58 protein-coding genes and 1 tRNA gene (1 of these 59 cut by a window edge) are annotated in these 55,198 nt (G+C 57.3%); 25 read left to right on the top strand and 34 right to left on the bottom strand.

Annotated features, from left to right (window positions below):
- The 3 genes in view from rdgB to MK745_RS11575 are tightly spaced (at most 3 nt apart) and all read left to right on the top strand, a layout consistent with a single transcriptional unit that may run on beyond the window.
- Positions 1–441: the 3' portion of an RdgB/HAM1 family non-canonical purine NTP pyrophosphatase gene (gene rdgB, locus MK745_RS11585; protein ID WP_243613459.1), read on the top strand. Its footprint begins 171 nt before the window's first position; only the last 441 of its 612 coding nucleotides appear in the window; its start codon lies off the left edge, out of view; its stop codon occupies positions 439–441.
- Positions 434–1,591 carry a radical SAM family heme chaperone HemW gene (gene hemW / locus MK745_RS11580; protein WP_243613458.1) on the top strand — a complete coding sequence of 386 codons (1,158 nt, stop codon included), beginning with the start codon at positions 434–436 and terminating at the stop codon, positions 1,589–1,591. Before rdgB ends, hemW begins: the two co-directional genes overlap by 8 nt.
- A 3-nt stretch (positions 1,592–1,594) precedes the next feature.
- On the top strand, positions 1,595–1,948 hold the full coding sequence (locus MK745_RS11575; protein ID WP_243613457.1) for a YbaN family protein: 354 nt from the start codon (positions 1,595–1,597) through the stop codon (positions 1,946–1,948).
- Here the strand turns inward: MK745_RS11575 and MK745_RS11570 are convergent.
- The 6 genes from MK745_RS11570 to rho are packed head-to-tail and all read right to left on the bottom strand — an operon-like array spanning position 1,938 to position 8,741.
- Complete coding sequence (locus tag MK745_RS11570) at positions 1,938–2,834, bottom strand: ParB/RepB/Spo0J family partition protein (RefSeq protein ID WP_243613456.1); 897 nt, start codon at positions 2,832–2,834, stop codon at positions 1,938–1,940. The genes MK745_RS11575 and MK745_RS11570 overlap by 11 nt on opposite strands.
- A gap of 24 nt (positions 2,835–2,858) precedes the next feature.
- The gene (locus tag MK745_RS11565; RefSeq protein ID WP_243613455.1) at positions 2,859–3,668 is read right to left on the bottom strand and encodes a ParA family protein; all 810 of its coding nucleotides are present in this window, start codon (positions 3,666–3,668) and stop codon (positions 2,859–2,861) included.
- Positions 3,661–4,287, bottom strand: a complete 627-nt coding sequence (gene rsmG / locus MK745_RS11560; RefSeq protein ID WP_243613454.1) for a 16S rRNA (guanine(527)-N(7))-methyltransferase RsmG — start codon at positions 4,285–4,287, stop codon at positions 3,661–3,663. The genes MK745_RS11565 and rsmG overlap by 8 nt, the downstream gene beginning before the upstream one ends.
- Positions 4,284–6,155 (bottom strand): tRNA uridine-5-carboxymethylaminomethyl(34) synthesis enzyme MnmG, encoded by a 1,872-nt coding sequence (gene mnmG / locus MK745_RS11555; protein ID WP_243613453.1) that lies wholly within the window; start codon positions 6,153–6,155, stop codon positions 4,284–4,286. Before mnmG ends, rsmG begins: the two co-directional genes overlap by 4 nt.
- A gap of 3 nt (positions 6,156–6,158) precedes the next feature.
- Positions 6,159–7,457 carry a tRNA uridine-5-carboxymethylaminomethyl(34) synthesis GTPase MnmE gene (gene mnmE, locus MK745_RS11550; RefSeq protein WP_243613452.1) on the bottom strand — a complete coding sequence of 433 codons (1,299 nt, stop codon included), beginning with the start codon at positions 7,455–7,457 and terminating at the stop codon, positions 6,159–6,161.
- 9 nt (positions 7,458–7,466) lie between these two features.
- Positions 7,467–8,741, bottom strand: coding sequence for a transcription termination factor Rho (rho, locus tag MK745_RS11545; RefSeq protein WP_243613451.1), 1,275 nt, complete (start codon positions 8,739–8,741; stop codon positions 7,467–7,469).
- A gap of 543 nt (positions 8,742–9,284) precedes the next feature.
- Here rho and MK745_RS11540 point away from each other — a divergent pair.
- Genes MK745_RS11540 through dnaQ form a run of 4 tightly spaced genes read left to right on the top strand, consistent with a single transcriptional unit; the run spans position 9,285 to position 12,031 of the window.
- Positions 9,285–9,884, top strand: a complete 600-nt coding sequence (locus tag MK745_RS11540) for a Maf family protein (protein WP_243613450.1) — start codon at positions 9,285–9,287, stop codon at positions 9,882–9,884.
- Positions 9,881–10,711: a shikimate dehydrogenase gene (locus MK745_RS11535; RefSeq protein ID WP_243613449.1), complete on the top strand. Its 831-nt coding sequence runs from the start codon at positions 9,881–9,883 to the stop codon at positions 10,709–10,711. Before MK745_RS11540 ends, MK745_RS11535 begins: the two co-directional genes overlap by 4 nt.
- Positions 10,708–11,301: a dephospho-CoA kinase gene (coaE, locus tag MK745_RS11530; protein ID WP_243613448.1), complete on the top strand. Its 594-nt coding sequence runs from the start codon at positions 10,708–10,710 to the stop codon at positions 11,299–11,301. The genes MK745_RS11535 and coaE overlap by 4 nt, the downstream gene beginning before the upstream one ends.
- Positions 11,294–12,031 (top strand): DNA polymerase III subunit epsilon, encoded by a 738-nt coding sequence (dnaQ, locus tag MK745_RS11525; RefSeq protein ID WP_243613447.1) that lies wholly within the window; start codon positions 11,294–11,296, stop codon positions 12,029–12,031. The genes coaE and dnaQ overlap by 8 nt, the downstream gene beginning before the upstream one ends.
- Before the next feature lie 31 nt (positions 12,032–12,062).
- On the opposite strand, the gene secB is transcribed toward dnaQ, so the two are convergent.
- Both secB and MK745_RS11515 read right to left on the bottom strand, forming a co-directional pair.
- Entirely contained in the window at positions 12,063–12,554 is a 492-nt protein-coding gene (gene secB / locus MK745_RS11520) for a protein-export chaperone SecB (protein ID WP_243613446.1), read from the bottom strand.
- A gap of 58 nt (positions 12,555–12,612) precedes the next feature.
- On the bottom strand, positions 12,613–13,098 hold the full coding sequence (locus MK745_RS11515; protein ID WP_243613445.1) for an FxsA family protein: 486 nt from the start codon (positions 13,096–13,098) through the stop codon (positions 12,613–12,615).
- 103 nt (positions 13,099–13,201) lie between these two features.
- Between MK745_RS11515 and MK745_RS11510 the strand changes: the two genes are divergently transcribed.
- Genes MK745_RS11510 through MK745_RS11500 form a run of 3 tightly spaced genes read left to right on the top strand, consistent with a single transcriptional unit; the run spans position 13,202 to position 15,467 of the window.
- Complete coding sequence (locus tag MK745_RS11510; protein WP_243613444.1) at positions 13,202–13,858, top strand: Tim44/TimA family putative adaptor protein; 657 nt, start codon at positions 13,202–13,204, stop codon at positions 13,856–13,858.
- Positions 13,855–14,892, top strand: coding sequence for a murein transglycosylase A (mltA, locus tag MK745_RS11505; RefSeq protein ID WP_243613443.1), 1,038 nt, complete (start codon positions 13,855–13,857; stop codon positions 14,890–14,892). Before MK745_RS11510 ends, mltA begins: the two co-directional genes overlap by 4 nt.
- Positions 14,889–15,467 (top strand): Smr/MutS family protein, encoded by a 579-nt coding sequence (locus MK745_RS11500; protein WP_243613442.1) that lies wholly within the window; start codon positions 14,889–14,891, stop codon positions 15,465–15,467. The genes mltA and MK745_RS11500 overlap by 4 nt, the downstream gene beginning before the upstream one ends.
- A 13-nt stretch (positions 15,468–15,480) precedes the next feature.
- Here MK745_RS11500 and hslU read toward each other — a convergent pair whose 3' ends face one another.
- The 10 genes from hslU to regB all read right to left on the bottom strand — a co-directional run bounded on the left by hslU (position 15,481) and on the right by regB (position 29,350).
- Positions 15,481–16,791: an ATP-dependent protease ATPase subunit HslU gene (hslU, locus tag MK745_RS11495; protein ID WP_243613441.1), complete on the bottom strand. Its 1,311-nt coding sequence runs from the start codon at positions 16,789–16,791 to the stop codon at positions 15,481–15,483.
- Positions 16,788–17,345, bottom strand: a complete 558-nt coding sequence (gene hslV / locus MK745_RS11490) for an ATP-dependent protease subunit HslV (protein WP_243613440.1) — start codon at positions 17,343–17,345, stop codon at positions 16,788–16,790. The genes hslU and hslV overlap by 4 nt, the downstream gene beginning before the upstream one ends.
- Positions 17,346–17,466: 121 nt before the next feature.
- Entirely contained in the window at positions 17,467–17,787 is a 321-nt protein-coding gene (gene trxA / locus MK745_RS11485) for a thioredoxin (RefSeq protein WP_243613439.1), read from the bottom strand.
- Positions 17,788–17,824: 37 nt separating this feature from the next.
- Positions 17,825–21,220, bottom strand: coding sequence for a double-strand break repair helicase AddA (addA, locus tag MK745_RS11480; RefSeq protein ID WP_243613438.1), 3,396 nt, complete (start codon positions 21,218–21,220; stop codon positions 17,825–17,827).
- The gene (gene addB / locus MK745_RS11475) at positions 21,220–24,174 is read right to left on the bottom strand and encodes a double-strand break repair protein AddB (RefSeq protein ID WP_243613437.1); all 2,955 of its coding nucleotides are present in this window, start codon (positions 24,172–24,174) and stop codon (positions 21,220–21,222) included. Before addB ends, addA begins: the two co-directional genes overlap by 1 nt.
- Positions 24,167–24,859, bottom strand: a complete 693-nt coding sequence (locus MK745_RS11470) for a nucleotidyltransferase family protein (protein WP_243613436.1) — start codon at positions 24,857–24,859, stop codon at positions 24,167–24,169. Before MK745_RS11470 ends, addB begins: the two co-directional genes overlap by 8 nt.
- Entirely contained in the window at positions 24,835–25,854 is a 1,020-nt protein-coding gene (locus MK745_RS11465) for an aminoglycoside phosphotransferase family protein (RefSeq protein ID WP_243613435.1), read from the bottom strand. Before MK745_RS11465 ends, MK745_RS11470 begins: the two co-directional genes overlap by 25 nt.
- A complete protein-coding gene (tsaE, locus tag MK745_RS11460; protein ID WP_243613434.1) occupies positions 25,847–26,323 on the bottom strand; it encodes a tRNA (adenosine(37)-N6)-threonylcarbamoyltransferase complex ATPase subunit type 1 TsaE in 477 nt (158 codons plus the stop codon). The genes MK745_RS11465 and tsaE overlap by 8 nt, the downstream gene beginning before the upstream one ends.
- Before the next feature lie 9 nt (positions 26,324–26,332).
- Positions 26,333–27,886, bottom strand: coding sequence for a PAS-domain containing protein (locus tag MK745_RS11455; protein WP_243613433.1), 1,554 nt, complete (start codon positions 27,884–27,886; stop codon positions 26,333–26,335).
- A 66-nt stretch (positions 27,887–27,952) separates the two neighbouring features.
- Positions 27,953–29,350: a sensor histidine kinase RegB gene (regB, locus tag MK745_RS11450; protein WP_243613432.1), complete on the bottom strand. Its 1,398-nt coding sequence runs from the start codon at positions 29,348–29,350 to the stop codon at positions 27,953–27,955.
- 80 nt (positions 29,351–29,430) lie between these two features.
- Here regB and MK745_RS11445 point away from each other — a divergent pair, with 80 nt between their 5' ends.
- Together MK745_RS11445 and MK745_RS11440 are read left to right on the top strand one after the other, a co-directional pair.
- Positions 29,431–30,054, top strand: coding sequence for an SCO family protein (locus MK745_RS11445; RefSeq protein WP_243613431.1), 624 nt, complete (start codon positions 29,431–29,433; stop codon positions 30,052–30,054).
- Positions 30,055–30,127: 73 nt separating this feature from the next.
- Positions 30,128–30,682, top strand: coding sequence for an ActR/PrrA/RegA family redox response regulator transcription factor (locus MK745_RS11440; protein ID WP_243613430.1), 555 nt, complete (start codon positions 30,128–30,130; stop codon positions 30,680–30,682).
- Positions 30,683–30,797: 115 nt separating this feature from the next.
- On the opposite strand, the gene MK745_RS11435 is transcribed toward MK745_RS11440, so the two are convergent.
- The 4 genes from MK745_RS11435 to MK745_RS11420 form a co-directional block, all read right to left on the bottom strand.
- The gene (locus tag MK745_RS11435) at positions 30,798–31,298 is read right to left on the bottom strand and encodes a GNAT family N-acetyltransferase (protein ID WP_243613429.1); all 501 of its coding nucleotides are present in this window, start codon (positions 31,296–31,298) and stop codon (positions 30,798–30,800) included.
- Between the two features lie 9 nt (positions 31,299–31,307).
- Positions 31,308–31,892 carry an HD domain-containing protein gene (locus MK745_RS11430; protein ID WP_243613428.1) on the bottom strand — a complete coding sequence of 195 codons (585 nt, stop codon included), beginning with the start codon at positions 31,890–31,892 and terminating at the stop codon, positions 31,308–31,310.
- On the bottom strand, positions 31,889–32,848 hold the full coding sequence (locus MK745_RS11425; RefSeq protein ID WP_243613427.1) for a glycosyltransferase family 8 protein: 960 nt from the start codon (positions 32,846–32,848) through the stop codon (positions 31,889–31,891). Before MK745_RS11425 ends, MK745_RS11430 begins: the two co-directional genes overlap by 4 nt.
- A gap of 68 nt (positions 32,849–32,916) precedes the next feature.
- Entirely contained in the window at positions 32,917–33,870 is a 954-nt protein-coding gene (locus MK745_RS11420) for a glycosyltransferase family 8 protein (RefSeq protein ID WP_243613426.1), read from the bottom strand.
- 168 nt (positions 33,871–34,038) lie between these two features.
- Here MK745_RS11420 and ahcY point away from each other — a divergent pair, with 168 nt between their 5' ends.
- From ahcY to MK745_RS11405, 3 genes are all read left to right on the top strand, one after another.
- Positions 34,039–35,433: an adenosylhomocysteinase gene (ahcY, locus tag MK745_RS11415; protein WP_243613425.1), complete on the top strand. Its 1,395-nt coding sequence runs from the start codon at positions 34,039–34,041 to the stop codon at positions 35,431–35,433.
- A 381-nt stretch (positions 35,434–35,814) separates the two neighbouring features.
- Positions 35,815–37,821 carry a TonB-dependent receptor domain-containing protein gene (locus tag MK745_RS11410; RefSeq protein ID WP_243613424.1) on the top strand — a complete coding sequence of 669 codons (2,007 nt, stop codon included), beginning with the start codon at positions 35,815–35,817 and terminating at the stop codon, positions 37,819–37,821.
- A 241-nt stretch (positions 37,822–38,062) separates the two neighbouring features.
- Positions 38,063–38,404 carry a DUF2853 family protein gene (locus MK745_RS11405; protein ID WP_243613423.1) on the top strand — a complete coding sequence of 114 codons (342 nt, stop codon included), beginning with the start codon at positions 38,063–38,065 and terminating at the stop codon, positions 38,402–38,404.
- Between the two features lie 232 nt (positions 38,405–38,636).
- Here the strand turns inward: MK745_RS11405 and MK745_RS11400 are convergent, their stop codons facing one another.
- From MK745_RS11400 to tsaD, 4 genes are read right to left on the bottom strand one after another with little or no spacing between them, the layout of a single operon-like run.
- Entirely contained in the window at positions 38,637–39,050 is a 414-nt protein-coding gene (locus MK745_RS11400; RefSeq protein ID WP_243613422.1) for an EVE domain-containing protein, read from the bottom strand.
- Positions 39,050–39,319 (bottom strand): YciI family protein, encoded by a 270-nt coding sequence (locus tag MK745_RS11395; RefSeq protein ID WP_243613421.1) that lies wholly within the window; start codon positions 39,317–39,319, stop codon positions 39,050–39,052. The genes MK745_RS11400 and MK745_RS11395 overlap by 1 nt, the downstream gene beginning before the upstream one ends.
- The gene (locus MK745_RS11390) at positions 39,316–40,281 is read right to left on the bottom strand and encodes an NAD(P)H-dependent glycerol-3-phosphate dehydrogenase (RefSeq protein WP_243613420.1); all 966 of its coding nucleotides are present in this window, start codon (positions 40,279–40,281) and stop codon (positions 39,316–39,318) included. Before MK745_RS11390 ends, MK745_RS11395 begins: the two co-directional genes overlap by 4 nt.
- A complete protein-coding gene (gene tsaD / locus MK745_RS11385; protein WP_243613419.1) occupies positions 40,278–41,381 on the bottom strand; it encodes a tRNA (adenosine(37)-N6)-threonylcarbamoyltransferase complex transferase subunit TsaD in 1,104 nt (367 codons plus the stop codon). Before tsaD ends, MK745_RS11390 begins: the two co-directional genes overlap by 4 nt.
- Positions 41,382–41,439: 58 nt before the next feature.
- Between tsaD and MK745_RS11380 the strand changes: the two genes are divergently transcribed.
- The 7 genes from MK745_RS11380 (at position 41,440) to MK745_RS19835 (ending at position 49,142) form a co-directional block, all read left to right on the top strand.
- The gene (locus MK745_RS11380; protein ID WP_243613418.1) at positions 41,440–42,177 is read left to right on the top strand and encodes a uroporphyrinogen-III synthase; all 738 of its coding nucleotides are present in this window, start codon (positions 41,440–41,442) and stop codon (positions 42,175–42,177) included.
- A 51-nt stretch (positions 42,178–42,228) separates the two neighbouring features.
- Positions 42,229–43,440 carry a hypothetical protein gene (locus MK745_RS11375; protein ID WP_243613417.1) on the top strand — a complete coding sequence of 404 codons (1,212 nt, stop codon included), beginning with the start codon at positions 42,229–42,231 and terminating at the stop codon, positions 43,438–43,440.
- A 14-nt stretch (positions 43,441–43,454) separates the two neighbouring features.
- Complete coding sequence (locus tag MK745_RS11370) at positions 43,455–44,990, top strand: heme biosynthesis protein HemY (protein ID WP_243613416.1); 1,536 nt, start codon at positions 43,455–43,457, stop codon at positions 44,988–44,990.
- Positions 44,991–45,034: 44 nt separating this feature from the next.
- A tRNA-Thr gene (locus tag MK745_RS11365) sits at positions 45,035–45,110 on the top strand.
- Between the two features lie 198 nt (positions 45,111–45,308).
- Positions 45,309–46,736: a tyrosine-type recombinase/integrase gene (locus MK745_RS11360; RefSeq protein WP_243613415.1), complete on the top strand. Its 1,428-nt coding sequence runs from the start codon at positions 45,309–45,311 to the stop codon at positions 46,734–46,736.
- A gap of 400 nt (positions 46,737–47,136) precedes the next feature.
- Positions 47,137–48,606, top strand: a complete 1,470-nt coding sequence (locus MK745_RS11355; protein WP_243613414.1) for a tyrosine-type recombinase/integrase — start codon at positions 47,137–47,139, stop codon at positions 48,604–48,606.
- 104 nt (positions 48,607–48,710) lie between these two features.
- Positions 48,711–49,142, top strand: a complete 432-nt coding sequence (locus MK745_RS19835) for a thermonuclease family protein (RefSeq protein ID WP_347813651.1) — start codon at positions 48,711–48,713, stop codon at positions 49,140–49,142.
- A gap of 48 nt (positions 49,143–49,190) precedes the next feature.
- Here the strand turns inward: MK745_RS19835 and MK745_RS11345 are convergent, their stop codons facing one another.
- The 7 genes from MK745_RS11345 to MK745_RS11315 all read right to left on the bottom strand — a co-directional run bounded on the left by MK745_RS11345 (position 49,191) and on the right by MK745_RS11315 (position 52,362).
- Positions 49,191–49,901 carry a hypothetical protein gene (locus MK745_RS11345; RefSeq protein ID WP_243613412.1) on the bottom strand — a complete coding sequence of 237 codons (711 nt, stop codon included), beginning with the start codon at positions 49,899–49,901 and terminating at the stop codon, positions 49,191–49,193.
- Between the two features lie 8 nt (positions 49,902–49,909).
- The gene (locus tag MK745_RS11340; RefSeq protein WP_243613411.1) at positions 49,910–50,260 is read right to left on the bottom strand and encodes a hypothetical protein; all 351 of its coding nucleotides are present in this window, start codon (positions 50,258–50,260) and stop codon (positions 49,910–49,912) included.
- 575 nt (positions 50,261–50,835) lie between these two features.
- Positions 50,836–51,342 (bottom strand): hypothetical protein, encoded by a 507-nt coding sequence (locus MK745_RS11335; RefSeq protein ID WP_243613410.1) that lies wholly within the window; start codon positions 51,340–51,342, stop codon positions 50,836–50,838.
- A gap of 61 nt (positions 51,343–51,403) precedes the next feature.
- Positions 51,404–51,655: a hypothetical protein gene (locus tag MK745_RS11330; RefSeq protein WP_243613409.1), complete on the bottom strand. Its 252-nt coding sequence runs from the start codon at positions 51,653–51,655 to the stop codon at positions 51,404–51,406.
- 43 nt (positions 51,656–51,698) lie between these two features.
- Positions 51,699–51,938: a hypothetical protein gene (locus tag MK745_RS11325; protein WP_243613408.1), complete on the bottom strand. Its 240-nt coding sequence runs from the start codon at positions 51,936–51,938 to the stop codon at positions 51,699–51,701.
- A complete protein-coding gene (locus MK745_RS11320; protein WP_243613407.1) occupies positions 51,935–52,159 on the bottom strand; it encodes a hypothetical protein in 225 nt (74 codons plus the stop codon). The genes MK745_RS11325 and MK745_RS11320 overlap by 4 nt, the downstream gene beginning before the upstream one ends.
- Complete coding sequence (locus MK745_RS11315; protein ID WP_243613406.1) at positions 52,156–52,362, bottom strand: hypothetical protein; 207 nt, start codon at positions 52,360–52,362, stop codon at positions 52,156–52,158. The genes MK745_RS11320 and MK745_RS11315 overlap by 4 nt, the downstream gene beginning before the upstream one ends.
- Before the next feature lie 42 nt (positions 52,363–52,404).
- On the opposite strand from MK745_RS11315, the gene MK745_RS19830 reads away from it, so the two are divergent.
- The 3 genes from MK745_RS19830 to MK745_RS11305 all read left to right on the top strand — a co-directional run bounded on the left by MK745_RS19830 (position 52,405) and on the right by MK745_RS11305 (position 54,192).
- Positions 52,405–52,716, top strand: coding sequence for a helix-turn-helix domain-containing protein (locus MK745_RS19830; RefSeq protein WP_347813650.1), 312 nt, complete (start codon positions 52,405–52,407; stop codon positions 52,714–52,716).
- An 83-nt stretch (positions 52,717–52,799) separates the two neighbouring features.
- Positions 52,800–53,944 (top strand): IS3 family transposase gene (locus MK745_RS11310; protein WP_243613405.1). Its coding sequence is split into 2 segments (ribosomal slippage): positions 52,800–53,040 and positions 53,040–53,944, totalling 1,146 coding nucleotides; the frame shifts between segments, so codons are not numbered across the junction.
- 20 nt (positions 53,945–53,964) lie between these two features.
- Positions 53,965–54,192 (top strand): hypothetical protein, encoded by a 228-nt coding sequence (locus tag MK745_RS11305; RefSeq protein ID WP_243613404.1) that lies wholly within the window; start codon positions 53,965–53,967, stop codon positions 54,190–54,192.
- Positions 54,193–54,635: 443 nt separating this feature from the next.
- On the opposite strand, the gene MK745_RS11300 is transcribed toward MK745_RS11305, so the two are convergent.
- Positions 54,636–55,085, bottom strand: coding sequence for a hypothetical protein (locus tag MK745_RS11300; RefSeq protein ID WP_243613403.1), 450 nt, complete (start codon positions 55,083–55,085; stop codon positions 54,636–54,638).
- Between the last annotated feature and the right edge of the window lie 113 nt (positions 55,086–55,198).

The following is a 55,198-nucleotide window of genomic DNA, read 5'->3' as shown; positions in this document are numbered from 1 at the left end:
ATCAAGGCCCATGCAGCGGCCAAGGCGACCGGGCTCCCTGCCCTTTCCGACGATAGCGGGTTGACGATTGATGGTCTCGACGGCGCGCCGGGCGTTTACACGGCCGATTGGGCCGAAACTGGCAATGGCCGGGATTTCGCGATGGCGATGACGCGGGCGCATGATGAGCTTGTCGCGTGCGGCGCGGCGAAGCCCTGGACGGCGCAGTTTCGCTGCACTCTCGTTCTTGCGTGGCCGGATGGGCATGACGAGGTATTCGAGGGCGTCGTGCCGGGCGCAATTACCTGGCCAATGCGGGGCAAAGATGGCTTTGGCTATGATCCGATCTTTGTTCCTGAAGGCCACGACGTGACCTTTGCCGAAATGGATCGCTGGGAAAAGAACAAGATGAGCCACCGCGGTGATGCGGTCGCCAAGTTCGTTGCGGGCTGTTTTGGCTGAGGATTGGCGAAATGGAGGCTTCGGCCTCTACATCCATTGGCCGTTCTGTCAGGCCAAGTGTCCCTATTGCGATTTCAATAGCCATGTGTCGCAGAAAATAGACCAAAAACGCTGGCTTAGAGCCTATCTGTCTGAATTGGACCGGGTTGCAGAGCAGACCCAAGGCCGGGTTCTACAAACCGTTTTCTTCGGCGGTGGCACGCCGAGCCTTATGGATCCCGAAACGGTCGCCGCAATCCTAGAGCGCGTGCGGCGCCTCTGGCCGGCCGCAAATGATCTTGAAACCACGCTCGAAGCCAATCCTGGTTCTGTTGAAGCCGGTCGATTCCGCGCCTATCGCGATGGAGGCGTCAATCGGATCTCAATGGGGATTCAGGCGCTCAATGATCGTGATTTGAAGCGGCTAGGACGAATTCATACGGTCGATGAGGCGAAGGCAGCGTTTGAAATCGCCCGAAACACGTTTGAAAGGGTCAGTTTCGATCTGATTTATGCCCGACAGGAGCAAACACTGGACGAGTGGACCGCAGAATTGCGCGAGGCGCTTTCTATGGCGATTGATCACCTGTCTCTCTACCAACTCACGGTCGAACAAGGCACCGCGTTTGGCGATCGCTACAATCGCGGAAAGCTGCGAGGATTGCCCGAAGAAGACCTTGCAGCGGATATGTACGAGATGACGCAAGAGATCTGTGCAGACTACGGCTTTGATGCCTATGAAGTGTCGAATTTCGCAAGAACAGGGTCTGAATCTCGGCATAACCAGATCTACTGGCGCTATGGAGATTATGCGGGTATTGGTCCCGGCGCCCACGCGCGGCTTACACTCGATGGTCAGAAATATGCGATCGAAACCTGGAAAATGCCGGGGAAATGGCTTGAGGCTGCGGAGGCTGGGAATGGCGAGTCTCTGAGCGAGGCAATTGATCGCAGCGGCCAAGCTACGGAATTTCTGTTGATGGGCTCGCGCTTGTCAGAAGGCATTGATCTCCTACGTTATGAGGAACTTGCCGGCGAGCCGCTTGCTACCGGGAAACTTGATGCAATGCGTGAGCTTGGTATGATTGTCTTTGAAAATCAAAAACTTAAAGCAACACCTCAAGGCAGACTCGTGCTAGATTCTGTTCTGACCGAGCTTTTGGGCGGGTAGAGCATGCGCTTTCTCTGGGCCGCCCTTGGAATACTCTGCCTTCTGCTCGGCCTTGTTGGGGTTGTTCTCCCGCTGTTGCCAACAGTGCCTTTCTTGCTCCTCGCAGCATTTCTTTTCGCGAGGTCGTCAGAAAGGCTCCACAACTGGCTTCTATCGCACCCAAAGCTCGGGCCGCCCATCGAAGACTGGCAATCACGCGGCGCGATCAATCCCTCCGCGAAGCGGCTTGCAACTGTCTCTATTGTGGCGGTATTTGCGCTATCGCTGGCGCTTGGGCTACGGCCATTGATCCTTGGGATTCAAGCCGTGACCCTAAGTTGTGTGCTTATCTTTATCTGGACTCGACCTAGCTGGTAGCGCTTAGGATGCGGCAGAGCTCATCAAGCTCGTCGAGCGAGGCGTAGTTGATCGAAATCTTGCCAGTCTCGCCACCTGCCTTGTGGTCGATTTGAACTTTCATCCCAAGATTCGCGGAAAGATCGCCCTCCAACGCAACGGTATCAGCGTCTTTCTGCGCTTTCGGCGCAGGAGCTTTGGCCGGCTTGTTCTTTTGCTCACCCGAAGACTTTGCAAGCGCTTCGGTCTGGCGCACAGAAAGACCGCCTTTGACGACCTTTCGTGCCAGCGCAGAGGGATCTTCCGAGGTGATCAGGGCGCGCGCATGCCCCGCGCTTAGGTCGCCATCTTTCAGCATCTTTTGCACATCATCGGGAAGTTGCAGCAAACGCATCAAGTTCGCGATATGGCTTCGGCTCTTGCCGAGTGCCTCGGAGAGCTTTTCCTGGGTATGACCGAAACGGTCCATGAGCGCGCGATAGCCTGCTGCCTCTTCGACCGGGTTCAGATCGGCGCGCTGAATATTCTCGATGATCGCGATCTCAAGAACTTCGGTATCATCATAGTCGCGGACAACCACCGGAAGTTCGTGCAGCTTGGCCATCTGGGACGCACGCCACCGACGTTCGCCCGCAACGATTTCGTAGTCTCCAGAGGCCAGTTCGCGCACGATCAACGGCTGAATTACGCCTTTTTCCCTGATCGAAGACGCGAGTTCTTCGAGTTGAGACTGGGTGAAGTCGCGGCGCGGCTGATCTGGGTTCGGCTTGATTTTCTCAATCGGCACCGTCATGTCGGCACGGCGGACCTCGCCAGACTGCACTTTGGCCTGATCTTCGTTCACATCTGCCATAAGCGCGGAAAGGCCGCGCCCCAAACCCCGGTTCTTGCCTTTTTTCTCAGCCATGCTCGCCTCTTCGTCCTGCTGCGTTTACGCAGCGACTTTTAGATGTTTTGCCAAAATCTCGCGCGCGAGGGCGCGATACGCCTCTGCCCCCTTGGAAATTGGATCATAATCCAAGACCGGTTGCGCAAAGGACGGCGCTTCGGACACGCGCACGTTGCGCGGGATCTTCGTTTCGAGGACCAATTCGCCGAGGTTGTCGCGGGCGTCCTGCTCAACCTGCTGCGAAAGGTTGTTGCGCGCATCATACATCGTTAGCACAACGCCCTCGATCCGCAGGCCCGGATTGGCCGATTGGCGCACCTCTCGCACGGTCAGCATCAGTTGCGACAGACCTTCGAGCGCAAAGAATTCACTTTGAAGCGGGATCAAAACCGAATTCGACGCAATCATCGCGTTGACCGTCAAAAGGTTTAGCGACGGTGGGCAATCAATCAAGATATAGTCCCAGCCAAAGGCATCCATCGCGGGCTGGCGCAAGGCGTCGTGAAGAAGGAAGCTCCGTTTCTCGTTCGCGATCAGCTCGATATCCGCCGAGCTCAGGTCCACGGTCGCGGGAATGATGGACATACCTTCGGTTTCGGTCTTTTGGATCACCTCATCAAGGGCGACATCATCCAGAAGGAGCTCATAGGTAGTAAGATCACGATCACTTGGGTCTATGCCAAGGCCAGTCGAGGCGTTGCCCTGCGGATCAAGGTCTACGATCAGAACACGGCACCCTTCCGCAGCAAGCGCGGCGCCTAGGTTGATCGTGGTCGTGGTCTTGCCAACTCCGCCCTTCTGGTTTGCAATCGCTATGATTTTTGGGCCTTTGGGCCGTGTGGGATCAGGCACGCCGAATATCTCCAAGCTTTAAAATAACAGCTTCTGGTTCGGATATACTTGTAATCACCTCGGGGGTGAAAGACCACGATTCCTCGGCCTGCCGCAGTTCTTTTTGCCAGGTGACGCCTTTGGGAAACAGGGCGGTGCCATCTGATTGCAGGTGCCGCTCAGCAAATTCGCAAAGTTGAGAAAGATCCGCCAACGCACGGGCAGACAAGATATCTGCCTTCTGGCGATCGGCCTGTTCGATTCGCTTGGTCAAAACGGTCGCCGAGACGCCTGTCTCGCGTAATACTGTGCGCAGGAAGGCGCATTTTCTCTGGTCGCTCTCGATCAACGTCGTCTTCTGGGCCGGATCTTTTTGCGCTGCGAGAATAGCGACAACGAGACCCGGGAAGCCACCGCCGCTGCCAATATCAACCCAATGATCGACGGGATGCGGAACGAGATCGAAAACCTGCGCGGAGTCTAGGATGTGACGATCCCACAGCGTTTCCAGCGTCGATCTGGAGACGAGATTGATCTTAGGATTCCATTTCTGAAGAAGATCAGCGAGCAGGCGCAGGCGATCCGATGTTTCACGTGAAACATCGAGCGACTCCAGAACGCTTTCTTCCCCAGAAATCACGCGATTTTGCCCTTCTTGGCCTGACGAATCTTCGCAAGGATGAGAGTCAGGGCTGCTGGCGTCATGCCGTCAACGCGTCCCGCCTGACCAAGATTCGCGGGGCGCGTGCGGCCAAGTTTGGCTTTAAGTTCGTTCGAAAGCCCTTCGACGGACTGGAAATCAAAATCTGCGGGTATTGCCTGACCTTCATCGCGCCGCATCGCTTCGACATCGCGTTTCTGTCGTTCTATGTAATTCGCATAGAGCGCGTCGCGCTCAAGTTGCTCGCGCGCTTCGTGGTCAATTGCCTCGAATCTCGGATCTAGCGCCACGACGTCGTCGAAACCGACTTCAGGAAATGCCAAGACCTGAAACGCTGTACGGCGGTTGCCATCTTGATTGACCGCGATACCCGCTGCGTTGATTTCCTTTGGGGTATAGCCCTGCTCTTCGAGAAGTTCGCGGCCAGCGGTCAGGCGGTCGAGCTTGTCAGAGAAGACGCGCGTGCGGTCTTCCCCCACGAGACCAAGGTCAATACCGATCGGCGTCAGGCGCTGGTCTGCGTTGTCGGCCCGCAAGGACAGGCGGAACTCGGCTCGGGATGTGAACATGCGATAGGGCTCGGTCACGCCGCGGGTGATTAGGTCATCAACCATGACGCCGATATAGCTCTCAGCGCGGCTGAAGGTGCGAGGCTCGCGATCAAGCGCGGTCAGAGCGGCATTCAGACCAGCGACGAGGCCTTGCGCAGCGGCCTCCTCGTAGCCCGTTGTGCCGTTGATTTGGCCGGCAAGGTAGAGGCCGGGGACGGACTTAAGCGCAAGCGTGGCGTCGAGCGCGCGGGGATCGACGTAGTCATACTCAATCGCATAGCCCGGCTGAAGGATTTCGCAATCCTCAAGGCCATAGATCGAATGCACGTAAGCTTCCTGAACGTCCTGCGGCAACGAGGTCGAAATGCCGTTAGGATAGACGGTGCTGTCATCAAGCCCCTCTGGCTCAAGGAAGACTTGATGAGAGGACTTGTCGGCGAAGCGTACAATCTTGTCCTCGATCGAGGGGCAGTAACGCGGACCCACCCCCTCGATATGACCGCCATACATCGCTGAGCGTTCGAGGTTTTCCCGGATGATTTCGTGGGTGCGCTCATTCGTGTGGGTGATCCCACAAGAGACCTGCCGCGCAAAGGGAGCGCGGTTCAGGAAGGAAAACATCACCGGATGATCGTCGCCAGGCTGCGCATCAAGGAGATCCCATTTGATTGTCTTACCGTTCAGGCGCGGCGGCGTGCCGGTCTTGAGGCGCCCGAGTGGGAGCGCAAAGCTATCAATCCGCTCGGCAAGTCGAACGGATGGGGCATCGCCCATACGACCACCGGGACGGGAGACATCACCAATATGGATCACGCCGCGTAGGAACGTACCCGTTGTCAGAACTACAGAAGACGCGCGGACCTCGGATCCATCCCCGAGAACCACGCCACGCACGGCCTCTCCGTCCATCAAAAAATCCGCGGCTTCGCCCTCGATCACTGTCAGGTTCGGGGTATTTAGCACCTCCGCCAGCATCGTTTCGCGATAGATCTTGCGGTCTGCCTGCGCGCGGGGGCCTTGGACAGCGGGGCCCTTGCGGCGGTTGAGAAGACGGAATTGAATGCCTGCCCGATCCGCGACGCGTCCCATCAATCCATCAAGAGCATCAATCTCCCTCACGAGATGCCCTTTGCCAAGACCTCCGATTGCGGGGTTACAGGACATCACCCCAATCCCAGAGGTCTTAAGGGTCACCAGAGCGGTCTTCGCGCCGACACGCGCCGCTGCATGCGCGGCGTCTGCACCGGCGTGTCCGCCGCCAACAACGATGACGTCAAAATGTTTCACGTGAAACACTCCTTACTTTCCGATGCAGAAACTCGAGAAGATCTCATCCAGCAGGTTCTCGACATCTACGCGACCCACAATCGAATCCAAAGCCCGAATCGCACTTCGCAGTTCTTCTGCCGCGATCTCGTAGTGGTCTGCCCCAAGCGCGAGCACAGCCTTGGCGGCAGCAAGGCTCTCGCTTGCGCGGCGCATGGCGATCCGGTGTCGTTCGCGCGTGGCAATCCCAGAGCGCGCGGCGCGCTCAGACAGGACCGATGTAATATCAGAAACAAGATCGGAAACCCCCTGCCCTGTGAGGCCAGAGATTCCGTCCTTCTGATCCGCAATCCTGTCTACCTTCGCACGCCGCACGAGATCTCCGGGACGGGGTTCAAAATCGGGCGTGTCCTCGCCCTCAACAAGGAAGACACAAAGGTCAGACGCCAGCGCTCTCTGCTTGGCGCGCTCAATCCCGATCCCTTCAACATGGTCCTCGGTCTCGCGAATACCTGCGGTATCGAGCAATGTCACAGGAAAACCATTGAGTTCCATCCGAACTTCGATGACATCCCGTGTTGTGCCTGCATATTCAGAGGTAATCGCTGCCTCACGACCAGCCAAGGTATTGAGAAGAGTAGATTTTCCAACATTTGGAGCGCCAACAATGGCTACCTCAAAGCCTGTTCTAATCCGTTCTGCCGTATCCACGCCGATGATCTCGGTGGCAAGGTCCTGGCTTACGGTATCAAGGAGCGAAGAGACCTCGGGTGTGACATCAACGGGCACATCTTCATCCGCAAAATCAATCGTCGCCTCAATCAATGCAGCGGCACGGATCAGGTTCTGTCTCCATCTCTCGGCGAGCGACCCAAGATCGCCTGAGAGCACGCGCAGCGCCTGGCGCCGCTGTGCCTCGGTTTCAGCTTCGATCAAATCGGCAAGCCCCTCGACCTGAGCAAGGTCAAGACAGCCGTTCTCGAGGGCACGACGCGTGAATTCGCCGGGCTCCGCAAGCCGTAGGTCTTCGATATCCGAAAGCTCTCGCAGCACGGCGTTTACCACGGCGACGGAACCGTGCAGATGCAGCTCGATCACCTCTTCGCCTGTAAAGCTATTCTTTTCGGGGAAATAGAGAACCAGCGCCTGATCGAGGCGATGCCCGGCCTTATCGCGCAAGATGCGCAGCGAAGCCATCCGGGGTTTCGGCAGTTCGCCAAAAAGCACAGCTCCTGCACTAGCCGCGGCGGAACCGGATATCCGAATGACAGCGACCCCCGCTTTACCGGGGGCCGTTGCAAGAGCGAAGATTGTATCAGCCACATGGGCCATGACAGTCTCTTAGGTGTTCATCGAGTCAAAGAACTCGGAGTTGGTCTTGGTCTGCTTGAGCTTGGAAATCAGGAACTCAATCGCATCTGTGGTGCCCATCGGGTTGAGGATACGACGCAGGACGAAGGTCTTGGCGAGATCGGTCTTGTCGACAAGCAGGTCTTCTTTACGCGTACCGGACTTGAGAATGTCGATGGCCGGGAAGACGCGCTTGTCCGCGATCTTACGATCAAGGACGATCTCCGAGTTACCAGTGCCCTTGAACTCTTCGAAAATGACCTCGTCCATTCGAGAGCCGGTGTCGATGAGGGCCGTCGCGATGATCGTCAGCGATCCACCCTCCTCGATGTTTCGCGCAGCACCAAAGAAACGCTTGGGACGTTGCAGGGCGTTGGCGTCGACACCACCGGTCAGAACTTTCCCAGAGGACGGGATCACCGTGTTGAAAGCGCGGCCCAGGCGCGTGATCGAGTCGAGCAAAATCACGACGTCGCGCTTGTGTTCAACAAGGCGCTTAGCCTTCTCGATCACCATCTCGGACACGGCCACGTGGCGCGTTGCGGGTTCATCGAAGGTCGAGGAAATGACTTCGCCCTTCACCGAGCGCTGCATATCTGTCACCTCTTCGGGGCGTTCGTCGATCAGGAGAACGATGAGATAACATTCCGGGTGGTTCGCTTCGATGGAGTGAGCGATGTTCTGAAGCAGAACGGTTTTACCCGTCCGCGGCGGCGCCACGATCAGGGAACGTTGACCTTTACCAATCGGCGACACGAGGTCGATGATCCGGGCGGAACGGTCTTTCTTGGTCGGGTCTTCTTCGATCTCCATCTTAAGGCGCTCATCGGGGTAGAGCGGCGTCAGGTTATCGAAGGCGATCTTGTGGTTCGCTTTCTCAGGCGCTTCAAAATTGATCTGTGTGACGTTCATGAGCGCGAAATAGCGTTCATTGTCTTCCGGCGCCTTGATGACGCCATCGACGGTATCACCGGTACGCAGCGAGAACTTCTTGATCATCTCCGGGCTGACATAAATGTCGTCAGGACCGGGAAGGTAGTTGGCCTCAGGAGCACGCAAGAAGCCAAAGCCATCCTGGAGCACCTCGAGCACGCCTTCGCCGGAGATCTCCCAGCCTTCATCCGCGCGTTCGCGGAGGATCTGGAACATCATTTCGCCTTTGCGCATCGTCGAAGCATTCTCGATTTCGAGTTCTTCGGCCATCGCCAACAGGTCTTTCGGGCTCTTTGCCTTCAGATCGGCAAGCGCAAGTTTTTCGATAGTCATGGAAATATCCTAAGCGCAGCCAAGAGTGGCTACGTGATTCATATGGAACTTGGAGGACACGTGATCCGGACGGATCAGTTGGAGAGCTTTTAGTCGGTCTTAGCCAGGGAGTCAATTTGAAGCGAAACACATGAAACCGTCAGAGCGAGACTTGTTCTTTGGTCTTCTTAATAAAAAGAAAAAGAAAGAAAGGATGATGATTATGTTGGGAGGCTGATTTCTTGGGATTACTTGCTTATGCACAGATTTCCCAACCTTGGGATAGAATGGAACGGCGCCAGATAAAATGGGGATACCCCTAAGAAAAATAAATATATTTCAAAGGGTTAAAAGGAAACTCAGGTCAGCAGATTTGTGGAAAACCATGGGGAGCAACGTGGCATAGTTCCGGCCATCAACAGGTTAGAGTTTTCCCCATCCACCGGGGACAGATCGCTGGGAAACTTCGTGAAACCACCCGGGTTCTCCCGAACTTGCAAAACCACCTGATTTTTCCGAGAAGTAGTTCAATCGTTTCACACACCTCCTCCACAGGTTTTCCACATGCCCCAAGACATCATTCTCGCCAGCGGTTCGGAAATCCGGGCGCAGCTATTGCGGAATGCAGGTGTAACGTATCGAATCGAGACCGCCCGCGTTGACGAAGAGATGTTGCGCCGCAGTCTTGAAATGGAGGGGGCAACACCACGCGATATCGCAGATGGCCTCGCCGAAGCGAAGGCGATGAAAGTTGCTGGGAAACACCATGAGAGCCTCGTGATTGGTTGTGACCAGGTGCTCGATTTCGAGGGAAAGGTATTTTCAAAGCCGGAAACACCTGAAGACGCCAAGACGCAGCTACGCGCGTTGCGCAACAATCGGCATACGCTCTTATCCGCGGCGGTCCTTTATCATGAGGGACGCCCCGTCTGGCGGCATGTCGGCACGGTGCGTCTTTTGATGCGGGATTTCTCGGATCAGTATCTCGAGGATTATGTCGAGAGAAACTGGGAAAGCATCCGTTGGTCCGTCGGAGCCTATAAGCTTGAGGAAGAAGGCGTGCGTCTCTTCTCGCGGGTTGATGGCGACTACTTCAACGTACTTGGCTTGCCGCTTATCGAGTTGCTCAACTATCTCATGGTCCGAGGAGACCTTATGTCATGACAGCGCAATCCATACCTCTCGCGGCGGTGATCGGACATCCGATCGCTCATTCGAAATCCCCTCGCCTGCACGGCTATTGGCTCCGGAAATATGGGATTGAGGGGCATTATCTACCGATGGATGTCGCGCCGGATGATCTTGGGGCGGTGATTGATGCATTGCCGAAGATGGGGTTTGTGGGGGCGAACGTCACCATCCCGCATAAAGAGGCTATCATGCCGCTTGTCGATGAGCTTAGCGAGGGAGCGAAAGCGATTGGCGCCGTCAACACACTTGTTTTCAAGGATGGAAAAGTCCTTGGGGACAATACAGATGGCTATGGTTTTATCGAGAACCTGCGGCAGGGCGCACCGGAGTGGCAGGCAGAAGCCGGGCCGGCGATGGTTCTTGGCGCTGGAGGGGCTGCGCGGGCGATCGTCTATTCGCTCTTGCGGGCTGGGGTGCCGGAAATCCTGCTCACGAACCGCACGAAAGAGCGCGCCGACGCGCTGCGCTCTGATTTTGGTGACCGGATCAGGGTCGTGAATTGGGAAAAGGCAGAGGGGGCATTGGCCGAAGCCGCAACTCTTGTGAATACAACGTCCCTTGGGATGCTTGGGAAGGCGCCCCTTGAGATTTCCCTCGCGGCGCTGGCGTCGACGGCGACCGTGACGGATATCGTCTACACCCCGCTCGAGACCGATCTATTGCGCAACGCGAAAGAGAACGGATGTCCTACAGTCGATGGGCTTGGCATGTTGCTTCATCAAGCAGTGCCGGGGTTCGAGGCGTGGTTTGGCACGCGACCGGAGGTTGATGCTGGCCTGCGCAATGAGGTGCTCGCATGACGTTTCGTCTCGGCCTTACTGGATCTATTGGCATGGGGAAATCCACTACGGCAAAGCTATTTGCCGAGGCAGGTTGTGCAGTATGGGATGCGGATGCGGCGGTGCATCGGATGTATGCCAAGGGCGGCACGGCCGTAGACCCGCTTGCCGAGGTGTTGCCGGGCGCGATTGAGAATGGCGAGGTGTCTCGCGAGAGGCTTAAAGAAATGATCGGTCACGATCCGAGCGTTCTCGGTACGCTTGAGAAGGTCGTTCATCCGCTCGTCGGTGAGGATCGTGCACGGTTTGTCGAGATCGCGAAGGCGGATATTGTTGTGTTCGATATCCCTCTCTTGTTTGAAACCGGCGGAAACAAGGGCATGGACGCAGTTGTCTGTGTTTCCGTCCCTGCAGATGTTCAACAAGAGCGCGTCTTGGCGCGGGGCACGATGACGCTCGAACAGTTTGAGCAAATTCGAGCAAAACAGATGCCGAACGCCGAGAAATGCGCGCTATCGGATTTCGTTGTCGTGACGGATACGCTTGAACATGCGCGCGAACAGGTGAACGATATCGTAACGACGATCAGGAAAGGCTTATCCGATGCGTGAAATCGTTCTCGATACGGAGACCACTGGGCTCAATCCTGACACCGGAGACCGAATTGTCGAGATCGGGGGCGTTGAGCTTTTCAACCATATGCCGACCGGCAATACCTATCATCAATATATCAACCCCGAGCGCTCGATGCCGATGGAAGCGTTCGAAGTGCATGGGATTGGCCCGGATCTCCTCGAACCGCCGCAAGAGCCAGCGCCCGGCGCTGTGATCTTGCGCGACAAGCCTGTTTTCCAAGAGGTCGGTCAAGCGTTTCTCGACTTCGTGGGCGATGCGAAGCTTGTGATTCATAACGCGTCTTTCGACATGAAGTTTCTTAATGCCGAATTGCGCTGGATGGGTCTTCCGCAGCTACCTTGGGAACAGGCTGTGGACACACTGGCCATTGCGCGCAAGAAATTTCCGGGGTCGCCCGCGTCTCTTGATGCTTTGTGTCGACGGTTCGGGATCAACAATGACAACCGGACGCTTCACGGCGCGCTTCTCGACTCCGAGATCCTCGCGGATGTGTATCTTGAGCTGATCGGGGGGCGGCAGCCGGATTTCGGGCTTGCGACGCAAACGCGATCCAAGGCTGGTGCACAAAGCGAAGAGCAATCGAATTGGCGACCATCGCCGCGGCCTTCTCCCCTGCCCTCGCGTCTGACCGAAGAAGAAAGAAAGGCCCACGAGGCGTTCGTTGCGAAACTCGGCGACGACAGCCTGTGGGCCAAACTTTCGTAACGCCCCCGCCCAAGCGGGAGCATCTATTCAATCAGTTCTGCGGCTGGGCGCCGGTTTCGGCCTGACGGCGCGCGATTTCATTGCGGTAGAGCTGCATGAAATCGATATTGTCGAGGTTCAGCGGCGGGAAACCGCCGTCGCGCGTCACGTCGGAAACGATGCGACGGATGAACGGGAAGAGGAGACGTGGGCACTCGATCAGGAGGAACGGGTGCATCTGGTCGTCCGGAACGCCCTCGATGTGGAACACGCCAGCATAGTCGAGTTCGAGAAGGAACATCTCTTCGCCAGTCGTCTTGTTCTTGGACGTGATGTTGAGCTTGGTCACGACCTCGTACTGATGTTCAACATCGCGCTTCTGAGCGTCGAGATTGACCTGCACCTGCACGTCAGGCTGAGCTTCGCCGGACGCACGTTTCTGCGCGAGAATGTTCTCAAAGGAAAGGTCACGGATGAATTGTGCGAGCACGTTCATGCGAACTTGGGGGGCGGCCTGAGCTGCGCCATTGCCGTTTTCCGACATGTGGGTCTCCTGGAATACAAAATCTTCGAAAACGCTTTATCAGGAAGGCCCGGAGGCCTCAATGCTTAGTCCAGCCAGAGGGCCGGTGGGTTGGTCGTTTCTCGGGGTCAACCTCGACAAATTCGCCATCAATGACGTCTTCGGGGCCTGAACGGTGAGGTTCGGCCCGATGCGTGGACCCCATCGAGAAGCTTCGCACTTGAACGCGCCCCCTGAGAAAACGAAAGACGGCTTCTCGCACTGGCGGGACGAGAAGGGCAAAACCGACAGCGTCGGTAAAGAAGCCCGGAGTCAGAAGAAGCGCGCCCGAGAAGAGGATCATCGCGCCATGCGCGAGAGGTTCGGTCGGGTCGTTGAGTTCGGAGAAAGATCGCTGCAGATTCCCGAGGGCAATCCGCCCCTGGTTCCTGACGAGGTAGGTGCCGAGTATGGCCGTCAGAACCACGACAAGCAAAGTCGGAGCAAGACCAAGAGCGCCACCCACTTGAATGAACAAAGCGATTTCGATCAGGGGAACACCGACAAAGGCCAGAAACAGCCACATTTTTTCTATCTCCTGTATAGTATTGGGCGCAGTGGACTTGACCCGGCCCGTGACTTACATAAGTGCGGTAGAAGCCCGTTTCCATGCCCGATATGAGGTTCCAATGAATACGCCCATCCTTCAGCTTCTGGTGCTGGCCGGCATCGCAGTGTTCCTAATCCTTCGCCTCAAGAGCGTGTTGGGAACGCGAGATGGCTATGAGCCTCCGCGTCAGGTGCCGGGTTCGTCGGCGAAGCAGGAACGCGAGTTCGAGGTGATCGAAGGCGGGCCGGATCCTGATATTACCGATCACGTCGCAGAAGACAGCGATGCCGCCAAAGCCTTGATCGCAATGAAAAGTGCGGAACCGTCCTTTGCGGTTGGCGAGTTCCTTCAGGGTGCGCGCGGCGCTTATGAGATGATCCTTATGGGATTTGAGAAAGGCGACCTTGCATCGATCAAACCGTTCCTGTCGGAAGACGTCTACGACGCTTTTGCGCAAGTCGTGGAACAACGCGAAACGCAGGGACTGACCGTCGAGAGCGAATTCGTCGGCGTGCGCGAAATGTCGCTGCATGATGCACAGTTCGACGAGGTGAGCCGCGAGGGTGAGGTCAGCGTGCGGTTTGTTGGTGAACTTACCCACGTGGTGCGCGATCGGGCGGGCGATATCGTTGAGGGCGATGAACGCCAGGTCAAGCGGCAGAAGGACATCTGGACCTTCGCGCGGGCCATGGGGTCGGACGATCCCAACTGGCAGCTTGTCGCCACGGGCGAATGACCCGGTGGTTTCGGGCGGTCCTTTCGGCTGGCCTCTTGATGGCCGGTTCTGAGGTGATGTCCGAGACCACGATTTCGGTTCTTGAGTTCGAAGACCTTGCCGGATGGTCTGAAGATGACCATGCCGAGGCGCTCGCCACTTTTCGCAACACTTGTGGCATATTGGATGCGCCGGATTGGCGGGCGATCTGCCGCGCTGCAGAAGAGTTCCCAGATCCGAAGAAATTCTTCGAGTTGCTGTTTCGCCCGGTCCTGATCGAAGACGGGGCGGCGGCGCTTTTCACGGGGTACTTCGAGCCGGAGCTCGATGGCTCCCTGACTCCAACTGACCGTTATCGTTATCCGGTGTATCGGACACCGCCAGAAGTCAGGCAGCGCGATACCTGGTTAAGCCGCAGGGCGATCGAAACGTCGGGCGCGCTCGAGGGTCGGAGCCTTGAGATTGCTTGGGTTGATGATCCCGTAGAGCTCTTCTTCTTGCAGATTCAAGGTTCTGGGCGGATTCACCTGCCAGACGGGGGATACATCCGGGTTGGTTATGGGGGGTCTAACGGGCACCCTTATCGCTCGATCGGTGTCGAGCTAGTGCGGAGGGGCATCTACACTGCGCATCAGGTAAGCGCACAGGTCATCAAGAACTGGGTGCGCCGCAATCCGCTCGAGGGTGAGGAGCTGTTGCGACATAATGATTCCTACGTCTTTTTTCGAGAAGTCACCAAGGTGCCTGCTGATCAAGGTCCGATTGGTGCGATGAACCGGTCGGTGACGGCGATGCGGACAATCGCCGTCGATCCGAAATTTACGCCATTGGGCGCGCCGGTCTGGATCGAAAAAAGGGGCAAGACCCCGATGAAACGCCTCATGGTGGCGCAGGACACGGGGTCGGCGATCAAAGGCGCGCAGCGCGCCGATATTTTCTTTGGCACTGGGGATAAGGCGGGGCGCGCGGCTGGCCATCTCAAGGATGACGGGCGCATGATCGTTCTTCTACCAATCCAACGGGCCTATGCCATGCTGCCAGAGGCTGTGCTTTGAGTCGTCGTCGCCTGACCCCGGAAGAGATCGAGCTTTGGCGCAAGGTGACGGATTCTGCGCATCGCATGCACCCGGAGCGACCCCGGCACGAAGCCCCCATGCCCAAGCCGAAACCCACCAAAACCGTGAAACAGAGGCTGACACAGTCTTTTGAGGTTGGATCAAAGGCACGCACGGCGCATCCGGGGCATGACCTTATGCCCGCGTTGCCCGAGCGTATGGCGAAACAGCCGGTTCACATGGATAAGAAAGCGTTTACTCGACTAAAGCGCGGAAAAATGTTGCCAGAGGCAAAGATCGACCTTCATGGCATGACCCAGGATCAGGCGCATCCGGCGTTGATTGGGTTCATCCTGCGTGCACACGGGAGCGGGAAGCGACTTGTTCTTGTGGTGACGGGCAAGGGGAAGACGCGGCCGGATGATGGGCCAATTCCGGTCCGGCGTGGTATCCTCAAACACAATGTGCCGCAATGGCTCTCGATGCCGCCGGTTGCACCGCTCGTGCTACAGGTTGCCGAGGCCCATATCAGCCACGGCGGGAGCGGTGCCTATTATGTCTATCTTCGCCGATAGAGCGGTGTGAGGATCAGAGTACGTAGCGGCTGACGTCGGTCGACTTGGTCAGTTCACCAAGGTTCTTATCGACAAAGGCGTTATCGACGACGATCTCTTCGCCTGAACGGTCAGGCGCGGAAAAGCTCAGCTCCTCGAAGACGCGCTCCATCACGGTGTAAAGGCGGCGCGCTCCGATATTCTCGACGCTTTTGTTCACATCTGCCGCGATCTTGGCGAGTGCGGCGATGCCTTCGTCGGTGAAACGCACGGTGACTTCCTCGGTGCCCATGAGGGCAGTGTATTGCCGGGTCAGCGCGTTGTCGGTTTCTGTCAGGATGCGCACGAAGTCATCTTCGGTCAGGGCACGAAGCTCAACGCGGATCGGTAAACGACCCTGAAGCTCGGGCAAGAGATCCGAGGGCTTGGCGATGTGGAATGCACCCGATGCGATGAACAGGATATGGTCGGTTTTGACAGGCCCGTGTTTCGTGCTCACGGTGGTGCCTTCGATCAGGGGCAGAAGATCGCGCTGCACACCTTCACGGGAAACATCGCCGCCGCGCGCTTCGGCGCGGGCACAGACCTTGTCGATCTCATCGAGGAATACGATGCCGTTCTGCTCTACCGCTTCGAGCGCGGCTTTGGTTACAGTTTCATCGTCTAGAAGCTTGTCTGCTTCCTCGGAAATCAGGATCTCATAGCTTTCGGCGACCGTCATTTTGCGGCGCACTGTGCGACCACCAAGGGCTTTGCCGAAAATATCGCCAAGGTTCATCATGCCCATCTGGCTACCGGGCTGGCCGGGGATATCGAACATGCCGCCCATGGGGTTCGAGTTGTCCGAAACGTCGAGTTCGATCACCGTGTCGTCAAGTTCACCAGCCTTGAGTTTCTTACGGAACATGTCGCGGGTGGACTCGCGGGCATCCGTTCCTGCGATCGCTTCGATCACACGTTCCTCTGCGGCATTGTGGGCGTTGGCTTTCACCTCGTCGCGCATATGGTCGCGGGTCATGGCGATGGCGCTATCGACGAGATCGCGGATGATTTGTTCCACGTCACGACCGACATAACCGACTTCTGTGAACTTGGTGGCCTCAACCTTGATGAAAGGCGCCTTGGCGAGCTTGGCGAGGCGGCGGCTGATCTCGGTCTTGCCGACACCGGTCGGACCGATCATCAGGATGTTCTTTGGGTAGACTTCTTCACGAAGATCATCCGAGAGCTGCTTGCGGCGCCAGCGGTTGCGCAAGGCGACAGCAACAGCGCGCTTTGCGTCTTTCTGGCCGATGATGAAGCGGTCGAGTTCAGAAACGATTTCGCGCGGGGTCAGGTCAGTCATTTGGAGATCTTCTCGACAGTGAGTTTTCCGTTGGTGTAGACGCAGATGTCTGCGGCGATGGCCATCGCGGTGCGCGCAACGTCTTCGGCGGATTTATCGCTATCCATCATCGCGCGGGCAGCGGCGAGCGCGTAGTTCCCGCCCGAACCAATCGCGGTCACGTCATGTTCCGGCTCGAGAACGTCCCCTGCTCCGGTGATGACAAAGATGTCCGCACCATCAGAGACGATGAGCATTGCTTCGAGCTTTTGAAGGTACTTATCGGTGCGCCAATCCTTGGCGAGTTCGACCGATGCGCGGGCGAGCTGTCCAGGACTGGCCTCGAGCTTCGTCTCAAGTCGTTCGAGAAGCGTAAAGGCATCCGCGGTTGATCCTGCAAATCCGGCGACGACATCGTGGCCTCCGGGAGATAGGCGGCGAACCTTCCTCGCCGTGCCTTTGATAACGGTTTGGCCAAGAGAGACCTGACCGTCGCCGGCGATGACAACTTCGCCGTCTTTTTTCACGCCGATGATCGTCGTTCCGTGCCATCCGGGAAAGGACTCGTTGGACATGACGTACTCCTTTTGTTGACGTTCTATATGTGCGGTGAAGAAGAAAGGCACAAGGCCGGGTGGCGGCTGATATGAAAAGGGCGCCCCGTTTGGGACGCCCTGTTCGGAAAATCAGAGGCGATCAGATCGACTCTTCGATCCAGCCCTGAAGCGCGGCCTTGGGGGCAGCGCCGGCGCGGTTCGAAACGACCTTGCCGTCCTTGAAGATGAAGAGCGCAGGGATGCCGCGCACGCCCATCGAGGCGGCCGAGTTCGGGTTCGAGTCCACGTCGACCTTGGCAATTTTCACCTTGCCATCGAGTTCATCGGACAGTTCCTCAAGAACCGGACCGATCATTTTGCACGGACCGCACCATTCGGCCCAGAAATCGACGACGACGGGAACGTCGGAATTGACGACTTCGGCTTCAAAGGTGGCATCGGTGACAGCAACGGTTGCCATTGGGTTTCTCCTGAATGAGCGAAAACGTTCGCCGAACCTAGGTAGCCTCCTGCCGGTCGTCAAGATATCCGCCGTCCAAGAGCGCATTTGTCACAAGATCGTGCGGGAGAGGCATAAGGATTGAGGACCGGGTCCAGAGAATTGCGGTCTCGATCCTGTGCTTTGGATAGATCTGAGCGAGGGCTTGCGCATAGGCACCCATCTGACGGAGGAGGCCAATTGGGGTTTGTTCCGGGGTTTCAGGGGTGATTGCGTTGGTCTTGAAATCCACGGCGAGTACTCGGTCATCGCCAATAACGAGCCGGTCGATCACTCCATGAAGGCGTGCCGCACCAAGATCGGCCGTCACGGGCACCTCGGCAAGCGTTTCTGCAGAGAAGAGTTCCGCAAAACTCGGATGGATCAGGATGCTTTGGGCTTCGTTCAAAAGATCGGCTGTTTCCGCAGGAGACGGAGAGATTTCACCGCTAGAAAGGATCGTCGGCGCAACCTTTGCCCAATCCTCTCGGGCATATGTCGGCAGGTGTTCGAGAAGAAGATGAATGCGACTTCCGCGTTGCATTGCGGCGTCTTCATCAAGACCAGCCTCGCCTGGCAAGGCTTTGGCGCCGCCAAGCTCAGAAGGAGAGAGCGTTTTCTTTGTATCGACAACCAAAGGCGCAGGCGTTTGGAAATAGGCCGGCAACTGGAGGTGCATTCTGTTCGGTGCTTCCTCGGGCACAATACTCGGTCCACTCCAGTCGCCGTGCGTATAGCGAAGTCCCTGCCCGACCGGGAAATCGAACGGCTCTGCTCCAGCGGAGGTTAGGCCAGCCTGCACGATATCGTACCAAGCGCGCCCGTCTTTACCGAGTTCACCAGCCGCCGCAACGATGAGCCACTTCTCTGCACGCGTCATCGCGACGTATAGCAGGCGCAGACGTTCTTCGAGTTCTGCTCCTTTCGCGCGATCCCGTTCTCCTGTGAGGGCTTCGGGCATGAGCTCTTTGCGAGGCGCCCAAAAAACCTCGCCGTCCAAGTCAATCAAGGGCGCGGCATTGCGCGGGTTGCGTTGTGCAGTGTCGGGGAGGATCACGATGGGTGCTTCGAGACCTTTTGAGCCATGAACCGTCATGACACGAATACGGTTCCCGGCACTGTCCATCTGTCGCTTGATCTCGAGATCGTCCGTTTCCATCCAAACGAGGAAGCCCGTTAGGCTTGGAACCGCGCTTCGCTCGTAGGCAAGCGCTTGGCTTAGTAGGGCGTTGATTCCGTCCTCTGCTTCTGCACCGAGCCGAGCGAGGAGTTTGCGGCGTCCATCATGGCGGGTCAGGATGCGCTCGATAAGATCATAGGGGCGCAGAAAATCTGCGTTCTCCATGAGATCCCAGATGACGGCCATCGTATCCGGAAAGTCTTTCTCACGGTCACGAAGCGCGCGCCAGAGATGTGTGCTCGTGCGACGATGAGCGAGATCGAAAAGCGCCTGTTCGCTCCAGCCGAAAAGGGGGGAGCGGAGGACTGTCGCCAGAGAGAGATTGTCCTCTGGGGTGTCGAGAAAGCGTAGCAAGGCAGCGAGATCTTTCACCGCGAGCTCTCCTCCGACACGCAGGCGGTCTGCCCCAGCGATCGGCAGGTCGCGAGCCTTACAGGCGCGGATGATTTCATGAAACAACGTGCTACGGCGCTGGACCAGGACCAGGATGTCTCCGGGCTGAACGGGAGTTTGGGAGTAAAGGCCGTTCGCGTCGGGTTTTCCGGTCGGAATAGTCTCTTTCTCTGAGATCATCCGTGCGATCTGATCCGCGATGCGGTTGGCGAGGATTACGTCGTGATGGGTCTCCCCGATGCGGTCAACTGGCTGATACCACGCGTCCTTCTCGGCGCTGACAGATTTGTCGATCACGGGCCATAGATCAACACGCCCCGGAAGATCGCCATGAAAGGCCTTGTGCTCAGTATCCTGCGGAAAGCCGTTGTTGTGAAACGGTTTAAAAGTCGTATCTACAAGGCGAAGCACGGCTTGGGAGGATCGGAAAGAGTATTCGAGTCCGAGAGACTTCAGTGATTTCCCAGTCGGCTTGAGGCGTTCGGCGAACTCTTCGCGCATTCGGTCGAACTCAGCCGGATCTGCGCCTTGAAAGCTGTAGATCGATTGCTTCTTGTCGCCGACGACGAAAATCGTGCGCTCAACCTCGCTGCGGGCGCCTGATCCGCTGGTGAATTCCTGCGCCAGCCGCTCGATGACCTGCCATTGGACTGGGCTCGTGTCCTGGGCTTCGTCGACAAGGATATGGTCGATCCCGCCATCAAGACGATAGAGTACCCATTCAGCGACGGCCTTGTCTTCGAGAAGGTCTCGGGTGCGCAGAATAAGGTCGTCGAAATCGAGCCAGCCGCGTAGTTGCTTCTGTCGTTCGTAAAGCTCAACAAAACGACAGGCGAAGGCAGAGAGTGCTGCGGCACGTTCGGCGGCAAGGACGGCGATTCTTTTTTGCCGGTTGTCCTCGACGCGGAGCATAAGTGGATTGAGTTGGTTGATGAGTTCTGGGTGGGCATCCCGAACAGGCTTGGTCGGAACCGCATCTATCTTTGCTGTAAACGGTGACTTCGCGCTGTCGCCAGTCAGGAAAAAGCGCTCAAGCGTTGGTAGTGCGGAAGCATCAAGGGAAGTGAGTGAAGACAGAGCGTCAGCGAGCCTGTTGTCTGTGATCTTGCTGGCCCTCAAGATTGGCATAAGCGCCTCAAAAAGTGCCGCCTCGCCACCAAGGAAAACCCGTCCGGCGATCGCGTCGAGCGTTAGATCGCGATCATGGCCGAGGCCCTCGAGAAAGTCGGACGCAGGTTTGGGCGTCGAGAAGGACTGCCGGCGGCCCGTAATGTCGCGTGTTAGATCGCCAAGATCCTCACCCGTGAAATGACGCGAGAGGGTTGCCAGAAGCGACGCATCCGCCCCCTGCGCCATTGTCTCGACGATATCCTCGCGAAGAAGATCGGCGGCGCGTTCTTCCATTTCCTTGAACAGCGGAGATACACCCGCCTCAAGCGGGAAGCGTCGCAGGATTGAAGAACAGAAGGAGTGAATCGTTTGGATCTTGAGGCCGCCGGGTGTTTCGATTGCGCGAGCGAACAAGGTTCGCGCACTGCGAAGAGCGGTATCGTCCAAGGGGCCCGGCACGCCAAGTTCGGCCAATTCTTTGCTCAGAGTTTCCTTGTCGCGCATCGCCCAAGCGCCCAAGCGCTGAAATAGGCGGTTCTGCATCTCGCTCGCTGCGGCCTTGGTATAGGTGAGGCAGAGGATATGTTGAGGCAGGACCCCGTTGAGCAGAAGACGCGCCACCCGATCCGTGAGCACCCGCGTCTTGCCAGAGCCCGCGTTGGCCGAAAGCCATGTAGACTCGGAGGGATGGGCGGCTTGGACTTGGCGTTCAGTCGCTTCGTTGCGCTTCATCAGCTCATGTCCTCTGGTTCCGGTGCGTCCGTCGCATCCCACTCTCCGAATCGCGCCAACTGATCGTAGCGTCCGACATCCTTCTCGGATTGGAACGCCCGTCGCGAGGTAAAGCCGGTGTCGCGATCCGCATAATGCGCCATAAGGGCGATGAACTCTTCCCAGACCTGTGCTGCAGGGGTCTTTTCGAGAGGCGCGGCCTCATCCTTTGGATCGTTAGAAAGACCGATATAGATGGCTTCGGCGACTTCAGCGGGATCAATGTCGCGAAAGCCGCCCCGCTCGGCCATCGCCGCTTCGAGCAAGAGCTGTTTGTCGAAATATTCTTGTTCTTTTGCGCTTGGCGGTTTGCCAGACTTGTAGTCGTAGATCACAAGACGACCATCCTTGATCCGGTCGATCCTATCGGCTTTCCCGACAAGCCGCATGGGGGGTATCGGTATCTCGACCGACGCCTCACGTTCATACGCAATCGGTTTGCCTTTGGTGCGGCGGGTTTTCTCGCCTTCGATAACGTGATCCGCTACCCGCTCAAGGCGTGCCCGATAGAGGGTTCTCGCTGTGGCCCAAGGCACATCTCGGGAGAGAACATCTTCCGTGACAGACATGAGATGCGCGCGGTTGAGTTTAGTGGGGTCTTGCGTCGCATCGCGCACGAAGGTTTCGAGGATATCGTGGATCGCAATCCCGCGCAGGATTGCGTCCGGCGTTTTCATGAGGCTGTCGAGCGGCTTTAGTCGCAAGACATGCTTGGCATAGATCGCGTAAGGGTCTCGAATGAGGGTCTTGATTTCGGTAACCGAAAGGCTCTTTGGGCGCGCGGCGGAAGGAGGGCGCGGTGAGGGGCGTTTCTCGGCATCGATTGGGTCAACATGTTCAAGCTCTGCGAGATATGAGAGCCACCGTTCGCCTTTCTCTCGCATCTTTTTGAGCGCCGCCGGGCCGCCCTGTTTTGGCAACCCCTCGAGCAGGTTGGTCAAACGATTGATCCAACGTGACGGCACGGTTTCAGCTTCATCAGAGCGGATCGAGCGGGTGAGCCAGACTTCGGGTGCTGCGATTGCCTGTTCGAAGTCATGCGCGGAAAGTCCGATCTTGCGCTCTGGCAGGAGCAGGCCAGCGTCGTGGCGCATTTTGCGATTTAACCAAGGATCCGGCGTGAGCGCTTCGGGCCAGCTTCCTTCGTTGAGGCCTCCAAGGATCACGAGCTCCGCGCCTTGCACGCGCGCCTCGAGCGTTCCCCATATCAGGATCTTGGGGTGCGGAGCGTCGCGGTCTCGAACCTCGCCGCGCGATAGAACCGCACCGAACAGGTCGTCATAGTCCGACGCAGTGATCGGCCCAGCGAATCTTGCGTTTTCCCGCAGATCGGCAACGATCTCTGCGGCCTTTCGTCCGGCGGCTTTCTCCCAAAGCGCGCCGCAACCGTGTTCCGTCGGACCCTGCGCAAGCGTCTCGGACACGGTAATATGGCGTTCAAGCCGATCTGAAAACGCTCTCTCTCCGGAGTCTTCAAGATGAACGAGGTGCGATAGAAGCCATTCCAGCCAATCGCGGTCTTCTTGGTCCCGGCCTTCGCCCCAGGCGCTAAGGGTCTCGGAATCGGGGTAAGCAACTCCCTTGCGCCGAACCCAAAGCTCGAGCGCGCGCGTGCGAAGGAGGTGATCATTCCGGCTTTGGCTACTGTTACAGAGCGGATGCTTAAGCAGAGTGAGAAGCGCTTCAGAAGTCAGTTTCTGGCGGAATAGAGCCGATACGTGACGCAAGAACCGCCCCGGAGGGCTAAGCTGTAGCGGTGTCCCTGCACTATCGTCGGGTAGAATTCCCCAACGGTCGAGCGCGGCAGTGACTTGTCTGGTCATTGCGCGATCTGGCGAAATCAGGGCGGCAGTTCTGCCGTCTTCCGCTGCTTGTCGTAGTCCCAGCGCGATGGCCATGGCTTCTTCACGCACCGAAGGGGCCTCAAGAAGGGTCATCTGAGCGGTTGCCTTATCGACCGGTCCGAGCTTGGGCCCCTCGCTAAGCCATTGATCCGTCACCGGAGCGGGACGCAGCGCGAGCGACACAAGCCGGTTTCGATCCTTGCAAGGCGGCGCGATGTCGAGCCATGGACGCACATCACCCGGAGCGATCTCGAGCATGTGCATCAGTCGTCGGAAGCGAAACTGCGGGTGATCTTCTCCGCTCAGCGCGTCACCATCACCCGTCATTGCACCGCCGAGAACGTCCCAAACAGAGTCCGGCATCTCATCGTCGAAACCGGGAAGGACGATTGCGCCCCTTGGGAGTTTTGCGATCGCCTGCATTAGGAGCATCGTTGTACCTCGAGACCCGGTGGAGCCTGCGAGGATGATGGGGTGATCAGGGGGCTCAGTTTGCCAGCGCTCTGCCAAACGCTCGATGACAAGCCTTTGCCGCGCTTCGGAATCGGGCATATCGTCGACCGTTTCGAGGAAACGACGTGCGATCCCGAAGAAAGCCAATGACCGTTCCCAGTGTCCGGATTGATCAGAGATGTCGAGGGCTTCGATATCATCTGCCGTGACCCCTTCGCCGTTCATCTCGCTCATCAGTGTTGCAAGACTGTCTGCAAGATCAAAAAGCGAGGCACGCGCGGCGAGATCCGGTTGCGTTTCGAGAAGCTGTGCGATCAGGCGCACAAGCTCAAATCGCCGACGCAAAGGAGAGACCGCAGCGGGTATATCGGATGCGAATGCCGCGCCACCAAAGTCAGAAAGAAGCCGAATACGGGGGAGAAGGCCTGCTGGTCCCTTGTCGAAAACTTCGCGCACCCTTCGCTGCATGCGCGCGCTGTTTACGACAAGCTCGACTCGCGCGAGCGCCTCAGGCGGGTCATTGGCAAATCGCTCTCGTAGGCCATCAACGAGGGCTTTCGGGAAGTCCGCGCCGGGCGGTATGGCAAAGACATTCGGTCTGTCGCTGGCCTCAAGCATCGGGGTTCTCCAATAGGGTCTCGGCAAGCTCGACCCCTTCGGGCGAACCGACGTCACACCACCTTCCGGGATAGCTTAGACCGAACAGGCGGTCCTCTTCGAGCATTTGGCTCCACACTAGATTTAGCGAGAATGCGGTCTCTACGACGCTTTCGAGGCGATCTGTCTTGATGATCTGTATCCCGCCATAGACGTCTCCTGCGCCGCGCCGCAGTCTGCCCTCCGGACCAAGTATGAAATCGCCCGTCCCGGAATGGCCCCGCGTATTCTCAAGCGGCACACAGAGCAAAAGCGCGTCCATTCTATCCGGGTTCCATGCTTGCCGCAGGTACGAGAAGGGGTTCGGCCCTTGCCAAATCGCATCCGTATTGGCGGTGAAGAGGGGGTGTCGCCCGAGAAGGGGCAGAGCGTTCTTAAGCCCTCCCCCGGTTTCAAGAATGTCCGGCGTCTCAAGGATCGTCTCGACGCCTTGATTGCGGAGGTAAGCCTCGAGCTGTGTTGGCTTGTAGTGTAGGTTTGCAACGATCTTGCGGGGCGATATCGCTTTGGCAAGGGACAGGGTATGTTCGATCAATGGAACGCCCGCCACTTTGACAAGGGGCTTCGGCTGGTCCTTGGTCAGGTGGCGCATGCGCGTGCCGAAGCCGGCCGCAAAGAGCATTACAGAGTCGGGAAGGTGCCGCATTTGTCCTTGAGCGTTTGAAGGTTGGGTTTGGTTGGTACTGGCAGAGAGTCCAGAACGAGATTTCGAACAGGCGCGAGCGCCGGATGTGCGAGATCGCGGAGCAGGTAGCCCCAGACCCTCGGGATGAAATCAACGTAGTGAGGTTTGCCGAAATGCATGGACAAGCGGGCGAAGACACCAATGATCCTCAGGTTTCTTTGAACCCCAAGAGCGTGATAGGCGGCGCGAAAGGCATCGTCGGGTTGGCGCGAAACAGAAATGTACCGATCAAGCATTTCTTGCTCGAGCGCTGGGGAAACATCTCGGCGTGCGTCTTGCAGGAGTGACACGAGATCATAGGCGCGATGGCCTTTCATGGCGTCCTGAAAGTCCAGAAGACCGACCCGTTGAACACCGTCCCGCTCTGGTAGCCAAAGAAGGTTCTCTGCATGGTAGTCACGTTGAATAAGAACATCCGCCCCTGAGGCGTGTGTCTCAAGGAGCGGGCGGAATGCGGCTTCAAACTTGAGGGCCGCTTCCTCAAATGGCCGGTCGTGACCACGTAGATACCAACGATAGGAAAGCGCGGCCATCTCCGTCATGACAGCGGGCGAATAGGCCGCGAGATCTGTCCGTATTGGATGGGCGTGAAGCGACAAGAGCACGTCCGTTGCGCTCTCATAGAGTAGAGTCTCCAATTCTGGTGCCCGCTTTACCACACGAGCGAAGAGGTCATCACCAAGATCTTCCAGCAGAAGAAATCCGTTCTCTCTATCTTGGAAAAGGACCTGAGGCGCCGAAAGGCCAGCGTCTCGGAGTTCCTGCGCAATCGCTACGAAAGGGCGGATATCTTCGCCGCTCTCTGGCGGAGCATCCATAAGAACAGCCGTCTTGTGATCGTGCACCAAACGCAGATACCGCCTGTTGGAGGCGTCTCCGGCGAGCGGCGCACGCTCCGCATCCGACCAAGGGGTGGCGTTCAGAAATTTGTCTAGCAAACTGGCGCGATCAGTCATGTATTGCTTCCTTGATGACGGGCGCCCAGCGCGTATTGCTTGATGAGATCGTGAGCGCTCTCTGGCCCAGATCCGCAGTCATTGAGAATGACAAGGTGAGTGCGGACTCGGGTGCAAGTTCTGCAAGCCGGTCGGGCCATTCGACCAAACAGATTGCATCCTCAAAAGCATCGATCAGTCCCAGCTCGATCACTTCGTCCGGGGATGTCAGGCGATAGAGGTCTGCATGCCAAATCTCGCCGAGAAGGCTTTCATAGGTTTGCACCAAGGTGAAAGTCGGGGACGGAATGTCCTCGGGAGTGTCGAGCAGGGATAGGATTAGACTGCGGGCGAAATGGGTCTTACCAGCGCCGATTTCCCCCTCGAGAAGTAGGACATCCCCTTTTTTGACCTGCGCGCTGATCAGCTTTGCCAAAGCGGCGGTCTCTTCTGGAGAGGTCAGGGTGAGGGAGGTTTGGAAGAACGACATGGCCGCAGATTACACGGCCACCTCTTCCTCGCAAGCCGGATAGGCGGTGGTCGGCGAATAACCTTCGTTCTCGTCATTCGGATGGGTATCAAGAAGATCGGAGAAAACAACAGCCTTGTTGCCGCCATGAAGGTACACCGCACGGATGCACTTTGCCTTGCCACCCTCTGTCCTTACGACCCCAACGAGGTCTGGTCGGGGATTGATATCGTCAAGGTGCAATTCGAGGCGGTCCCAGATATCAGACGGTTCAAAGTGGGCCTTCCATGCCTCGAGTGCATTTGATGTGCTGTAGTCCGAGAGATCTGACTCGACCTCTGATTTCCAGTATCGCCGGTAGGCGCTGTTGCTGAAGGTTGCGGCGCCGACAGGAGAGAACACGACCACCGCTTCATCGAGGGAATCGAGCACGGCCTGTACCAGATCGAGCTGTGACCGGAAGCGGCGTGTAAGAGAGACTTCGGCGCTGATATCTTCGAAGAGAAGCGCAATGGCGCCATCAGGATGAGGCCTTCCATGGATCTTGTAAGTCACTCCGGACGGAAGAGACCATGTTTCGCAATAGCGGTCATCCGAGGCTGCGATGACAAGCTCTGCAATTTGTTGGCGCCATGAGTTGTAGTTCTTCGGCTCCGGGATCATGCGCGTTTCGCGTAGGCGATCAAAGAAGGTCAGGAGGCTGGGTCGCGAGGAAAGAAAATCCGCAGGCAAGTTCGTGAGGTCGATAAGCGCGGGGTTGAAGAGCGTGAGCTGGCGGTTCCGGTCAAATATCGCGAGACCAATCGAGAGCTGTGCGAAGGTTTTTGTCAGGGTCTGGACAAAATTGCGTTGGGCGATCTCGGCATGAACAAGAGCGTTGGCGTCGGTGGCGTAGTGAAGCATCGAGGTGCCGCTTTGGCGTGTGCTGATATCGAACCAAAGCTCGTCTTCGCCTTCTCGGAGGCGAAGCTTGGTGCGCTTAGTCTCGTCGGGGAGAAAGGCATCTTCGAATAGGCGCTGCGTCGCCTCGCCTTCTGGGGCGATCTTGCGAGCGAGGGTCATGTAGGCTTCGTTGGCCCAAGTGATCTCACCTGTCTCGGCACTGATCCAGATCGGATAAGGCGCGCGCTGGGCGGTGGTGTCGACAGCGGCATGCTCCTTGGCGATGGAGCGTGGGGAGGTTTCGGTCAGTCGGACGCGGGCGAAATCCTCCCATTGTTCCAAACTTGCGGAGGCGGGATCGTCGGGGTTGGCCGGGGAGAAGATACGTATGTGCCGTCCCTTGTCGCTCCCTTGCGTGGTTGGGAAATCAGGAAAGCGAGGGGCGAGGCGGTTGACGAGTGTCGTCCACGTCTCGGGATCGGTCTCCGTATCCTCAAGGAGGGCGAGGCCGGCGGGATTGGCGTCGATCAGAAAACCGTTGCGGTAGAGAAGCACCGCAGATGGCGGGTCAATATGTGCGGATTTGCCAGCGGGTTTTGAGACAAAGAGCGATATCCGATGGGCGGCCCAGAGACAGGGCAGCGCCAAGGCGACCCCGAGAAGGGACAGGTAGAACGGATCGAGGTTCTGGAAGTTGGACATGCGGGACACTTGGAAATCTGTCCCTCTAGTCTTTCCCCTCTCGGTTAATGGAAGGTTAACGAAGGGTCATGCGTGGAAGTTGGGGTTCTCGCCCAATGCGCCTTGTTGGGGTGATGGCACCGCGGCGATACGCGACCTTGGCCAGGACACCTCGATAATGGCGCCGGTGGGACGCGCGCGACCACTGGAAGACCGTCCCTCCCCTGGCCCATTCGCAAAACTCAACTCGGCACCGCTGCGCTCCAGAAGGGTCTTGGCGATAAACAGACCAAGGCCCATGCCTTCGTAGCCCGGTCGTTGCTTGCGGTCTCGCTCGGAGCGGCGACTGCTCACAAAGGGGTCTCCGATCCGGCCAATCAGATGCGCGGGAAAGCCGCGCCCGTCGTCCATGATACGCAAGGTGATCCGGTCCTCAGTCCACGCGGATTCGACCCAGACGTTCTCATGAGCGAAATCGACGGCATTCTGTATCAGGTTGCGCAGCCCGTGGATGATCTCGGGGCGACGTTCAATATCGGGCGGAAGATCGGTCAAATCCTGTTCGGCAGCGGTCTCGAAATGTACCATCTTTCCGCGATCGAGATGGGGTTCGGCCGCCTCGTCGATGACTGCGGAAAGCGGCGCGGTGTGGATGTGTAGATCGTCCTTTCCAGCGCGCCCCATGGAGTGCAAGATCTCACGGCATCGATTGGCCTGATCTCGGATCAAAGCGGCGTCTTCGGCAAGATCAGGACGGTCGGACAGCTCATCCAACAGTTCGGCGCTTGCGAGCTTGATTGTTGCAAGCGGCGTTCCAAGCTCGTGCGCGGCAGCGGCGACGACCCCCCCAAGATCCGTGAGCTTCTGTTCCCGCGCGAGTGCCATTTGCGTTGCGGCCAAAGCTTCGGACATAGACGCCATTTCGGAAACCACACGACGGGAATAGAGCGACGAGAACAAGACAGAAATCACGATGGCAGCCCAGATACCAAACAGGAACAGCTCTGGCATCGCGAGCACGAGCCCGCTCTCGGTGCGTAGCGGCACATGCAGCGGTAGCAGCAAGGTCACAACGGCGATCGCAATTGACGCCATGATGACCGTAGATCGGATCGACAAGACAGACGCGGAAATCGTCACAGGGCCGAGAACAAGGATCGAGAACGGATTGTTCAGGCCACCGGTGAGCGACAGTAGCAAACAGAGTTGCAGCAAGTCGAAAAGGATCATCGACAGGTTTTCGCGCTCCGAAAGAAGCTTGTTCTCAGGAAAGACGAACATGGCGATGAGGTTGACGACGACGGACGCACCAACGACGAGAAAACACAAACCGTATTCAAGGCTCAGCGAGAAAAGCAGGTGCGCGGCAATCAGTGTCGCGACCTGCCCGGCGACAGCGATCCAACGCACCATGATGATTGTGCGGAGCCGAATCCAATTTCCACGGCTTTCCTCGGAAATCAGGTTTGCGGAAAAATCGGTCATTTGCGCGCCTTTGTCACTTGCCGTTTGCCGTGCAATTGTTAGGTGTCGTGCGTCCACCAATCAACCAAGGATAAAGCACCATGTCGCGCAGTATCTCTATTGTGGCTCTCGTTCTGGTTATCGGGGCGCTCGGTGCGTCTTGGTACGTGACACGCACCCCCGAAAGCGACGACCAGTTTGCGCAATGTCGGATGGGTGCGGTTGCCGGTGGAAGCTCAGTCATTGGTGGGCCGTTCGAGCTTGTGTCTGAGACGGGTGAGACGGTAACCGACAAGGACGTGATCACCGAGCCGTCCCTGCTCTACTTCGGGTATACGTTCTGCCCGGATGTCTGTCCGCTTGATACGGCACGTAACGCGGAGGCGATCACGCTTCTCGAAGAGCGTGGCCAGATGGTTCAGCCGGTCTTTATCTCGGTCGACTCTGATCGCGATACGCCGGAAACCATGGCGGAGTTCACCGACATCATGCATCCCCGCATGCTTGGTTTGACGGGGTCGGCGGAGCAAGTCAAAGCCGCGAGCCAGGCCTACCGGACCTACTACAAGAAGCAAGATGATGGTGATCCGGAGTACTTCCTGATCGACCACTCGACCTTCTCCTATCTGGTCCTGCCTGAGCATGGGTTTGTCGAGTATTTCAAGCGCGACCTGACGCCGGAGCAGATGGCGGACAGGATTGGGTGTTTCATTTCAAAGATGTAGTGATGCCGCATCGTTTGACCCACCGCGTCTCGCAAGCTAATACTTGGGAAATTCGTTGGGAGAACAAGAACGAATGGCGGGAGACAACATGAAAGAACTCGGTTCGGACAAGTCGCTTCTTCTGGTCGACGACGACGAACCGTTTCTGCGTCGGCTTGCTAAGGCTATGGAAAAGCGTGGTTTCGAGGTCGAGACTGCGGGGTCCGTGGCGGCGGGTAAGGCGATTGCAACGGCGCGTCCACCTGCTTATGCGGTTGTCGATCTGCGGCTTGAAGATGGCAACGGGCTCGACGTGGTCGAGGTGTTGCGAGAGAAGCGCGAGGACTGTCGCGTTGTTGTTCTGACGGGCTATGGCGCGATCGCGACGGCGGTGGCGGCGGTCAAGATCGGAGCCACGGATTATCTCTCTAAGCCCGCGGATGCGCAGGATATTATGAACGCGTTGCTGAGTTCCGAGGACGAGCTTCCGCCCCCGCCGGAGAACCCGATGAGCGCGGACCGCGTGCGTTGGGAACATATCCAGCGGGTGTATGAGCTATGTGACCGGAATGTCTCGGAAACGGCGCGGCGGCTCAACATGCATCGTCGGACATTGCAGCGTATTCTCGCCAAGCGCTCGCCGCGGTAATTTCCCTGGTTTAGAGCCTAAAACCAACGTCGGTATTACGTCGGTATTGCATATGTATCGCGTCTGTGGGCGGTCTTGGCGGTGCGGATTCACGAGGCTTTCGAAAACCTTACCGTTAGTCCTTTAGATCGAACCGCTTGAGGCATTTGTCGACGGTGGACCCATCCGCCAGCGCAATCCCCTCGAGCCGCCGGTAATCGCGAAATCCCCGGCTTTGGTAGTAGGTCAGCCCGCCCGTATTGTCGGCGCGGATGTTGGCGTTGATCCAGTCATAACCAAGATCGAGCGCGGCCTGTTTCGTGGCTTCGAACAGGCGAGAACCGATGCCGAGCCCGGTTTGGCCGACCCGCACGAAGGTTGCGATGTCACAGGCATCGGGCGGCAGATCAGGATAAGGCCCGATCCATTGGAACCCGAGGCAGGTGCCAGATTCATCCTCGGCCAGATGCCAAGCACCACGATCACCATGTCCGGCCATCTTCTCGGCGAGATAGGTGCCGGTGACGGGGTCGGTCAGCGCGGTGGTGCCCCCTTGCGCGATGATTTCATTCAGTAGCTCTGCCATGAGGCGGGCATCGGAAGTGCTTGCGCGGCGAATATGGATCGTCTTGGACATGATCGGAACCTATATTTCTGCCAGCAGAGCGCTATGACGTTCAGTGAAGCAACGCCGAACCTCGACCGGCGGGCGCAGGCGGATGGAGAGGCCCTTGGTCAGCTTGTGATCGAGCTTGCCGAAGATCTTGTTGGCTTCTGCGACGGTGAAGCCGGCGATCTCGGTCGCCTCTAGCCAAGCGCTCAGAGTGTCGGCCTTCTTGATCTGGCGTTTTATCTGAACCGGAGTCGTCGCGGGCAGGCCGAAGCGGATATGGATCGCCGCAGCAAGCCGTTTGTCGAGTTCGTTGTAGCCCGGGCCAACAGCGGCCTTCACCGGAGAGATCATATCACCGATCACGTATTCCGGCGCATCATGCAAGAGCGCGGCCAGGCGCCATTTGGCTGGGGCGGCGGGGTTCATCCGCGTGAAGATCTCTTCGACAAGCAACGAATGCTCGGCCACGGAATAGGCGAAGTCACCATGGGTCTGGCCGTTCCATCGGGCCACAAAGGCAAGCCCGTGGGCGATGTCCTCAATCTCGATATCAACCGGAGTCGGGTCAAGCAGGTCGAGCCTTCGGCCCGAGAGCATACGTTGCCATGCGCGGCTCATGTAAACACCTCAAAATCGTCTCTAAACCGGCCAGAAAGAGGCCTAAGCTGCCGTGTCAGGCGCAGATCGTCATAGCGCATTTTCAGCGCGATACGCGCCTTGCCAAGGCGGGAATGCGACGGCACTTCTGGTTGTGGCCTGTCTGGGAAGTGAGCGGCCATGAAATCGGCATAGCCTTTGACGATCTCGCTTGGATAGTGCAGCTGGTTGCCGTTCGTATTGTAGGGCTTATAGGGGCCGACATAGTGAATGATGCGCGGCGCGGCCTCTGCGGTAAAGCGATGATACCAGAGTGCGCCTTGCCAATTCCAATGCGGGTGAAGCTCGGCCCATTCATGGCGCAGAGTCAGGTTCACCAGCGATTGATCGTGGTGGATGAAGGGCGCCATTGTCTCGTTTGTGCGCAAGAGGCGTGCGAGAAGGCCACGGCGATTGAACGCTTCGGTGTCGATTAGCATCACGCCGCCGTTCATGTAGGCCCCGCGACCAAGATCGCGTGATTTGAATTCGTGGATGGATCGGTCGATCTCCGTCCATTGCTGTTTGTCACGCACGCCGCCGATTGCATGCGGTCCAAGGTCAAGCAGATCGAAGTCCGAGAGGCTGGGATCGACGATATCTGTGTCGGTATCGACATAGAGGATGCGCTCATAGGTGTCGGCAAAGGCTTTGGGGAGCCAGAGGCGGAGAAAGGCGGTGATCGGGAGATGCCTTTCGCGCACGCCTGCGGCCTTCAGATGGTCGGTATAGTCCAGATGAACGGGTTTGATCCCGAGATCGAGAAAATACCGCGGCAAACCGATCGGGCTCAGGCTACAGACGAGGATATCAAACCGGCGGTCGGGATTGAGCAGAGCAGCCCGTGACGCGCTAAAGAGCGCGCTTGGCAACGCGTTGTCATCTGCGCAGTAGATGAGGGCATTCTGATGCTCTGGGTCAACGTGCGCAGGTTTCATGTTGGGCCTTCCGGATTTGCCCGCAATGGGTATCGCAGGGTCGCTGCTGTCGCAACGGTGTTCATGCCTCAGAGGCGGGTCTCAAAGGCATCGGTATGGCGCTTCAACAGTTTGCGGAAGTGACGATATGCGAGGGCGCTATCGACGAGACCCTTGATTTGGGCGGGGATCGACGGACGTAGCCCGCCGTAGTGATTGGTCTCAAATCGGTGAATGCTGTCTTCAAGGGAGAGGAAGGTGGCGTACTCCTCGACAATGGGACCGGAGAAATTTGTTGGGCGTCGAGCCGCGTCCCATGGTTTCGGGGCACCTCCGAAATGGTGCAGGAGGGGATCTGCACGCTCTGTCAGTCCGGGAAAACGGCTTGTCCATTGCCAGTTCCAACGCGGCGAGAGTTCTGCCCAGTGCCCCTTGGTCGCGAGGTTGATGAGCGATTGGTCATGGTGTTGAAGCTTGGCCCCTGCCCTATGGATTTCCAGCATCTGACCAAGAAGATTAAGCGCATTGTAGCCTTCGACATCGAACAGACAGACCCCCGCGTTGAGATAGCGCCGGACGTTCATCCCCTGCGCCGCGAAGTCGAGAATAGGGCGGTTCGGGTTCTCCCACTGCATCTTGTCGAGTGCGGCGGCGAGCGCGTGCGGGCCAAGATCCACTTCGAAGAGGTGAGACAGGTCTGGGGAGACGAGATAGGTATCGGCGTCGAGGTAGAGGAGGCGGTCATAGCGCAGCCTCAGCGCGTCCGGGAGCCAAAGGCGCAGATAGGTGATCAGCGGTAGCCAGATCTGTGGCAGGTTCTCGGCGCTGATCTTGTCGTGCAGGTCAAAAACCACGTTGCGGATACCTAAGGCAGATAGGTGCGCAGGAATGGCGAGCGGCTCAAAGCTACAGATCAGGATGTCGAAATCGCGCGGCTTTGCGACGGTGGCGACTTTCCACGCAGAGAATAGAGCAATCGCGCGTTCACGCTCGTCTACGGTATAGACGAGAGCCTTGCGCATGGTCGAAGACGGATTGTCCACGGGGATCTCCGGTCTTTTTCCAGGCAAGTATGTCCTGTGGGGGGCGTATGTGACAATCCCTGAGGGTGGTTTGCCTTTCATCCCCGTGTCGCGCGGGCCCGCCATTGTCCAAGGGGCGGGTCGGTGCTATCTGGTGCGCAAAGCTATGGATCAAAGGAGCTGGGCGCGATGGCGACCGATTATATTGTCAAGGATATCAACCTCGCGGAATTTGGCCGCAAGGAGCTTGATATCGCGGAAACGGAAATGCCGGGCCTGATGGCGCTGCGCGAGGAATACGGCGACGAGAAGCCGCTTAAAGGCGCGCGCATTGCCGGATCGCTTCATATGACCATCCAGACTGCGGTTCTCATCGAGACGCTGGTTGCGCTTGGCGCGGATGTGCGCTGGGCGTCGTGCAACATCTTCTCGACCCAAGACCACGCGGCAGCAGCAATTGCTGCGGGCGGCACCCCTGTCTTTGCGGTGAAGGGCGAGACGCTTGAGGAGTATTGGGACTACGCGGACAAGATCTTCATGTTCGAAGAAGGCGGCGCGAACATGATCCTCGACGATGGCGGCGATGCGACGCTCTATATCCTGATGGGTGCGCGCGTTGAAGAAGGCGAGATCGACCTCATCGAGAACCCGCAGTCGGAAGAAGAGGTCGCCCTTTTCGCACAGATCAAAAAGCGCATGGCAGAAACCCCCGGTTGGTTTGTCAAGCAGCGTCACATGATCAAAGGTGTGACCGAGGAAACCACGACTGGTGTGCATCGTCTCTATCAGATGATGGAAAAGGGCCACCTGCCCTTCCCCGCGATCAACGTGAACGACAGTGTCACCAAGTCGAAGTTCGACAACAAGTACGGCTGTAAAGAGAGCCTCGTCGACGGCATCCGCCGCGCGACCGATACCATGATGGCTGGTAAGGTCGCCGTGGTGTGTGGTTATGGCGACGTGGGCAAGGGTTCGGCGGCGTCTCTTCGTGGTGCGGGAGCACGTGTGAAAGTGACCGAGATTGACCCGATTTGCGCGCTTCAGGCGGCAATGGATGGTTTCGAGGTTGTCACGCTTGAGGAAGCTGTTCCGACCGCGGACATCTTCATCACCACCACCGGCAACAAGGACATCATCCGCATCGAGCATATGCGCGAGATGAAGGATATGGCGATTGTCGGCAACATCGGCCATTTCGACAACGAGATTCAGGTCGCGAGCCTCAAGAACCACAAATGGACGAACATCAAGGATCAGGTGGACATGATCGAGATGCCTTCGGGCGCGCGGATCATCCTTCTTTCGGAGGGTCGCCTTCTCAACCTTGGCAACGCGACGGGGCACCCGTCCTTCGTCATGTCGGCTTCGTTCACCAACCAGGTTCTGGCGCAGATCGAGCTCTGGCTGCGTGGCGAGAACTACGAGAACGAGGTCTATATCCTGCCGAAGCATCTCGACGAGAAAGTCGCGCGTCTGCACCTTGAGCGGATCGGTGTGAAGCTTTCGCAACTGAGCCAGGAGCAGGCGGATTATATTGGCGTGTCGCCGGAAGGCCCTTTCAAGCCGGAGCACTATCGCTACTAAGCGCCTCGACAGATCAAGATGTGCCATCCGCTTGCTTGAGCGGGTGGCATTTTTTGTTTGTACCGACGTCAGAAAGCCGCATCCGAGAAAAGGTGCGGTTTCTTATGACATTTAGAACACAGATACCCTGTTTCGCTTTTGGGCCTCCCCCGCTGCGTTGACAGGGTGCCAGGCCTTGGTAAGAGAAGCGCACCAGCCAGATCTCAGGCCTTTCCCGCGTGCAGCGCCGGAAACCCCAAGACTCCAGCAATCCACATATCGAAGACCTCTCAGGTTCAATGCCCCCTCGTTCGAAGGGATTGCAACGCATTTCCCAGGCCCGGTCTCCTGCTGTCTTTTGCGCGCTTATTTGTGCGGGCAGCACGTCAAAAGGGGAATGAAATGACGTTTAAGAACAGGTTGGGCAGCACGACTGCCATTGCTCTGGGTCTGGCCGTGCTTGGCCATGCGGTGCACGCAGAAGAGCCGACAATCCTTCTTGATGCTGTGATTATCGGCTATGAGGAAGACGGCACACCGATCACCGCCGGAAGCAACACCACCGGTCTTGATGCAGAAGACCTTACCGCGCAGGGCGGCACGATCGCGATCGATGATATCCTACGCACCCAGACCTCGGTTTTCACCCAGCATGACCCGGCCAACCCCGGCGTCGCAGTGAACATCCGCGGGTTCGAAGGCTCCGGCCGGGTATCGACCATGGTCGACGGGGTGCCACAGAACTTCCGCTACACCGGGCACGCGGCGCAAGGGTTGACCTATGTCGATGAGAACCTCCTAGCGGGGATCGATATCACGCGTGGCGCGACGACAACGAAGGGCGGCGGCGGTATCGCCGGATCGGTCAACTTCCGCACGATCTCGGCGCGGGATGTGGTCGATGGCGAAGGTTTCGGCGGCCTGCTGCGGTTTAGCTATGGCAACAACCAGAATAGCAAGTCGTCGATGATTGCGACGGCCTATGCCGACGATACGGCCGAGGCGCTTGTCGCGTTTAGCCGTCATGACGCGGATAACTTTGAGGATGGCAGCGGCGCCACCCGCAACTTTACCTACAAGGACAACTGGTCCGGCCTGATCAAGCTTGGCTACAATCTCGACGATCGTCAGAAGATCAGCTTTTCGGCGATGCAGTACAACGCCGATTTTGCCGCGAACAGCTATGAGCAAGACCTAACCAGCAGCACGTTTACCTTTGGGTATGGCTTTAATGCGGGCGACGGTCTGATCAATCTCGATGTGAACCTGTTCCTCGCCGATATCGAGACTGAATACCTGCGATATGTCGGCACATCGCCTTTCGGTGGCGGCTCGGTCGGGCGGATCATGCAGACCCGCACGACAGGGTTTAACGCGACCAACATCTCCGAGTTTGCGCCCGGTGCCTGGGATGTTGTGAGCATCAATGGTGTTGAATACTCCCGTGACAAGCTTGCGGGTTCGAACTCGGGTGTGAACCCGGCCAATGGCGATGCGCGCCGTGCCGCGATCTTTACCGAGAATATCTTTACCCGAGGCGCATGGGAGATCACCGCCGGCTTGCGCTATGATTCCTATTCGCTTGAAGGGTCAACCACGAGCGGTACGCTTGATACCAGCCATGGCTCGCTCAATCCCAAACTCACAGTGGCTTACTGGGCGACAGATTGGTTCCAGCCTTACGCGACCATCTCGCGCGCCTCGCGGTCTCCAACGCTTCAGGAAACCATGCTTGGCGGCACGCATCCGGGCGGTGGCACCGGCGGCATGGTCGGAAACCCGGAGCTTCGCCCCGAGATTTCGACGGGCTTTGAGCTTGGCTTCAACATCGAGCGGAGCGGCCTTTTGCAGGAGGGCGACCGCCTTTCTGGGCGCGTGAACTACTATCGCATGAATGTCGAAGACTACGTGATTGCGACGCCGGGCTTCACCAACGCTTGGGGCGCAACCGGCTATGCATTTACAAACGTTCCTGGCACGACACAGACCAGCGGCGTCGAGGTTCAGCTTGATTACGAAGCAGAGCTTTATGACCTTGGGCTTTCGTTCACCAAGAACGATAGCAAGCTGCCCGCGCAGTTGGCCGGTCTCGGCACTGGGCAGTATCTCCCCGACAGCACGTGGAGCCTGCGTGCGGCGCGTCACTTCCTCGATGATACGCTGACCGTTGGCGGCCAGTACAACTATACGTCGGGTGGTCTTTATACGGCGCCTTACTCCGGGGTCGCGACGCAGCGCGATGCGAGCTACAGCCTTGTCGATATCTTCGCGAGCTACAAAGTGAACGAGAGCTTCACGGTGCACGCAAAGGTCTCGAACCTGTTCGACAAGACCTATGTTCCGTGGCTTGGCGATGACCAAACCGGCCCCGGCCGCAGCATCTATATCGGCGGCGAAGCGCGCTTCTGATCGACGCCGTAGCCCCGGCGACTTGGTTGTGGGCAAGAGGTTTGAACGGGCGGGCCGGGGAATTCCCGGCCCGTTTGCATTTCGGTGGGCGGCGATTTCATACCCCTCGAGATGGTGGGATACGGGGAAAAGACCCCGGCCATTTCCCTTGTGTGGTGAGACAGAACGTTTAACGTTGATGCCAAGCCGTGCTGGCTTTGCTACGATTTCGTGGGACTTTCCGACAAAAGGAGAATTGAAGATGGGTAAACGCGACGACTTGATTGAGAAATACGCGGATGATCTGCGCAACAAATGCGGGATGCAGCCAGACATGGATCTGTTGACGAAAGTGACCATTGGCTGTGGTCCGGCGATCTACAACGATGACGCCTCGACCGTTGCGGCGACGCAAGAGAGCGAGCTCGAGACCGTCAAAGACAACTACCTCGTCAAGAAGCTCGGTCTGTCGGATGGGCCGGAGCTCATGGATGCGATCAACAAGGTGCTCGATACCTATGGCCGCTCTGAGCGCAACAAGTACCGCGCCGTGGTCTATTACATGCTCTGCAAGCATTTCGGTAAGGAAGCCATTTACGGCTAAGTCCTCCCGAACGGTTTTCCGGAACGCCTGCTTTGGTTAAGCGGGCGTTTCTTTTTTGCGTGGGTTTCTAAAGACTTCGGATTTGGCGAAATGCGCCAGATTGGGTAATGTCAGGAAGAAGGCTAGGACGGCCGGAACCAATATACGGATCACGTGTGGTGAGTAGGGAGCACGTGGGGTAACGGAGGTTCTGGCCGGGGGTAAACGGGCAGAGCCTCCGTTTGTATTTTCCTCAGAGGCCGCCCATCTCGCAGATGATTGCCCATTCCTCGTCGCGCACTGGCTGTACCGAGAGGCGCGAGTTCTTCACCAACACCATTTCGGCAAGGCGCGGATCGGACTTGATCATGTCGAGGCTGACAGGATTGGGCACGCTTTCAACGGCCTTGATATCGACGCATTCCCAGCGGGGATCATCGGTTGTGGAATCCGGATGGACCTCGGCGATGACCTCAACAATCCCGACGACGGATTTCTCCTTGAGCGAGTGATAGAAGAAGCCGCGATCGCCGATCTTCATCTCGCGCATGAAATTGCGGGCCTGATAGTTGCGCACGCCATCCCATTCCTCGCCGGCATCTCCCTTGGCAAGCTGATCCTGCCAGCCCCAAGTGTTTGGTTCGGATTTGAAGAGCCAATATGCCATCAGCCCAGAACCTTGTTCCATGGCTTGAGGTCAACCGATTCAAAGAGATCGGCCTTTTTATAGGGGTCTTTGGCTGCCCAGTCCTGTGCCTCTTCGAGCGTCATGTTCAGGATCACGAGAGAGCCGCACATCTCGCCGTTCTCGTCCAGAAACGGACCGGCCATCTCCACGGCGTCGGTTGCTTTGAGATAGGCGACATGGGCGTCGCGGTTGGCCTTGCGAATGTCGAGCGCGCCGGGTTTGTCTTTGGCGATGAGGGCGATTTTCATGCGTGTTCCTCTTTTGGGGGGCGGGAAAGCAGGTGTTCCATGGCCTGCTGAATCTCAAGGGAGCCGTCGAGAAGCGCAGTCACGGCGGCAGTAATCGGCATGTCGATGCCAAGCGCGTTGGCGCGGTCAAGCACGGCGCGGGCAGTTGTGGCGCCCTCAACCGTTATTGACGGATCAAAGGGCTCACCGCGTCCAAGGGACAGACCGAAGCGGTAATTTCGCGACAGATCGGAGGTGCAGGTCAGGGCGAGATCGCCAAACCCAGAAAGCCCGGCGAGCGTCTCGGCGCGCGCACCAAGGGCACCGGCCATGCGCTTCATCTCGGCATAGCCGCGGGTCATGAGTGCGGCGCGGGCGCTTTCGCCCAGCTCCGCGCCGATGGTCGCCCCGCAGGCGATCGCGATGACGTTCTTCAAAGCTCCGCCAAGCTCGGCCCCGATGGTGTCGGTGGTGCGATAAATACGCAAGTTGGGCGTTGTTAGAGCCTGTTGCAGGGTTTTCCCAACGGCTGCGTCCTCGACGGCGAGTGTCAGGGCGGTGGGCAGACCTCGGGCGATATCGGCAGCAAAACTCGGTCCGGTGAGGATCGCGGCGGTCGCCTTGGGGGCGCAGGCCTCGATGACGGCGACAGGGCCAAGCTGTGTTGATAGCTCTACGCCTTTGCAGCAGGCGACGAGCGTGTGCCCATCTAGAAGCGGATGCGTCAGAAGCAGGTTGCGCAGGCGTTGCATCGGAACTGCGAGGAGCATCGTTCCGGCGGTGGCTTGGGTGATATCCGAGGTAACAGTGATGGCGTCCGGCAGGGTCAGGCCCGGAAGGCGACGCGCGTTTTCACGGTTTTCCTGCATGTCGCGGGCGTGATCGGGATCGCGGGACCAGAGCATGACCGGAATGCCCGTCCGGGCGAGCGAAATCGCCAGTGCGGTCCCGAAGGCTCCTGCGCCGATGACGCTTATGCTCATGCCTTGGCCCCTTTCTTGCCCGATCCGAGAAGCGCGGGCGCGGTTTGGTCGAGCGGCCAGCGCGGGCGGGCCGCCAATGTCATGTCATCTTTGGCGCCTTTGGCAAAGCGTTCAAGCCCCGCGTAAGCGATCATCGCTGCGTTATCGGTGCAAAGGGCAAGCGGAGGGGCGGTGAACGTCACGCCGCGTTCGCCACAATCAGTCTCTAACCTTGCCCGAATGGCGGTATTTGCGGCGACGCCACCAGCCACAGCGAGGAGCGGTTCGGTTGGGGTCTCGGTCAGATAGATATCGAGCGCACGGCGGGTCTTCTCGGACAGGACATCGACGACGGCGGCCTGAAAACCGGCACAGAGGTCGGCGCGGTCTTGTTCCGTGAGGCCGCCCTTTTCGGCGACGAGCGCATCGCGGGCGCGTAGGAGGGCCGTCTTGAGGCCGGAGAAAGACATGTCACATCCGGGCCGATCAAGAAGCGGGCGCGGGAAGCGAAAGCGCTTGGCGTCGCCTTTTGCGGCCTCGGACTGAACCGAGGGGCCACCGGGCTGTGGAAGACCAAGGAGGCGGGCGGTCTTGTCAAAGGCTTCGCCGGGGGCGTCATCAATCGTTCCGCCAAGGCGCGAGAAGTCTTCGGGGCCGCGCACGATCAGGAATTGGCAATGTCCGCCAGAGACCAGCAGCATCAGGTAGGGAAAGGCGACCTGATCGGTCAGTCGCGGCGTGAGCGCATGGCCCGCGAGGTGATTGACGCCGATGAGCGGGATGCCAAGGCCTGCGGAAAGCCCCTTGGCGACCATGACGCCCGAAAGGACGCCTCCGATGAGGCCCGGCCCGGCGGTCACGGCGACAGCATCAAGGTCGGCCAGTGTCAGGTTCGCCGTGGTGAGCGCCTCTTCAACGCACAAGTCAAGCTTTTCGGCATGGGCGCGGGCCGCGATCTCGGGGACGACACCGCCAAAAGCCGCGTGGAGATCGGTTTGACCTTTCACGATGGAGGCAAGAATCTCGGGGGCCAAGCCTGGTGTGGCGCGCAGGATCGCGGCGGCCGTGTCGTCACAGCTGCTTTCGAGGCCTAGGAGGATCGTTTCGGTGTTTTCGTTCATGTTCAATGCCGTTGCGCGCCCTTGCACTGGCAGGTAACACCGAAAGGAGCCCTGAACAATGCTGGCCATACTGATGCGTGATGCCCAAGTTCCGATCCTTCTAACACGTCCGCAAGACGCGTCAGAGCGGTTTGAGGCGCGTCTTCGGGCCGAGGGGATCACTGCGCCAGTGGTGATTTCACCGGTCTTGCGGATCGAACCCAGTGTGGTTTCGCTTCCTGAGCGGATGGCGGGGGCGATCTTTACATCAAAAAACGGAGTCGCCTCTGTCGAGGGGCGCGGCCTTCCGGCGTGGTGCGTCGGAGAGGCGACAGCCGCAGCGGCCAATGCCAAAGGGTGGCAGGCGCGCGCCGCGGGGGGCGATGCGGAGTCGCTCTTGCGGCGGATTCTGGCCGATGCGCCTCGTGGGCCGCTTGTTCATTTCCGTGGGGCGCACGCGCGCGGGGATGTGGCGGCGCGGCTTCAGGACGCCGGGATTGAGACCATGGATATGGTCGTTTATCGGCAGGAAGCAGAGCCGTTGAACGCCGAGGCAAAAGAGCTTTTGGGACGGGAAAAGTCCCTTATACTTCCCCTTTTTTCACCGCGCAGTGCGGCGCAGGTTGCGAAAGCGGGGCCGTTTCATGCAGCGCTTTTTATTGTCGCGATGAGCGAGGCGGTGGCAGAGGAGGCGCGCTCCCTTTCGCCAAGGCGCATGATCGTGACTCCCGAGCCGCATGCTGATTTCATGGTCGCGGGGATAAAACAGTTTGCAGATGCAGCGTGCCGCATTGAGACTGATGGGGACAGTGCCTAGACTTGAGTAAGGCGCGACACAGCGAAACCGGATTCGAAAGGGTTAGATCGGGTGGCCAAGTCAGATAAGACCGACACATCGCAAGAGACCGAACACGACGAAGACGCCGTGAAGACTGAGGAAGTCGAGAACGAGGTCACGGAGGCCGAGATCGTTGAAGAGGCGGAGGCAACCGATGAAGAGGCCCCGCTTCTAATCGAAGAACCGCAGGTGGAAGATGGGGCATCTGGCGAGGAAGAGTCTACCGAAGAGGCGACACCAGAAGAGACCCCCGCCGAAGAACAGCCGCAACCAGCAGACGCTAAGCGTGGTGGTTTTGTTCCCACGGTGATTGGTGGTGTCGTGGCGGCCGGGATCGGATTTGGCGCGGCGACCTACATGCAATCGCAGGGGCTTTTGCTTGGGGCCGATGAAGACGCGCTTGCCGCAATCGATGCACGGATCGCGGCACAACAAGAAGAAATCGACGGGCTGCGCGCAGGGCAAGGCGATATCGCCGCAAATGCGGAAAGTGCGGTTGCTGCGAGCACAGATGCCAAAGCCCTTGAAGCGCGGATTGATGGGCTTTCTGAGCGGGTCGAGTCGGTGGCGCAAGACGTTATCACGCTTGGTGCGCGCCTGACCGAAGCGGAGAAACGCCCGATGAGCGACGGTCTTTCGGCCTCGGCCATCGAAGCCTATGAGCGCGAGGTTGAAGAGCTTCGGGCGCAGGTCGCGGCGCAGCTCGAAGAGGCGGAAACGCTCAAGGCCAATAGCGAACAGACCGCGCGTAGCACGCTTGTTCAGGCGGCGCTGACGCGCGTGATGGCGGCGCTCGACTCGGGGGCGTCTTATGAGGCGGCGCTTATCGATCTCGCCAATGCGAGCGGCGAAAGCGTTCCGGCGGCCCTTGCAGATCCGGCGGCGGATGGGGTTCCGACCTTGCCCGCCCTGATCGACGCCTTCCCGGATGCCGCGCGGGCCGCGCTGGCAGAGGCGCGCAAAGACCAAAGCGCGGAAGACACCGGGAGCCGTATTGGAGCATTCCTCAAGGCGCAGCTTGGTGCACGGTCGGTGACCCCACAAGAAGGGGATGACCCGGACGCGATCCTGTCGCGCGCGGAGGCCGCCCTCAAGGGCGGGAAAATTGATGAAGCTCTGGCCGAGATCGACGCCCTTCCGCAAGAAAGCAAGGCTCAGATGGCGTCCTGGCGTGAGTCTGCAGAGATACGCGCCGCCGCACTGGCCGCCGCAGAAGCCCTTGCCCAGGGCCTGACCGATTAATCAAAGGACATTTCATGCTCTGGTCGCTTGTTAAAATCCTTCTTTTCGTTGCCGCGATTGCCGGCGTGACCTATGGCGCCGGCTGGCTCATGGAGAGCGATGGCGGTGTGATGATCACCGTCGCCGGGGTGGAATACACGCTCGGGCCGCTTCAAGCGGTGATCGCGCTCGTCGCTCTTGTGGTGCTGTGCTGGCTTCTGTTCAAGTTCGTGTCGTTTCTTGTTGCAGTGCTGAAGTTCCTGAATGGCGATGAAACGGCGATCAGCCGATATTTCGACCGCAACCGCGAGAAGAAGGGGTATCAGGCGCTGGCCGATGGTCTTTTGGCGCTTGCTTCTGGCGAGGGCGCGACGGCGATCGATAAGGCGCGCAAGGCAGAGCGTTATCTTGGCAAACCCGAACTGACCAACCTTCTGACGGCGCAGGCGGCAGAGATGTCAGGCGACCGCAAGAAGGCGACCGAGGTCTACAAGAAGCTGCTTGCCGATGACTCGACCCGCTTTGTCGGGGTGCGCGGGTTGATGAAACAGACCCTTTCCGAGGGTAAGACGGACGCGGCGCTCAAGCTTGCCAAGACGGCCTTTGCGCTCAAACCGAGACACGAAGAGACGCAGGATACGCTATTGCGGTTGCAGGCGGATACTGGCGATTGGGCCGGGGCGCGTGCAACGCTTGGCGCGAAACTGCGTCATGGCAGCCTGCCACGCGATGTGCACAAACGCCGCGATGCGGTCCTGGCGCTTTCGGAGGCCAAGGACATCCTTGATGAAGATGCGTCGGTTGAAGCGCGCGAGAAGGCGATTGAGGCGAACAAACTTTCGCCCGACCTCATCCCCGCAGCGGTGATGGCGGCACGCAGCTATATCAGCCAAGGCAAGGCGCGCAATGCCTCGCGTCTGTTGCAGAAAACATGGCAGGCCCAACCGCATCCCGATCTTGCTGCGGCCTATGCAGAGATCGCGCCGGACGAAGACCCGGCGGCGCGGATCAAGCGGTTCAAGACACTTATTAAGGGCAATAAGGACCATGCCGAGAGCCAGATGCTCATGGCAGAACTCAATATTGCGGCAGAGGATTTCCCGGAGGCGCGCCGTGCGCTGGGCGATCTTTATGAAACAGACCCGACAACCCGGTCGTTGACCATCATGGCGGCGATCGAGCGGGGCGAAGGCGCGAAGGATGCGGTTGTCAAAGGTTGGCTTGCGCGGGCCCTGACTGCGCCGCGCGGTCCGCAATGGGTCTGTGACAAGTGCCACCATATCCACGCGGATTGGGCGCCGGTTTGTGAGAACTGCAAGGCGTTCGACACGCTTGCATGGACGGCGCCGCCAGAATCGGAGGTTCGGAGCGCGACCGGGGTCGAGATGTTGCCGCTTATCGTTGGCGCGCTTGAGGATCAAAGCGACGATGACCTCGAGGATGAGGACGCCCCGATAGAGGCGGAGATCGTGGACGAGGACGATTTCGCGCCGCGAGAGCCCGACGAGGAAGAGGAAAACTATGCGCCCGAGGCGACGCCCGCGGTGCAGCCAGGCTTTGTCGAAAAATAACGCTTTTCCAGCGCGCGTCGGGGTGCTATGAGCGCCCCGCGTGTGCCGCTGTAGCTCAGCTGGTAGAGCAACGCATTCGTAATGCGTGGGTCGGGGGTTCGAGTCCCTTCAGCGGCACCAGTTACTCCAAAAAAGTATCTTGTTTACAGATGCTTGATGTTTTTTGGGTGTATTCTATCCACCCAATTATCCACCCTATCTGCACAAATACGGTCTGAAACGCGCGCAGTGGACGGCGTACAACACGACTCGAAGGCCGTGCCAATTTGCCTTCAAGAATATCGGCTATCGATTCCATGAACTTTGAAGGAGTCAGAAATGCCGAAGAAGAACCACTTAAATGACCCACAGAAGCTCCGAGCGCTTCCACCGAGAAGCGCGCCATACTGGGACACCCTCCAGTATTGCCGGCACATCGGAGTCGAGATCAGAGCAGATAGAAGAATTTGGCTGGCAAGGGTTAGAACCAAGGAAGGCAAATATCGGCAGGCTCAATTGGCAAGCTTCGACGATTGTCCGACATATGACGAAGCATTGATAAGGGCTGAAATCTGGTTTTCTTCGCCAGAAGTATCTAGGCTTGCATCTAATCCTTACCCACTTGGGGTTCGCAGAGAGCTCACATTTTGCCCTTACGGGGGCGTCTTCACTATCGGCCACGCGCTCTACGACTATGTCGAATGGAAGCGTATGGCAGCAACTCAGAACTACTTCGTATCCTTGGTGAATAGGATCAACTTCCACCTCTACCCAAGGCTTGGCTGGCTACCAGCAGAAGAACTCACACCCAACCACATAACAGAGTTTTCAAGGCAGATTCTGTCATCTCCCCCAAAAAGGGGAAACCAGAAAGTAGGTCGACCAATCAGGATCGAGACCCTTTCTTCAGAAGCACTTCGAAAGAGGAAGAAAACGCTGAATGCTCTCATTGCCATATTGAGAGGCGCTTTGAAGATGGCCTGGGAGAACCGGAAGTTCGAAGATATCCGGGTTTGGAAGTGTCTCAAGAATCTCCCGAACCAAGACAGACCTCGAGTAGAGTTCTTGTCACGCTCGGAATGCAAAAGCCTCCTTGAAAATGCGCGTCCGGAAATCAAACAGCTCATACTTGCGGGCCTATACACTGGTTGTCGGATTAGTGAGCTTGCGTCCATGAGGGTTAGGGATGTCGCCACAGAAGGTTATGGCGTCCGGATCTTCAGTGGAAAGAACCGTCGGTCGCACTTCGTTTTTCTGCCCGATGAAGGTCTAGCCTTCTTTCTTGCCTGCGTAGAGGGCAAGGAAAGCAATGATCTGGTCTTCACGAACCCGCAAGGACTCAAATGGGAAGGCTCTCAGAAAGCCCACCTCAAGGAAGCTGTTGCTGCCGCAGATTTACCCTCACACATCTCCTTCCATGTCCTGAGGCACACATACGCGACTCAGTTGGTGCAAGCAGGAGTGCCGCTATCAGTGATTGCGCAACAGCTAGGCCACGCTAGTGCTGATACCGTCAGCAGAACCTATGGCCATCTTGCGCCACAGTATCGCGAAGCAATTATTCGCAGTGCTTTTTCAAGCGTTGATGCAAACAACAAGAGATTGGCTAAGAGCATGGAAGGCCGTCTCACAGATTTATGGGAGAACGTTCAAACTCCCAATTGGCGAGACTATGGGAAGACTGAAGATGATTGGAGCTGGCCCCGCTCGAACTTCTACGAAAGCAGAGAGCAATCGTTGGGAATCTTGCCGAGAAGGGACGAGTAGTCAGTCATGCCTAGCGAGCATGTTTGACTGGGTGGCCTTGCAATTCCACAAGTTCTCGATTGGCTTCAATCGAGCCTCGATGCCCCCTCAGGCTTTATTCCTAGGGGGTCTAGCGTAGCTAAGAGTTTCCCCGACTTCGTAAGCACAGCTCGTGCTTGATCTGACAAACCATACTGCACCGCGTACTCCAATAGTGCGGTTTCCAACTCGACTATGACCTCACTCAGTTGCTTTTCTTTCGCCGAAGCCTCTGCGTTTCGCATGCGTGTGCCTATCCATTTGGTGCTTCCAACCCTACCCCAAAAAGGTTGAGGAAAAGTTAACGCGGACCGCCGAAGCTCAAAGCGCAGCTAAATTGCTAGTAACCTGAAGGCCGATGATTTTCTGAAAGGTCACTACTATGCGGAAGAAACCAAAGGAAACCTACACGGCAGAGGATATTTCGGACTGCCAATTTTCGGATCCATCATTTCTTGAGTTGTTGGAATTTCGGCAATCACCGTTCTGGTTTGCGATTAAGACCAGTAGGCACATCGGCATCCACAAACCGGATGGTAGAACTTGTAACTGGACGGCGCGGTTGCTCACTGCGGACAAGCGATACATTCAGAAGTGCTTAGGGCCTGCTTTAGACTTAGGAAGAGGAGTTGTTGGCTTTGACGAAGCTGTGCGACGAGCCTTCGAGTGGTTCAATACTGGCGAGATCCAAGCCGTTGCGAATATCACAAAACCCACTGGCCGCACTGACAAGGTTAACTTCTGCCCAATTGGAAGCACATACACTGTGGGGCATGCTTTGAAGGACTACACCGAATGGACGAAAATTGCCCGCTCAGAAGGTGGTCATTACAACAATCTCGTATTGATCAATTTCCACATCGTCCCAAGCTTAATTCACATTCCGCTAGAAGACTTTAACGCACTGCATCTAAAGAAGCTTGCCCTCCAGGTTCTGCGGACTCCACCAAAGTATGGCTTCGCAGAGCGCCAGCCGCCGGTTGATCCTGAAACACTGACACCCGACGAGATGCGCTGCCGCAAACGCAAGTTTAACTCCTTGGTAACCATTCTACGAATGGCATTCAGACACGCTTGGGATAATGGGTACATTGAGTCAGAGAGACCGTGGCGATGTTTGAAGCGCATTTCCGTAATTCATTCCCCTCGAACAGTTTTCCTTACGCGCGAAGAATGCAGCCTATTGCTGAGCTACTGCACACCAGCTCTTCGTTTGCTAGTTTTGGCAGCGCTCTACACTGGTTGCCGGGTGGGGGAATTGGGGCGACTTACTGTCGAAGATGTTGGGCGCATCGGATACGGAATCAGGGTTGGAGCGTTCAAGCGCAGCCCGGCAAGATTCGTTTTCCTGCCGGACGAGGGTATGGCGTTCTTCCTTTCCCAGTGTAAAGGCAAAGCAAACCGTGACTATGTGTTTCGAAGCGACAAGGGTGCTATCTGGAGAAAGCAACACACCAGCTTGTTTAGGCGTGCCGTCGATCAAGCGAAGTTACCTCGGGAGTTGGTATTCCATGGACTTCGACACACTTATGCGAGCGATTTGATTCGATCCGGTGTACCGCTCGACATGGTGGCACGGCAGCTAGGGCATTCCAGCACCCGAACAGTTACAGACACCTATGGCCATTTCGCAGAGCATCTCAGAGAGCGCCTGATACGCCAGTGTTTCACGGAACTAAGTGAAGTGAACGCTAACCAGTCCCGCTTGATGCGGTCAGAGCTAAACTCACTATGGAAGACTGTGCAGGCAAAGGACTGGCGAGATTACGCAAATATTCCTTTGGAGAGCACATCTCCTCAGCGGTCTTATGCACAGACTAGCCAAGAGATCCTAGAAGTCTTCGGAGCTTGATAGACAGCATCGCGCGTGCCTGCTGGTGGCGGGCGCATCGAGGAGCTATGTCTCTACCATTCGATGTGACTACCGTCGCACCCTAAGTATTTGCGGGGCTTACAATGAAACCTATCGTTGCAATATTCATGGCCGCTTGGCTGCTTTCGAGTAGCCTTACTGCGGCACAAGAACTTGTCGGTCCAGTTACCCACATCCGAGACGGAGATACGATTGAAGTCTCTCGAGTGCCGATCCGGCTAAACGGATTGAACTGTGATGAGAGAGGAACCCGGCTAGGAAACCAAGCCACAGCGGCGATGAAGAAACTGGTTTCTGGCAAGCGCCTGAACTGTCGGCTGAATGGAGAGGTCACCTATGATCGCCGTGTCGGACGCTGTTCGCTACCGGATGGGCAAGATATCGGCGCACTGATGATTGCAAACGGATACTGCGGTCGTTGTGACCGATATGATCCCTCAGGAAGCTACATCGCGGCACAGAAGAAAGCTGGCCGTTATCGCGGAAGCTTCCCGAGCTACTGCAAGCCGCGTTAGGAATCAGTGAAGGCCAACGGCCCGACAATCTTGTCTGCCTCGCTACGGTTACTTTTTTCTCCCCAGCGCCCAAGCCTCCAGATTTTGCTTTGCTTCGCTCCTTGCTGTCCAGCGCGTACGGTGTCGCTTAATCCGCATGGTCGCTTCATGCATTGCATCAAGTTCAATGCGTTCGTTCGGCAAATTATAGTGGGCTGCGCCTTCAAATAGCATAGACGCGGCAGCGTCATACACTGCTGCTGCGAATTCCTCGTGCTCATGCGATCCGAGGTAAATAACTCTCTCACCGTCCGAAATGCTGGCAGACCACTTGCCTGCGGATTTGAGGTGCTTCACTCCCTTAAACCTAGAGCTGCTATCTCGCTTTTTCCGGCGGTTGCGCATAACGGCTTGCCGCCCGACACGGTTCTCTAGGTTCGAGAGCCTGCAATCCATGGCGTTCTTGTTCTTGTAAGACACGTTCTTGATGTCTTTGATTGCCTTTTCGGGGTTCGCGAGGTGCAGTACTAAACGTGGAAGACCAACGCGTCTTCCATCAACATCAGCTGCGACTTGCACATGGTTGCCGCGCGAGACGACAGCAAACCAACGGTACCGACTCACTTCGTGAGCGAACTGTCGGTCTACGATAGCTTCCATTCCTCTTGATGTCGGGATTAGCTCGTATTCATTGTCGGCTAGCTTGGAGCATATCTGAGCGACTTCAGCACTGATTCGCCCCAAATGCCTCGCTAGTTCCTCCTTAGCAGCGTCATTCATTGCCAACCTCAGTTTTTCGGCTTCTGCGACCTATGGGCGTCCAGCACCATCTTGAAGTATTCGGGGGCCTTTTGGGTCAATGAGCCAATTTCTGGCCATGCAAAAAGGGGGTTGGAGTCTGAGGCTGTCCACTCAACGTTAAGCCATAGCATCTTGGCAAGAGCTTCAACGGAAGGTGAGCCTTTGCTCTCTGGCCAAAGGTTCACATCCAAACAAATGTCGACCTCTTCGTCATCTAAGACATAGATTTCGGCCGTCAGGGCGCCCATCCGCTCGTTCACGTTGGCTGCATCATCCAACAGCGCTAGACGCATCAAGAGTTCCACCTTGCTAGGGTCTAAGTTCATCACAAGTGCCATATTGTCACCAAATCCTCACTGCTCGTTGCCTTTCTTTCTCGCTCTTCTTCGAGTCGAACACCTTCAACCGGCGACCCCAAATTAGGGAGTGGCAGTTGATTAAACCTGAAAGGGAATAGTAGGAAAACTGCGAAGGCGCGCTGCGCATCGGCAAAAACTCCGCCAGCGCCAATCAGGTAGATACCGTAGGAAATTCCCCAGCCACTGTAGGCCAAGGTGACCTCAAGAATGCAGCCTAGTGACAGTGGAAGGGTTTGCTACCCGCGTGACAGCATTTACCAGGAGGGGAGGACTTACGACAGCCACCGCCATGCGCAATCTGGTCGTTCGAGAGAACCGACTCTTTTCCATGTGGAATTGCGGCAAACGTGGCGCTTGAAGTGGCGAAAGCAACGGCGGCTGCGAGTACTAGAAATCTCATTAGTTTCTCCTGAATCAGTCTCGTATCAAACAATGCCGTAGAACGGCATGACGCCATTTTGCGTCAATTCTCCAGCAATGCAAGTTTTGGTTGTTTTGCTCGGAGTTGATATGCTTCGCGACGTACTTGCTGACACCAATCGCTGCGCCGAATCCTATCGGTCGTGAACTCCGCTCGAACACGCTACCACTAGCGGCGGATCAGACGGAAAGCTGCGTACATCAAACCACGTGAAGACCGTTCCATCGGGGTTCCGCTTGTTGCCCCAGTGAAGGCCTTGCGGCCCCTGCCGGATAAGAGCCGCACGGAACGCATTTAGGTCTAGGAGAAACCACTTCTCTACGCCGTCCTGACGGGCGCTGGCGTGGCCATAGAACATCCAATCGCCTTTTCCGTTCACTATCTTGGAAAGTTCAGTCTCGGCCCCAGAGGGAACGCGCGAGCGAATCGTGAACTGGTGCGGGTAACGCTCTGCATATCCCGGCCTGCGAACTCTCGCTGCGATCCGCATGTCGCGGGCATCCAGCATGAGAAGATCCGTCGCCTGTTTCATGTCCAGCGGATCAGGAGCCGCTTCAAGCAAATGACTACCCACAATCCGTTTGATGTCCGGAATGAACTGATCGGACCAGCGGCGGTTTATGTCATAGTGGATGGTCATGTTTTGAAGCCTCTCGAGCTGGCGAGGTGTCTTCCCGCCAGCCCTATGCTCTCGGAGCGCTCTACGGCTGCGCCTTTGCCTGATTGCGTTCGAGCATTTCGCAACGGTCGATCAACTCACGAGCCATTTTCTCTGCGCGCTCCAGCGTGCTGCTGATACCGCGATTGCCCAGTTCCACATTTATGCAATCGTTGTCGAAGGCACAGAATGCTACTGCGATGGTGTCACGCAGAGCGTAGGCCAGTCCGCTTGCTTGATGCTCGCCGAGGTATTCATTGTCGTAGTGGATGAAATTTGTCTCTTGCTTGGTCATTGCATAGTCCCTCATGCTTGGTAGTGAGATTTATCCAGTTTGTTCATGCCGCCGCCCCATCTCTCAACGCTTTGAACTCTGCTTCATGCGACTTACTGGCCTCTTTGATCGCGCGACGAAGCGCCAAGATAACGCAATTGATAGCCGCATTCTCACCCCCGGAACGCGACAGAGCCGAATGCTGGAAAGCAAGCTGATCCAGTGCCTCAGCCAGCCCCTTGATTTCGTTAAGCGCGTGCTCGGTTTTGTACATTGTATCCAGAATGGTTTTCTTGCAGGTCATCCCGTCAACTCCGGCAAGTCTACGAAATCAAGGTCTCTGTCGATTTCCTTAATCATCCCCTCAGCGATGTAGATCAGAGCATCTTTCCCGGCTTCGCCGGATTGTGTCCTGCCTTCAAGGTCGGCAATGACTTGGATAAGGCCGGAAAGCAGACAGGTCTTTTCCTGGACGTTGTAAACATGCTTCCTCAGAGCCTTGTATGACGGGGTTTGGTCGGTCATTGCGTCAGCCTCCGCGCTTGGTTGTGCGCCTGCATAACAAGCCCCATCTCGTTGCCCATCCAGAACCAATCAAGGCTAAGGCCGTTCTCTTTGGCATAGACCAGAATGTCTTGGCTGAATGTCCGGTTCTCGCCTTCACCGTCCATGATGCGTTCGGGCGGCGTGGTGTTGGTCCACTCGGCAAAGAGAGCGAGGCGTTCCATGCTTCCAGCGGGTAGGTCAGACATATTTGAAATGGCGGGTTCATGGGTGATTGTTTTAGCCTCCAAGTTTCGGTTATGATCCCAAAAGTATCAACTTGGGTGATTGCATTGTCAATACTAAAAGTATCAATTGAGCAAGTGAAGGCAGCACGTGCGCTGCTGCGATGGTCTCAGAATGACTTGGCTGAGGCTTCTGGCGTATCGATTCCAACGGTGAAGAGGCTTGAGGCCACAACAGGCGACCTTGGTGGCAGGGCCGCAACGGTCGCAGCTATACGTTCAGCTTTAGAAACCGCTGGCGTGGAGTTCATTCCAGAGAATGGTGGCGGCGCTGGAGTGAGGTTGAGGAAGTGAGTATCGAGCTAACCAACCAAATGAGGTGCCCCTAGATTTGTAGACGTTTTGCTTGGTAATTTCGGAAGCAAAGGACGATGCAAATGTCAGGGCAAATTCGCTACTCGGATGAGTTCAAGATCGATGCGGTGGCGCAGGTCACGGAGCGGGGTTATTCGGTCAAGGAGGTGGCCGAACGGCTCGGGGTCAGCACCAAATCGCTCTACACCTGGCTGGCGCAATTTTCGAAGCCGCAGAGGCAGACTGATCAGGAGGCCGAAGTTCGCCGTCTCAAGAAAGAGCTGGCCCGGGTCACGGAGGAACGCGACATCTTAAAAAAGGCCACCGCGTACTTCGCCAGGGATGCAAAGTGAGGTACGCGTTTATCGACGCGCATCGCCAACAACATTGCGTCCGTGTTCTCTGCAAGATGCTGAGCGTCCACCCGAGCGGTTTCTATGCATGGGTTAAGGAACCGTTAAGTCAACGTGCGCAGGAAGATCGGCGTCAGACCAAGCTGGTGAAGAAGGCGTGGAAAGACAGCGGCAAGGTCTATGGATACCGCAAGATCTATGATGACCTGATCGATATGGGCGAGGTTGTATCCGAGAACCGCGTTGCCCGTCTGGCTCGGATTGCGGGCGTTCAGGCACAGATCGGCTACAAGAAGAAGCCTGGCGTTTATGGTGGAAAGCCCTCTGTCGTGGTGGACAACACGCTGGATCGTCAGTTTGCCACCAATGCGCCTGATCGGGCCTGGGTGACGGACATTACCTATCTTCGTACACACGAAGGGTTTGCGTATCTCTGCGTGGTCATCGATCTGTTCTCAAGGCGTGTCGTCGGCTGGGCCGTCCAGTCTCGCCAGACATCAGAGCTGGCTGTGCAGGCTTTGCTCATGGCGATCTGGCGGAGAAAGCCTGGACCAGGCCTGCTGATCCACTCCGACCAAGGCGCGCAATTTACAAGCCGTGAATGGGCAGCGTTCCTGCGCGAACATGGATTGGAACACTCGATGAGCCGCAGGGGCAATTGCCATGACAACGCAGTGGCCGAGAGTTTCTTTCAGCTCTTGAAGCGGGAGAAGGTCAGGCGGCGAAAATACCGCACCCGTGAGGAAGCGCGGCGAGACGTCTTTGAATACATCGAGCTGTTCTACAACCCAAAACGCAAGCACACGAACAACGGCATGCTGTCGCCCGTTGACTTCGAAGAAAGACAGCGCAAACTGGAAAAGGCAGGTGTCTAGGAAACTAGGGGCACCTCAAAATGATAGAGGCTCTGAAGATCCTACGCTTCGAATGTGACTATGAAGATTGTCACAAAGGGGAAGCAGAAAGCTTCATAATGCGAGAAAAACTGTCTCCAGGCATTGGAGATCAGACCATCTGCAAATTAGAAGCTCTGGGCTTCATTCAAGCTGGGACAGTTACATGGCTGAATGAAAAGGGCTACCGTATTACCGCTTCAGGTCGCGAAGCATTAAAGCACTACTAGTTCCTCATGAAGCGAGGCCGAGTTCCTTCGAAGTCACGGCCTTATGTATCAAACGCACCAAGTATTGTGAATCCCTCTGGCCCACGTCCTGCTATTCTACCCCCATGCAGGACAGAACCATAAACAACGCGCTTCTGGCGCTATACCGGAAGGGCGAAGGACTGGAACACGTTGAGGCGCTTATGGCCATGCGTGGCGTCCAGAAACCTGCTATCATGCACGACAGGCCGCTATCGCGTGGCAAGAGCAAGCGTCTGGCCCTATCCATGCTGCCCTGCACGTCCTCAGAACTCGCAGACGTGATACAAGAGCGAGTGGCAGGGATTAGCCGCAAGAGCGCGGTGCAGCGGGCTTATATGGCGCTACTGAGGCTTGAGAGTGCTGGTGTGGTGAAGCGTGAGGGAAGGGTGTGGAAGCTGGCCCCGTAGGGCCAGCAGTTGAGTCTATGCCGCGTCTGGCTTCGGCAGCAGGAATGGCAAATACTCAAGAGCGGCCGGGTCTTTTGCCTCAAAGTAAGCCTGCGCCTTGTTGGGCAACCATACTTCAAAAAAATGAGTCCTGAACGCTGGCAGCAATTCATTAGGATACGCCTTAGGGTACACAATTCGCCCATCTTCGAAATCGTGTCTGTATGTCGGTAGTGCGTCAGTGTCTACGTGCAAAACGTCTCGCAAGAACTTGCAGAACATACGGCCCTCGGAAATGTCAGGCAGCATATTTTCGGGCAACACATAGCCGCGTGACTCCATTGGTCCGATGAGACCAACCATCATCTCTTGCAGCATCGACCAGTGGCCATAAGGAACGTTTTGCAGGTTCGTTGTGTAGCGCTTTAGGTGGTAGCTGTACCCATTCTGAGCGCCTTGCCCACTCAACCAATTGATCCGCCCCACTTGAGTGGTCCAATTTGATTGTTAGTGCATGATCGGCCTTTGGTCCATCTGGATGATGGTTTCGGGGGCCGGTGGGCGATAGCCCAGAGCACTGTGGGGTCGTTTCGTATTGA

The organism is Shimia aestuarii (assembly GCF_022814865.1).
Lineage (GTDB): Bacteria > Pseudomonadota > Alphaproteobacteria > Rhodobacterales > Rhodobacteraceae > Shimia > Shimia aestuarii_A.
Note: the sequence above shows the minus strand (reverse complement) of the source record. Positions and strands in the feature narration are given on the sequence as shown.

What these genes read in the sequence shown, in the direction of transcription:
- MK745_RS11315 (WP_243613406.1), bottom strand. Translation starts at nt 52,362, where the DNA reads ATGGAACGCCTCGCTCTCTTTGCCGAGTGGACCAACACCACGCCGCCC.
- MK745_RS11395 (WP_243613421.1), bottom strand. Translation starts at nt 39,319, where the DNA reads ATGAAAATCGCCCTCATCGCCAAAGACAAACCCGGCGCGCTCGACATT.
- secB (WP_243613446.1), bottom strand. Translation starts at nt 12,554, where the DNA reads ATGTCGGAAAACGGCAATGGCGCAGCTCAGGCCGCCCCCCAAGTTCGC.
- MK745_RS11515 (WP_243613445.1), bottom strand. Translation starts at nt 13,098, where the DNA reads ATGTGGCTGTTTCTGGCCTTTGTCGGTGTTCCCCTGATCGAAATCGCT.
- MK745_RS11510 (WP_243613444.1), top strand. Translation starts at nt 13,202, where the DNA reads ATGAATACGCCCATCCTTCAGCTTCTGGTGCTGGCCGGCATCGCAGTG.
- hslU (WP_243613441.1), bottom strand. Translation starts at nt 16,791, where the DNA reads ATGACTGACCTGACCCCGCGCGAAATCGTTTCTGAACTCGACCGCTTC.
- MK745_RS11400 (WP_243613422.1), bottom strand. Translation starts at nt 39,050, where the DNA reads ATGGCATATTGGCTCTTCAAATCCGAACCAAACACTTGGGGCTGGCAG.
- mltA (WP_243613443.1), top strand. Translation starts at nt 13,855, where the DNA reads ATGACCCGGTGGTTTCGGGCGGTCCTTTCGGCTGGCCTCTTGATGGCC.
- MK745_RS11455 (WP_243613433.1), bottom strand. Translation starts at nt 27,886, where the DNA reads ATGTCCAACTTCCAGAACCTCGATCCGTTCTACCTGTCCCTTCTCGGG.
- MK745_RS11575 (WP_243613457.1), top strand. Translation starts at nt 1,595, where the DNA reads ATGCGCTTTCTCTGGGCCGCCCTTGGAATACTCTGCCTTCTGCTCGGC.
- MK745_RS11325 (WP_243613408.1), bottom strand. Translation starts at nt 51,938, where the DNA reads ATGACCTGCAAGAAAACCATTCTGGATACAATGTACAAAACCGAGCAC.
- MK745_RS11345 (WP_243613412.1), bottom strand. Translation starts at nt 49,901, where the DNA reads ATGAATGACGCTGCTAAGGAGGAACTAGCGAGGCATTTGGGGCGAATC.
- MK745_RS11390 (WP_243613420.1), bottom strand. Translation starts at nt 40,281, where the DNA reads ATGAGCATAAGCGTCATCGGCGCAGGAGCCTTCGGGACCGCACTGGCG.
- coaE (WP_243613448.1), top strand. Translation starts at nt 10,708, where the DNA reads ATGACGTTTCGTCTCGGCCTTACTGGATCTATTGGCATGGGGAAATCC.
- MK745_RS11340 (WP_243613411.1), bottom strand. Translation starts at nt 50,260, where the DNA reads ATGGCACTTGTGATGAACTTAGACCCTAGCAAGGTGGAACTCTTGATG.
- addB (WP_243613437.1), bottom strand. Translation starts at nt 24,174, where the DNA reads ATGCTTGAGGCCAGCGACAGACCGAATGTCTTTGCCATACCGCCCGGC.
- MK745_RS11440 (WP_243613430.1), top strand. Translation starts at nt 30,128, where the DNA reads ATGGCGGGAGACAACATGAAAGAACTCGGTTCGGACAAGTCGCTTCTT.
- tsaD (WP_243613419.1), bottom strand. Translation starts at nt 41,381, where the DNA reads ATGAACGAAAACACCGAAACGATCCTCCTAGGCCTCGAAAGCAGCTGT.
- MK745_RS11360 (WP_243613415.1), top strand. Translation starts at nt 45,309, where the DNA reads ATGCCGAAGAAGAACCACTTAAATGACCCACAGAAGCTCCGAGCGCTT.
- MK745_RS11445 (WP_243613431.1), top strand. Translation starts at nt 29,431, where the DNA reads ATGTCGCGCAGTATCTCTATTGTGGCTCTCGTTCTGGTTATCGGGGCG.
- MK745_RS11465 (WP_243613435.1), bottom strand. Translation starts at nt 25,854, where the DNA reads ATGACTGATCGCGCCAGTTTGCTAGACAAATTTCTGAACGCCACCCCT.
- MK745_RS11335 (WP_243613410.1), bottom strand. Translation starts at nt 51,342, where the DNA reads ATGACCATCCACTATGACATAAACCGCCGCTGGTCCGATCAGTTCATT.
- MK745_RS11320 (WP_243613407.1), bottom strand. Translation starts at nt 52,159, where the DNA reads ATGACCGACCAAACCCCGTCATACAAGGCTCTGAGGAAGCATGTTTAC.
- hslV (WP_243613440.1), bottom strand. Translation starts at nt 17,345, where the DNA reads ATGTCCAACGAGTCCTTTCCCGGATGGCACGGAACGACGATCATCGGC.
- MK745_RS11540 (WP_243613450.1), top strand. Translation starts at nt 9,285, where the DNA reads ATGCCCCAAGACATCATTCTCGCCAGCGGTTCGGAAATCCGGGCGCAG.
- ahcY (WP_243613425.1), top strand. Translation starts at nt 34,039, where the DNA reads ATGGCGACCGATTATATTGTCAAGGATATCAACCTCGCGGAATTTGGC.
- addA (WP_243613438.1), bottom strand. Translation starts at nt 21,220, where the DNA reads ATGAAGCGCAACGAAGCGACTGAACGCCAAGTCCAAGCCGCCCATCCC.
- MK745_RS11370 (WP_243613416.1), top strand. Translation starts at nt 43,455, where the DNA reads ATGCTCTGGTCGCTTGTTAAAATCCTTCTTTTCGTTGCCGCGATTGCC.
- MK745_RS19835 (WP_347813651.1), top strand. Translation starts at nt 48,711, where the DNA reads ATGAAACCTATCGTTGCAATATTCATGGCCGCTTGGCTGCTTTCGAGT.
- dnaQ (WP_243613447.1), top strand. Translation starts at nt 11,294, where the DNA reads ATGCGTGAAATCGTTCTCGATACGGAGACCACTGGGCTCAATCCTGAC.
- MK745_RS19830 (WP_347813650.1), top strand. Translation starts at nt 52,405, where the DNA reads ATGGGTGATTGTTTTAGCCTCCAAGTTTCGGTTATGATCCCAAAAGTA.
- rho (WP_243613451.1), bottom strand. Translation starts at nt 8,741, where the DNA reads ATGACTATCGAAAAACTTGCGCTTGCCGATCTGAAGGCAAAGAGCCCG.
- MK745_RS11305 (WP_243613404.1), top strand. Translation starts at nt 53,965, where the DNA reads ATGATAGAGGCTCTGAAGATCCTACGCTTCGAATGTGACTATGAAGAT.
- MK745_RS11535 (WP_243613449.1), top strand. Translation starts at nt 9,881, where the DNA reads ATGACAGCGCAATCCATACCTCTCGCGGCGGTGATCGGACATCCGATC.
- MK745_RS11380 (WP_243613418.1), top strand. Translation starts at nt 41,440, where the DNA reads ATGCTGGCCATACTGATGCGTGATGCCCAAGTTCCGATCCTTCTAACA.
- regB (WP_243613432.1), bottom strand. Translation starts at nt 29,350, where the DNA reads ATGACCGATTTTTCCGCAAACCTGATTTCCGAGGAAAGCCGTGGAAAT.
- MK745_RS11410 (WP_243613424.1), top strand. Translation starts at nt 35,815, where the DNA reads ATGACGTTTAAGAACAGGTTGGGCAGCACGACTGCCATTGCTCTGGGT.
- MK745_RS11405 (WP_243613423.1), top strand. Translation starts at nt 38,063, where the DNA reads ATGGGTAAACGCGACGACTTGATTGAGAAATACGCGGATGATCTGCGC.
- MK745_RS11355 (WP_243613414.1), top strand. Translation starts at nt 47,137, where the DNA reads ATGCGGAAGAAACCAAAGGAAACCTACACGGCAGAGGATATTTCGGAC.
- MK745_RS11435 (WP_243613429.1), bottom strand. Translation starts at nt 31,298, where the DNA reads ATGTCCAAGACGATCCATATTCGCCGCGCAAGCACTTCCGATGCCCGC.
- MK745_RS11470 (WP_243613436.1), bottom strand. Translation starts at nt 24,859, where the DNA reads ATGCGGCACCTTCCCGACTCTGTAATGCTCTTTGCGGCCGGCTTCGGC.
- MK745_RS11425 (WP_243613427.1), bottom strand. Translation starts at nt 32,848, where the DNA reads ATGAAACCTGCGCACGTTGACCCAGAGCATCAGAATGCCCTCATCTAC.
- trxA (WP_243613439.1), bottom strand. Translation starts at nt 17,787, where the DNA reads ATGGCAACCGTTGCTGTCACCGATGCCACCTTTGAAGCCGAAGTCGTC.
- tsaE (WP_243613434.1), bottom strand. Translation starts at nt 26,323, where the DNA reads ATGTCGTTCTTCCAAACCTCCCTCACCCTGACCTCTCCAGAAGAGACC.
- MK745_RS11570 (WP_243613456.1), bottom strand. Translation starts at nt 2,834, where the DNA reads ATGGCTGAGAAAAAAGGCAAGAACCGGGGTTTGGGGCGCGGCCTTTCC.
- mnmE (WP_243613452.1), bottom strand. Translation starts at nt 7,457, where the DNA reads ATGGCCCATGTGGCTGATACAATCTTCGCTCTTGCAACGGCCCCCGGT.
- MK745_RS11430 (WP_243613428.1), bottom strand. Translation starts at nt 31,892, where the DNA reads ATGAGCCGCGCATGGCAACGTATGCTCTCGGGCCGAAGGCTCGACCTG.
- MK745_RS11330 (WP_243613409.1), bottom strand. Translation starts at nt 51,655, where the DNA reads ATGACCAAGCAAGAGACAAATTTCATCCACTACGACAATGAATACCTC.